At 70.9% G+C, this 55,138-nt stretch carries 57 protein-coding genes and 2 pseudogenes; 20 read left to right on the top strand and 39 right to left on the bottom strand.

Going from position 1 to position 55,138, the window contains the following annotated elements; genetic code table 11:
- Nucleotides 1-92: 92 nt before the first annotated feature.
- From AB0F15_RS32920 to AB0F15_RS32900, 5 genes are read right to left on the bottom strand one after another with little or no spacing between them, the layout of a single operon-like run.
- The gene (locus AB0F15_RS32920; RefSeq protein ID WP_360278977.1) at nt 93-332 is read right to left on the bottom strand and encodes a tautomerase family protein; all 240 of its coding nucleotides are present in this window, start codon (nt 330-332) and stop codon (nt 93-95) included.
- Nucleotides 313-1,332, bottom strand: a complete 1,020-nt coding sequence (locus tag AB0F15_RS32915; protein ID WP_360278959.1) for a GNAT family N-acetyltransferase — start codon at nt 1,330-1,332, stop codon at nt 313-315. Before AB0F15_RS32915 ends, AB0F15_RS32920 begins: the two co-directional genes overlap by 20 nt.
- Nucleotides 1,329-2,396, bottom strand: coding sequence for a hypothetical protein (locus tag AB0F15_RS32910; RefSeq protein WP_360278956.1), 1,068 nt, complete (start codon nt 2,394-2,396; stop codon nt 1,329-1,331). The genes AB0F15_RS32915 and AB0F15_RS32910 overlap by 4 nt, the downstream gene beginning before the upstream one ends.
- Nucleotides 2,393-3,433, bottom strand: a complete 1,041-nt coding sequence (locus tag AB0F15_RS32905; RefSeq protein ID WP_360278954.1) for a GNAT family N-acetyltransferase — start codon at nt 3,431-3,433, stop codon at nt 2,393-2,395. Before AB0F15_RS32905 ends, AB0F15_RS32910 begins: the two co-directional genes overlap by 4 nt.
- Nucleotides 3,430-4,137, bottom strand: coding sequence for a hypothetical protein (locus AB0F15_RS32900; protein WP_360278975.1), 708 nt, complete (start codon nt 4,135-4,137; stop codon nt 3,430-3,432). Before AB0F15_RS32900 ends, AB0F15_RS32905 begins: the two co-directional genes overlap by 4 nt.
- Before the next feature lie 321 nt (nt 4,138-4,458).
- On the opposite strand from AB0F15_RS32900, the gene AB0F15_RS32895 reads away from it, so the two are divergent.
- The 5 genes from AB0F15_RS32895 to AB0F15_RS32875 are packed head-to-tail and all read left to right on the top strand — an operon-like array spanning nt 4,459 to nt 10,493.
- A complete protein-coding gene (locus tag AB0F15_RS32895; protein ID WP_360278952.1) occupies nt 4,459-5,469 on the top strand; it encodes a glycosyltransferase family 2 protein in 1,011 nt (336 codons plus the stop codon).
- A gap of 32 nt (nt 5,470-5,501) precedes the next feature.
- Nucleotides 5,502-6,707 carry an ATP-grasp domain-containing protein gene (locus tag AB0F15_RS32890; protein WP_360278949.1) on the top strand — a complete coding sequence of 402 codons (1,206 nt, stop codon included), beginning with the start codon at nt 5,502-5,504 and terminating at the stop codon, nt 6,705-6,707.
- Nucleotides 6,704-7,957, top strand: coding sequence for a hypothetical protein (locus AB0F15_RS32885; protein ID WP_360278947.1), 1,254 nt, complete (start codon nt 6,704-6,706; stop codon nt 7,955-7,957). Before AB0F15_RS32890 ends, AB0F15_RS32885 begins: the two co-directional genes overlap by 4 nt.
- Before the next feature lie 26 nt (nt 7,958-7,983).
- On the top strand, nt 7,984-9,795 hold the full coding sequence (locus AB0F15_RS32880; protein WP_360278973.1) for a carbamoyltransferase C-terminal domain-containing protein: 1,812 nt from the start codon (nt 7,984-7,986) through the stop codon (nt 9,793-9,795).
- Nucleotides 9,792-10,493: a hypothetical protein gene (locus tag AB0F15_RS32875; protein WP_360278945.1), complete on the top strand. Its 702-nt coding sequence runs from the start codon at nt 9,792-9,794 to the stop codon at nt 10,491-10,493. The genes AB0F15_RS32880 and AB0F15_RS32875 overlap by 4 nt, the downstream gene beginning before the upstream one ends.
- Here AB0F15_RS32875 and AB0F15_RS32870 read toward each other — a convergent pair.
- The 5 genes and pseudogenes from AB0F15_RS32870 to AB0F15_RS32850 all read right to left on the bottom strand — a co-directional run bounded on the left by AB0F15_RS32870 (nt 10,459) and on the right by AB0F15_RS32850 (nt 14,328).
- Entirely contained in the window at nt 10,459-11,085 is a 627-nt protein-coding gene (locus AB0F15_RS32870) for a TIGR03085 family metal-binding protein (RefSeq protein ID WP_360278943.1), read from the bottom strand. The genes AB0F15_RS32875 and AB0F15_RS32870 overlap by 35 nt on opposite strands.
- A 47-nt stretch (nt 11,086-11,132) precedes the next feature.
- Nucleotides 11,133-12,520 (bottom strand): annotated as a pseudogene (locus AB0F15_RS32865) (glutamate decarboxylase).
- A gap of 73 nt (nt 12,521-12,593) precedes the next feature.
- Complete coding sequence (locus tag AB0F15_RS32860; RefSeq protein WP_360278941.1) at nt 12,594-13,070, bottom strand: DNA starvation/stationary phase protection protein; 477 nt, start codon at nt 13,068-13,070, stop codon at nt 12,594-12,596.
- A 46-nt stretch (nt 13,071-13,116) separates the two neighbouring features.
- The gene (locus tag AB0F15_RS32855) at nt 13,117-13,539 is read right to left on the bottom strand and encodes an organic hydroperoxide resistance protein (protein ID WP_360278969.1); all 423 of its coding nucleotides are present in this window, start codon (nt 13,537-13,539) and stop codon (nt 13,117-13,119) included.
- Nucleotides 13,540-13,755: 216 nt separating this feature from the next.
- Entirely contained in the window at nt 13,756-14,328 is a 573-nt protein-coding gene (locus AB0F15_RS32850; protein WP_360278939.1) for an NAD(P)H-dependent oxidoreductase, read from the bottom strand.
- A 127-nt stretch (nt 14,329-14,455) separates the two neighbouring features.
- Here AB0F15_RS32850 and AB0F15_RS32845 point away from each other — a divergent pair, with 127 nt between their 5' ends.
- Nucleotides 14,456-15,508: an alpha/beta hydrolase gene (locus tag AB0F15_RS32845; RefSeq protein ID WP_360278936.1), complete on the top strand. Its 1,053-nt coding sequence runs from the start codon at nt 14,456-14,458 to the stop codon at nt 15,506-15,508.
- A 67-nt stretch (nt 15,509-15,575) separates the two neighbouring features.
- Here the strand turns inward: AB0F15_RS32845 and AB0F15_RS32840 are convergent, their stop codons facing one another.
- The 3 genes from AB0F15_RS32840 to AB0F15_RS32830 all read right to left on the bottom strand — a co-directional run bounded on the left by AB0F15_RS32840 (nt 15,576) and on the right by AB0F15_RS32830 (nt 18,603).
- Entirely contained in the window at nt 15,576-16,097 is a 522-nt protein-coding gene (locus AB0F15_RS32840; protein ID WP_360278933.1) for a hypothetical protein, read from the bottom strand.
- A gap of 399 nt (nt 16,098-16,496) precedes the next feature.
- Complete coding sequence (locus tag AB0F15_RS32835) at nt 16,497-17,096, bottom strand: TetR family transcriptional regulator (protein WP_360278931.1); 600 nt, start codon at nt 17,094-17,096, stop codon at nt 16,497-16,499.
- A complete protein-coding gene (locus AB0F15_RS32830; RefSeq protein ID WP_360278928.1) occupies nt 17,077-18,603 on the bottom strand; it encodes a DHA2 family efflux MFS transporter permease subunit in 1,527 nt (508 codons plus the stop codon). Before AB0F15_RS32830 ends, AB0F15_RS32835 begins: the two co-directional genes overlap by 20 nt.
- A gap of 184 nt (nt 18,604-18,787) precedes the next feature.
- Between AB0F15_RS32830 and AB0F15_RS32825 the strand changes: the two genes are divergently transcribed.
- On the top strand, nt 18,788-19,927 hold the full coding sequence (locus AB0F15_RS32825; protein ID WP_360278966.1) for an MFS transporter: 1,140 nt from the start codon (nt 18,788-18,790) through the stop codon (nt 19,925-19,927).
- A gap of 27 nt (nt 19,928-19,954) precedes the next feature.
- On the opposite strand, the gene AB0F15_RS32820 is transcribed toward AB0F15_RS32825, so the two are convergent.
- Together AB0F15_RS32820 and AB0F15_RS32815 are read right to left on the bottom strand one after the other, a co-directional pair.
- The gene (locus AB0F15_RS32820) at nt 19,955-20,335 is read right to left on the bottom strand and encodes a hypothetical protein (RefSeq protein ID WP_360278926.1); all 381 of its coding nucleotides are present in this window, start codon (nt 20,333-20,335) and stop codon (nt 19,955-19,957) included.
- A 15-nt stretch (nt 20,336-20,350) separates the two neighbouring features.
- Complete coding sequence (locus tag AB0F15_RS32815; RefSeq protein WP_360278923.1) at nt 20,351-21,541, bottom strand: RtcB family protein; 1,191 nt, start codon at nt 21,539-21,541, stop codon at nt 20,351-20,353.
- Between the two features lie 383 nt (nt 21,542-21,924).
- Between AB0F15_RS32815 and AB0F15_RS32810 the strand changes: the two genes are divergently transcribed.
- A complete protein-coding gene (locus AB0F15_RS32810; protein WP_360278920.1) occupies nt 21,925-22,374 on the top strand; it encodes a hypothetical protein in 450 nt (149 codons plus the stop codon).
- Nucleotides 22,375-22,479: 105 nt separating this feature from the next.
- On the opposite strand, the gene AB0F15_RS32805 is transcribed toward AB0F15_RS32810, so the two are convergent.
- The gene (locus AB0F15_RS32805) at nt 22,480-23,520 is read right to left on the bottom strand and encodes an aspartate-semialdehyde dehydrogenase (protein ID WP_360278917.1); all 1,041 of its coding nucleotides are present in this window, start codon (nt 23,518-23,520) and stop codon (nt 22,480-22,482) included.
- Nucleotides 23,520-24,785 (bottom strand): aspartate kinase, encoded by a 1,266-nt coding sequence (locus tag AB0F15_RS32800; RefSeq protein WP_360278914.1) that lies wholly within the window; start codon nt 24,783-24,785, stop codon nt 23,520-23,522. The genes AB0F15_RS32805 and AB0F15_RS32800 overlap by 1 nt, the downstream gene beginning before the upstream one ends.
- 228 nt (nt 24,786-25,013) lie before the next feature.
- Here AB0F15_RS32800 and AB0F15_RS32795 point away from each other — a divergent pair, with 228 nt between their 5' ends.
- Entirely contained in the window at nt 25,014-25,604 is a 591-nt protein-coding gene (locus AB0F15_RS32795) for a nitroreductase family protein (RefSeq protein WP_360278912.1), read from the top strand.
- Here the strand turns inward: AB0F15_RS32795 and AB0F15_RS32790 are convergent.
- Together AB0F15_RS32790 and AB0F15_RS32785 are read right to left on the bottom strand one after the other, a co-directional pair.
- The gene (locus AB0F15_RS32790) at nt 25,601-26,305 is read right to left on the bottom strand and encodes a helix-hairpin-helix domain-containing protein (RefSeq protein WP_360278909.1); all 705 of its coding nucleotides are present in this window, start codon (nt 26,303-26,305) and stop codon (nt 25,601-25,603) included. The genes AB0F15_RS32795 and AB0F15_RS32790 overlap by 4 nt on opposite strands.
- 83 nt (nt 26,306-26,388) lie before the next feature.
- Nucleotides 26,389-26,757 carry a hypothetical protein gene (locus tag AB0F15_RS32785; protein ID WP_360278906.1) on the bottom strand — a complete coding sequence of 123 codons (369 nt, stop codon included), beginning with the start codon at nt 26,755-26,757 and terminating at the stop codon, nt 26,389-26,391.
- A 228-nt stretch (nt 26,758-26,985) separates the two neighbouring features.
- On the opposite strand from AB0F15_RS32785, the gene leuA reads away from it, so the two are divergent.
- Both leuA and AB0F15_RS32775 read left to right on the top strand, forming a co-directional pair.
- Nucleotides 26,986-28,746 (top strand): 2-isopropylmalate synthase, encoded by a 1,761-nt coding sequence (leuA, locus tag AB0F15_RS32780; RefSeq protein ID WP_360278904.1) that lies wholly within the window; start codon nt 26,986-26,988, stop codon nt 28,744-28,746.
- 3 nt (nt 28,747-28,749) lie between these two features.
- Nucleotides 28,750-29,721, top strand: a complete 972-nt coding sequence (locus AB0F15_RS32775) for a YafY family protein (protein WP_360278901.1) — start codon at nt 28,750-28,752, stop codon at nt 29,719-29,721.
- 395 nt (nt 29,722-30,116) lie between these two features.
- On the opposite strand, the gene AB0F15_RS32770 is transcribed toward AB0F15_RS32775, so the two are convergent.
- Together AB0F15_RS32770 and AB0F15_RS32765 are read right to left on the bottom strand one after the other, a co-directional pair.
- The gene (locus tag AB0F15_RS32770; protein WP_360278898.1) at nt 30,117-30,857 is read right to left on the bottom strand and encodes an ISAs1 family transposase; all 741 of its coding nucleotides are present in this window, start codon (nt 30,855-30,857) and stop codon (nt 30,117-30,119) included.
- A complete protein-coding gene (locus tag AB0F15_RS32765; protein ID WP_360278896.1) occupies nt 30,794-31,708 on the bottom strand; it encodes an SDR family oxidoreductase in 915 nt (304 codons plus the stop codon). Before AB0F15_RS32765 ends, AB0F15_RS32770 begins: the two co-directional genes overlap by 64 nt.
- A 130-nt stretch (nt 31,709-31,838) precedes the next feature.
- Between AB0F15_RS32765 and AB0F15_RS32760 the strand changes: the two genes are divergently transcribed.
- Nucleotides 31,839-32,432: a DedA family protein gene (locus tag AB0F15_RS32760; RefSeq protein ID WP_360278893.1), complete on the top strand. Its 594-nt coding sequence runs from the start codon at nt 31,839-31,841 to the stop codon at nt 32,430-32,432.
- Nucleotides 32,433-32,437: 5 nt separating this feature from the next.
- On the opposite strand, the gene AB0F15_RS32755 is transcribed toward AB0F15_RS32760, so the two are convergent.
- Complete coding sequence (locus AB0F15_RS32755; RefSeq protein WP_360278890.1) at nt 32,438-33,079, bottom strand: peroxiredoxin-like family protein; 642 nt, start codon at nt 33,077-33,079, stop codon at nt 32,438-32,440.
- Nucleotides 33,080-33,138: 59 nt separating this feature from the next.
- On the opposite strand from AB0F15_RS32755, the gene AB0F15_RS32750 reads away from it, so the two are divergent.
- Nucleotides 33,139-33,744 carry a TetR/AcrR family transcriptional regulator gene (locus tag AB0F15_RS32750; protein WP_360278887.1) on the top strand — a complete coding sequence of 202 codons (606 nt, stop codon included), beginning with the start codon at nt 33,139-33,141 and terminating at the stop codon, nt 33,742-33,744.
- On the opposite strand, the gene AB0F15_RS32745 is transcribed toward AB0F15_RS32750, so the two are convergent.
- Nucleotides 33,734-34,639, bottom strand: a complete 906-nt coding sequence (locus AB0F15_RS32745; protein ID WP_360278885.1) for a LysR family transcriptional regulator — start codon at nt 34,637-34,639, stop codon at nt 33,734-33,736. The genes AB0F15_RS32750 and AB0F15_RS32745 overlap by 11 nt on opposite strands.
- 86 nt (nt 34,640-34,725) lie before the next feature.
- Between AB0F15_RS32745 and AB0F15_RS32740 the strand changes: the two genes are divergently transcribed.
- Nucleotides 34,726-35,622: an EamA family transporter gene (locus AB0F15_RS32740; protein ID WP_360278882.1), complete on the top strand. Its 897-nt coding sequence runs from the start codon at nt 34,726-34,728 to the stop codon at nt 35,620-35,622.
- Here AB0F15_RS32740 and AB0F15_RS32735 read toward each other — a convergent pair.
- Complete coding sequence (locus AB0F15_RS32735) at nt 35,619-36,266, bottom strand: DedA family protein (RefSeq protein WP_360278879.1); 648 nt, start codon at nt 36,264-36,266, stop codon at nt 35,619-35,621. The two genes, AB0F15_RS32740 and AB0F15_RS32735, sit on opposite strands and share 4 nt — an antisense overlap.
- A 216-nt stretch (nt 36,267-36,482) precedes the next feature.
- Between AB0F15_RS32735 and AB0F15_RS32730 the strand changes: the two genes are divergently transcribed.
- On the top strand, nt 36,483-36,854 hold the full coding sequence (locus tag AB0F15_RS32730) for a YciI family protein (RefSeq protein ID WP_360278876.1): 372 nt from the start codon (nt 36,483-36,485) through the stop codon (nt 36,852-36,854).
- The gene (locus AB0F15_RS32725) at nt 36,851-38,044 is read left to right on the top strand and encodes a DUF6596 domain-containing protein (RefSeq protein WP_360278873.1); all 1,194 of its coding nucleotides are present in this window, start codon (nt 36,851-36,853) and stop codon (nt 38,042-38,044) included. Before AB0F15_RS32730 ends, AB0F15_RS32725 begins: the two co-directional genes overlap by 4 nt.
- 61 nt (nt 38,045-38,105) lie before the next feature.
- On the opposite strand, the gene AB0F15_RS32720 is transcribed toward AB0F15_RS32725, so the two are convergent.
- From AB0F15_RS32720 to AB0F15_RS32670, 11 genes are all read right to left on the bottom strand, one after another.
- A complete protein-coding gene (locus tag AB0F15_RS32720; RefSeq protein ID WP_360278870.1) occupies nt 38,106-39,218 on the bottom strand; it encodes an oligopeptide/dipeptide ABC transporter ATP-binding protein in 1,113 nt (370 codons plus the stop codon).
- Nucleotides 39,215-40,210 carry an ABC transporter ATP-binding protein gene (locus tag AB0F15_RS32715; RefSeq protein WP_360278867.1) on the bottom strand — a complete coding sequence of 332 codons (996 nt, stop codon included), beginning with the start codon at nt 40,208-40,210 and terminating at the stop codon, nt 39,215-39,217. The genes AB0F15_RS32720 and AB0F15_RS32715 overlap by 4 nt, the downstream gene beginning before the upstream one ends.
- Nucleotides 40,211-40,216: 6 nt before the next feature.
- The gene (locus tag AB0F15_RS32710) at nt 40,217-41,146 is read right to left on the bottom strand and encodes an ABC transporter permease (protein ID WP_360278864.1); all 930 of its coding nucleotides are present in this window, start codon (nt 41,144-41,146) and stop codon (nt 40,217-40,219) included.
- The gene (locus tag AB0F15_RS32705; RefSeq protein ID WP_360278861.1) at nt 41,143-42,144 is read right to left on the bottom strand and encodes an ABC transporter permease; all 1,002 of its coding nucleotides are present in this window, start codon (nt 42,142-42,144) and stop codon (nt 41,143-41,145) included. The genes AB0F15_RS32710 and AB0F15_RS32705 overlap by 4 nt, the downstream gene beginning before the upstream one ends.
- 86 nt (nt 42,145-42,230) lie before the next feature.
- Nucleotides 42,231-43,910, bottom strand: a complete 1,680-nt coding sequence (locus AB0F15_RS32700; RefSeq protein ID WP_360278858.1) for an ABC transporter substrate-binding protein — start codon at nt 43,908-43,910, stop codon at nt 42,231-42,233.
- Nucleotides 43,911-44,234: 324 nt separating this feature from the next.
- Nucleotides 44,235-44,738 (bottom strand): uridine kinase, encoded by a 504-nt coding sequence (locus tag AB0F15_RS32695; RefSeq protein WP_360278963.1) that lies wholly within the window; start codon nt 44,736-44,738, stop codon nt 44,235-44,237.
- 37 nt (nt 44,739-44,775) lie between these two features.
- Nucleotides 44,776-45,210 carry a DUF2304 domain-containing protein gene (locus AB0F15_RS32690; RefSeq protein ID WP_360278855.1) on the bottom strand — a complete coding sequence of 145 codons (435 nt, stop codon included), beginning with the start codon at nt 45,208-45,210 and terminating at the stop codon, nt 44,776-44,778.
- 12 nt (nt 45,211-45,222) lie between these two features.
- On the bottom strand, nt 45,223-45,969 hold the full coding sequence (locus tag AB0F15_RS32685; protein ID WP_360278961.1) for a glycosyltransferase family 2 protein: 747 nt from the start codon (nt 45,967-45,969) through the stop codon (nt 45,223-45,225).
- Between the two features lie 23 nt (nt 45,970-45,992).
- On the bottom strand, nt 45,993-47,972 hold the full coding sequence (locus tag AB0F15_RS32680; protein WP_360278853.1) for a DUF6541 family protein: 1,980 nt from the start codon (nt 47,970-47,972) through the stop codon (nt 45,993-45,995).
- Between the two features lie 61 nt (nt 47,973-48,033).
- Nucleotides 48,034-49,329 (bottom strand): hypothetical protein, encoded by a 1,296-nt coding sequence (locus AB0F15_RS32675; RefSeq protein WP_360278850.1) that lies wholly within the window; start codon nt 49,327-49,329, stop codon nt 48,034-48,036.
- Nucleotides 49,330-49,337: 8 nt separating this feature from the next.
- Nucleotides 49,338-50,360: a glycosyltransferase family 2 protein gene (locus AB0F15_RS32670; protein WP_360278847.1), complete on the bottom strand. Its 1,023-nt coding sequence runs from the start codon at nt 50,358-50,360 to the stop codon at nt 49,338-49,340.
- Nucleotides 50,361-50,444: 84 nt separating this feature from the next.
- On the opposite strand from AB0F15_RS32670, the gene AB0F15_RS32665 reads away from it, so the two are divergent.
- Both AB0F15_RS32665 and AB0F15_RS32660 read left to right on the top strand, forming a co-directional pair.
- The gene (locus tag AB0F15_RS32665; protein WP_360278844.1) at nt 50,445-51,542 is read left to right on the top strand and encodes a UDP-N-acetylglucosamine 2-epimerase; all 1,098 of its coding nucleotides are present in this window, start codon (nt 50,445-50,447) and stop codon (nt 51,540-51,542) included.
- Between the two features lie 57 nt (nt 51,543-51,599).
- Nucleotides 51,600-52,154, top strand: a complete 555-nt coding sequence (locus tag AB0F15_RS32660) for a glucosaminidase domain-containing protein (protein ID WP_360278841.1) — start codon at nt 51,600-51,602, stop codon at nt 52,152-52,154.
- On the opposite strand, the gene recR is transcribed toward AB0F15_RS32660, so the two are convergent.
- Both recR and AB0F15_RS32650 read right to left on the bottom strand, forming a co-directional pair.
- Nucleotides 52,151-52,747 carry a recombination mediator RecR gene (gene recR, locus AB0F15_RS32655; RefSeq protein ID WP_360278838.1) on the bottom strand — a complete coding sequence of 199 codons (597 nt, stop codon included), beginning with the start codon at nt 52,745-52,747 and terminating at the stop codon, nt 52,151-52,153. The genes AB0F15_RS32660 and recR overlap by 4 nt on opposite strands.
- A gap of 5 nt (nt 52,748-52,752) precedes the next feature.
- On the bottom strand, nt 52,753-53,112 hold the full coding sequence (locus AB0F15_RS32650; protein ID WP_360278835.1) for a YbaB/EbfC family nucleoid-associated protein: 360 nt from the start codon (nt 53,110-53,112) through the stop codon (nt 52,753-52,755).
- Nucleotides 53,113-53,190: 78 nt separating this feature from the next.
- Between AB0F15_RS32650 and AB0F15_RS32645 the strand changes: the two genes are divergently transcribed.
- Nucleotides 53,191-54,051 carry an N-acetylmuramoyl-L-alanine amidase gene (locus AB0F15_RS32645; protein WP_360278832.1) on the top strand — a complete coding sequence of 287 codons (861 nt, stop codon included), beginning with the start codon at nt 53,191-53,193 and terminating at the stop codon, nt 54,049-54,051.
- Here the strand turns inward: AB0F15_RS32645 and AB0F15_RS32640 are convergent.
- Nucleotides 54,036-54,389, bottom strand: coding sequence for a helix-turn-helix domain-containing protein (locus AB0F15_RS32640; RefSeq protein WP_360278829.1), 354 nt, complete (start codon nt 54,387-54,389; stop codon nt 54,036-54,038). The genes AB0F15_RS32645 and AB0F15_RS32640 overlap by 16 nt on opposite strands.
- 49 nt (nt 54,390-54,438) lie before the next feature.
- Here AB0F15_RS32640 and AB0F15_RS32635 point away from each other — a divergent pair, with 49 nt between their 5' ends.
- On the top strand, nt 54,439-54,870 hold the full coding sequence (locus AB0F15_RS32635) for a TIGR03618 family F420-dependent PPOX class oxidoreductase (RefSeq protein WP_360278826.1): 432 nt from the start codon (nt 54,439-54,441) through the stop codon (nt 54,868-54,870).
- Between the two features lie 20 nt (nt 54,871-54,890).
- On the opposite strand, the pseudogene AB0F15_RS32630 reads toward AB0F15_RS32635, so the two are convergent.
- Nucleotides 54,891-55,138: pseudogene (locus AB0F15_RS32630) on the bottom strand (DNA polymerase III subunit gamma/tau); the annotation flags it as partial.

The following is a 55,138-nucleotide window of genomic DNA, read 5'->3' as shown; positions in this document are numbered from 1 at the left end:
CGGCCGCGGCCCCCCCGCCTGCCAGACCCCCCCCGTTAACTTCAACGTGAAAGTGACGGGCGCTGAGCGGCACTTTCACGTGAAAGTGCCGCTCAGCGTTCGGAGTGCAGGACGCCGCCGGTGGCCCAGTGGTCGGCGCCGATCTCGACGAGCGTCACCTGCACGCCTTCGGGCTTGCCGCCGCAGGTGCGGATGAACGCGTCGGTCAGCTCGCGGACCAGTGCACTCTTCTGGGCCGGCGTACGGCCGGGGAACATGGCAACGCTGATCATCGGCACGGCGGGGCTCCTGCACGTAGGGGACGCCCGGAAGCTAGCACCACGCCGGAACAGCCGCCGCGTACTGGGGTACGAGCCGCGCGCCGAGCGACGCCTTCATCTCGGCCATCTTCTTCCCGAACACCACCGACGGCCGCCCGGTCGAGACGGCCCAGCGCACCGCTTCGCCGTAGATGTGGAAGTACAGGTTGGGCCGGCCGCCGTCCTCCGGCCGCAGCGCGCCCCAATGCCGCGCGATCGGGAGCGTCGGGTGGTCGAGCAGGGTCGCCAAGGCGAGCAGCCGGCCGGTGCGGGTGTCGTGGTACTCGACCACCCGGACGTCGGGCTGGCGCAGCAGCGCCGTCAGGTACCCGGTGAAGTACGGCAGCGGCACGATCGGCACGTCGTGGTGCTTGTGTTCGTTGTACCGGAGCACCTCCGCGACGGCGACCGGGTCGGCCTCCTTCCCCGGCACGCACCGCACCTCGATCGACGGATCGGCGTCGAAGGTGCGGAAGATCTTGCGCAGGTTCTGCTTCCGCTTCCGGGCCAGTGAGTTCATCCAGTCGTCGCGGGAGCCGAACGCCGAGACGTCGAGCACGGCGATGTCCTCGGTCCGCCGCACCAGCCGGAACCGGCCGGAGACCGCGGCCCGGCCCGCCTCCCCGACCTGCCGGAGCAGCAGCCCGCCGAACCCGGGCCCGAGTTCGGCCCGCATCGCCGGGACGTACGTGTCGAGCAGGCGCCGCACCCCGCCGTCCGCCTCGTCCTCCGCGAACCACCAGCCGGGTTGTGAGTTCGAGCCGGGGGCCCGGACGTCGAGACCGCCGACACGGCCCCGGCCCGGGCCGGTGAACCGGTACCGCCGGGTGCGGCCGGTGACCCACGCGGCGCTGACCACCCCGCACGGCCGGTCGCCGTCCCGGAACACGGTGATCGGCTGCGGGGTCCGCGCGGCCCAGGCCTGCGTGGCGAGCACTTCCCAGCTCCAGTCCGCCCGGAGCCCGGCCTGCTCGCGCAGCGCCGTCCAGTACCCGGGTTCCGCGTCGTACCGGGGATCGAGGACGTCGATCATCGGCCCAGCACCGGCCGCGGCACGGCCACGGAGAACAGGCTCCGCGTGCCGAAGCCCAGCGCGGCCTTCTCCGGCAGCATCGCCCGGCCCGCGGTCAGTTCCGGCCGCCGCGCGGCGATCATGTGCGCCACGCACCGTGCGTAACAGTCGACATGGAGACCCTTCCGGCCGCCGGCCGCGCTCGGCAGCGCCGCCCAGTGGTGGACGGCGCACCCGCTCTCGTGGTCGATCATCGTGTTGAAGCCGAGCAGCCGCCCGGCGCCGTCGCGGTAGGTGCGGGTCAGCACGTCCGGCCGGCGGACGAGGGCGTCGAGGTAGCCGGGCGCGATCGGGCTGCGGGTGTCCAGGTGCAGCCCGCCGACGCGCGACCGCTGCCCGCCGGCCCACGCGCGTTCGTCCTGCCGCGCGCGGTGGGCGTTGAGCAGCACCGCCAGCTCGTGCGGGTCGAGGTCGGTGCGCCCGAACGCCGCTTCGGTGGCGACGTCGGCGTGCAGGTACCGCCGGACCTCCGGCGCCAGCGACGACTCCCATTCCGCGGGCGTCGCATACGTGTTGCGCAGCACGGCGGCCGGATCGATCTCGCGGGCCACCCGGCCGCGGCCGTCCAGCGCGGGCACCAGCTCCGGGTTCATCGCCCGGTAGACCACCCCGAGCAGGCCGGCACCGAGGTACCGCCGCAGCGCCCGCTCGAACTGGCGGATCGCCGCCCGCCGCTCGGCCGCGCCGACGCCCTCGTCGAACACGCACGCCGGATAGCCGCTCAGCAACGGGAGGTAGACCTCGGCCCACCGCGGGCGGAACCGGCCGCCGGAGATCGGGGCGAAGCCCGGGGAGCGCCAGCCGCGGCACACCATCACCGACAGCGCGCCCACGACCCGGGCGCCCCGCCGGACGACCGCGAGCACCGGCGGGTTCTTCGCCAGCCACGCCTCGCGGCGCACCAGTTCGTAGTCCCACACGGGCAGCAGGGACCGGTTGCGGAACTCGGTCCAGCCGTCGGGCGGCGGGTCGGTCCGGGGATCGTGGACGTCCACCGCGGGCGTCGTCACGGCGGGAGCGGTCATCGGCCCAGCACCGGCCTCGGCGCCGCGGCCGCGTAGAGCTTGCGCGGCAGGAAACCCAGCTCCTCCTTGAGGTCGTTCATCCCGCGGCCCGCCGACAGCTCCTTCGCCCCGCGCTGCGCCATGAACCGCACCGCCCGGACGTAGGAATCGAAGTACAGGCCCGAACCCCGGCCGCGCTCGTCCAGCGGCAGCGCCGCCCAGTGCTGCAGGCAGGGGCTGTCCGGGTGGTCGAGCAGGGTGTTCACCGCGAGCAGCCGGCCGCTGGGGTCGGCGTAGGTGAGCGTGTGCACGTCCGGCCGCCGGACGAACCGGTGCAGGAAGCCGGCCGACGGGATCGTGCGCGTGTCCAGCGGCAGCTTCCCGTAGCGCTCCCGGTGCGCCTTGACCAAGGCGGCGACCTCGGCACCGTCGACGTCGTCGCGGCCGGGTCCCCCGCGCACCACCAGCTCCGGGTCCTCGGCGATCCGGCGGCGGCGCCGCCGGAGATTGGACCGCCGGGGGCCGGCCAGCGTCCTGAGCCAGTCCTCTTCGGACTCGAACCGGTTCTCCAGCACGGCCGTGGGTTGCGCGGGCCGGACCAGGCGGCCCAGGCCCGCGGCGTGCTGCGCGAACTCCTCGTCGATCGCCCGGTAGAGCACGCCGAGCAGGCCGGCGCCGAGGTGGCGCCGCAGCGCCCGTTCGAACGCGCGCACCAGCGCGGCCCGGTCGCCTGCCGGGAAACCCGGCGCGAACACGATGCCCGGGTAGCCGCTCAGCCACGGCTGGTACACCTCGGCCCAGAACGGCCGCACCGACCACCGTCCCGGCGCGGGCGCGAACCGCGGGGCCAGCCGCGGGCGGCAGATCAGCACGGACAGCCCGGCCACGAGCTCTCCGCCGTCCGTCGCGACGACCAGTTGCTGCGGGTTGCGCGCGCCCCACGCCTCGAGGCCCATCAGCTCGTAGTCCCACACCGGGTGCAGCCGGGCGGTCCGGGCGAACTCGGCCCAGCCCGCGGGGGCCGGGTCGGTGCGGGGATCGTGGAACTCGAACCTCATGTGAGGACGACCGGGGTGCCGTGGCGCGGGCACGGGGCGATCTCGCCGCGCACCCCGCCGGCCGGCAGGACGTCGACGAACCGCGGGGAATCCTGGCGCAGCAGGGTGAACGCGAGCCCACCGGACGTGGACCGCGCGTGGACGTGCGGCCAGTCGAGGTGCCACCGGCCGCAGTTCCCCAGCGCGCCGAGGTACCCGAGCACCGGGTCGTGCAGCACGCCGTAGGGACCGCTGTCCAGCGAGTCGAGTTCGCGGTGCGGCACGACATCGACGCGGTCGGCCTCGGGGAACGCGGTGATGGCCTTGTCGTCACCGACGACGAGCACGCGGTGGCCCCGGTTCAGCACGGACGTCAGCTCGCGAAGCACCGACGCGCTCGGCTCGTCCGGGTTCACGACACAGCCGCGGACCCCTTTCGGCAGGTCGGACGGTGGCCGCAGATCGGGCGGTCCGAACAGGACGACCAGGCTCCCGCGCCCGGGAGCCCGCGCCGTCCGCAGCACCCGCCCGAGCCCGCGCGCCGGATCGGGCCGCGCCGCGCCGCCGGCGAGCGGGACGAGGTCGACGAGTCTGTGCACGGCTTCCGCCAGGGGTGCCGCACCGCCGTTCGTCCCGGTGCGACCGGGCACGACGACCGGGTCCTCCCGGCCGTCGAGCGCCCAGCGCTCGCGGTAGAACGGCACCGTCGCGAACGCCGACCGCACCGCACGCAGATAGGCGGCACGCCACACCAAGAAGACCCCCGGGTTCCCCATGGCGCAGGAGTCTGCGCCCCGGGACGGGGTTTGGGAAGCGCCTTCACAGAAGAACAGACCGAACGCCCCAAGGTCCCGACTTTCTCCCTGGGCTGAAAGAGGGAATTCCGACCCGGGCAGTGCCCAAGTCGAAGCTTTTCTGCTTATAACTCGCAGGCCGCACAGACAGGCAAGCCGCCTTACCGGATCCGCTGGGGGATTCATGAGCAGTAATACCACGTTCGGTGACCGCATGACCACAAGATCAGGCCGCCGGGCCAGGCACCGTCCATGACCAGCACTTTCCCCGGCCCGGCCCAAAGTGGACTCAGCGTAGTCATCCCGTGCTTCAACGAAGCCGATAATGTCGAACCGTCCTATCGGGAAATAACCAACGAACTAGGTCACTACTCACTCGAAATGTTTTACGTCGACGACGGGAGCAGTGACGGGACACTCGAAGTGATCCGGTCGCTCGCCGCCACCGACCCGCGCGTGCGTTACCTGTCCTTTTCGCGCAATTTCGGGTTCGAGGCCGCCTTCTCCGCCGGTTACCGGTACGCGACGAAGCCGTGGATCCTGCACGTCGACGCCGATCAGCAGTTCCCCGCCGCCGAGGCGGAAAAGCTCATCGAGGCCGCCGGGCAGGGCAACGACGCGGTCTTCGGCGTCCGCACCAACCGCCAGGACCCCCGGCTGCGGCGCTGGGGCACCGCCGCGTTCCACTTCCTCGGCCGCCGCGTGCTGCGCATCGAGATCCCGCCGGGGGCCACGGCGTTCCGGCTGGTCCGCGCCGAACTGGCCCGCAAGATCGTCGACCTGCGGCTCGGCACGCCCTACTTCCTGGCCACGGTCCCCCGGCTGACCAGCCGGTACACCTGCGTGCAGGTGGCGCACCGGGCCCGGGAGCGCGGCGAGTCGAAGGTGGGCTTCGGCTTCCTGGCTTCGCACGCCATCGAGCTGTTCGTCGGGTTCACCAGAAGACTGACGACGGCGGCGTCCGCGACGGCCCTGTTCGCCGCCGGGCTCGGGGTACTGGCCGCCGGCGCGGCGACCTTCGGGCTGCTCGGGGCGAGCGCCTCCGCCGCACTCCTGTTCGCGCTGCTCAGCGTGGTCCTGGTCGTCCTTTCGCTGACCGTCCGCTACCTCGTCGTGGTCGGCGCCGGGCAGCCGCGGCCCCGGCAGTTCTACGTCCGGGAAGCGAACGTCCTCGTCGACGCGGCCGACCGGCTCTTCACCCCGGAGGACCCGGCGGGTCCCCGGCTCATCGATGTGCACCTGGGGAAAGGCGTTACGGCGTGACGAGTTCGAAGAAGGGATCCGGAAGAACCCTGGTGATCCTGGGGGGCGCGGACGGTTCGGTCAGCACCTACGAGCGAGCGCGGGAACTGGGGTTCCGCACGCTCTGCGTCGACGTCCGGCCCGGTGCGCCGGCGGTGGCGTACGCGGACGAGTACCTGCAGGTCAGCGTGCGCGCGCCGGAGCAGATCGCGGCCGCGCTCGACGGCCGGCGCGACCTCGCCGGCGTGCTGTGCCCGGCCAGCGACGTCGGGCTGCCCGCCCTGGCGTGGCTGACCCGGCACTGGGGCATGCCGGACCCGCTGCCCGCCGCCGCGGTCGCGGCGTCGACCGACAAGCCGGTGTTCCGCGCCCTCTGCGACCGCCTCGGGCTGCCCGGCTACCGCAGTGTAGGCGGGCAGCCCGGGCCGGAACTGGTCCACGCGGCCCAGCAGCTGCGGTTCCCGGCCCTGGTCAAGCCGGTCGACTCGTCCGGCAGCCGCGGTGTGGTCTCCTGCCCCGGCCCGGGCCGGTTGACCACGGCGTTCACCGAGTCGCTCGCGTTCTCGCCGTCCGGCCGGCTGGTCGTGGAGGAACACCTCGACGGCTCCCACTTCACCATCGAGGCGCTGGTCGTCGACGGCCGGGTCGTCTTCCACGCCGTCACCGAACGAACGCTCACGCCGCCGCCGTTCTTCGTGACGTCGTCCCACCTGCTGCCCGGCGAGCTGCCGGCGGATGCCGAACTCCGGCTGATCGACGCCCTCGACCTGATCTGCACCGAACTCGGCTACCGGAGCGGACCGCTCTCGCTGGACGCCGTGCTCGGCCGGGACGGGCAGCTGTACCTCATCGAGATGGGTGCCCGCATGGGCGGGAACGGGCTGGCGGAAGCGATCGCGCAGTGCCACGGCGCCGACCTGATCGCCGCGGGGATCGCCACCGCGACCGGCGGCGAGGTGCGGCTGGACCTGCACCAGCCGCAGCCGACGCTGGTGCACGTCCTCGCGTCCGACCGCGGCGGGCACCTGTCCAGAGTGGACGGCGTCGAGGACGTCCTCGCGATGCCCGAACTGGCCGGGCTGCACCTGTTCGCCGACGAGGGTTCCTACGTCCGGCCGTACGACCAGGCGGGGCACAAGCTGGGTTACGCCGTGCTCACCGCCGGCTCGGTCCCCGAGCTGCTCGCGGCGGAGAACGCCCTGCGCGGCAAGCTGAAGTTCCTGCTCCGCGAACAGGACATGGCGGTACCCCTGCCGTGACGGGCTCCCCGGTCACCGCCGCGCCGCCGGGCACAGCGCCGCCGCGGACGGCGGTGGTGCTGCGGCTGCTCGCGGGCCGGGGCGCGTTCCGGCTGTCGGTCCAGCTGATGGGGCTGGTCCTGATCGCCGCGTGGGGCGCCCGCGACTACGGGCGGTTCGCGAACGCGCTCGGCCTGGTGACCTGGCTGAACTTCGTGCCGGGCGCGGCGGAGAAGTCGGCGCTCAAGGCCCTCCCCCGGCTGCGGCTGACCCGGGACGCGGTCGCCGGGCTCGCGGTCCGGTTCGCCGCGGTGCCGGTGCTGGTGGTACTGGTCGCCATGGCGGGCGCGCTCGTGGCGGCGCCGCGGTCGGACGCGGCGCTGTACCTGACCGCGGCGGCGTGGTCGATCTCCGGCGGCCTGCTGATGACCGTGTCCGGCCTGCACCGCGTGCGCGGTAAGTCCACATTGGACGCGCTGGCCTTCACCGCGGGCTCGGTCGTGGTCGGCGTCGTGACCTGCGTGACGTGGGTGGTGCGGTGGCCGCCCGGGGTGCACCTGGCGATGCTGCTCGGCGGGCTGCTGGTGATCCTCGGCGCGTCGGCCGCACTGCTGCCGCGGCCGTGGCTGCGCGGTGGCGGGCTGCCGGGGCACCGGCTCCTGCCCGCGTTCGGGCGCAGCACGGTCCTGCTCGGCCTGACCGAGGTGCTCGACGTGCTCTCGACGTCGGTGGTGTTCGGCGTGCTCGCGCTGGCCGGGCGGACCACCGAAAGCGGCCCGTTCTACCTGGCGCTGCTGGTGTCGAGCGCGTTCTGCTCGCTGCTGTTCTACCAGCTGAGACTGCACCAGCCGACGGCGTCGTGGCGGATGCGCGGTACCGGCGCGGCGGCCGGCCGGGCCCGGGCGGGCGGCCTGCTGAAGCTGGTCGAACGCGGCGGGATCGCGTTCGCCGTGCTGCTGGCGGCCGGTCTCGCGCTGCCGTCGACGCGGGTCCTGCTCACGACCGGGGACAGCTACGTCGTGCTCGGGGTGCTCGTGCTCGTCGAGACGGCGTTGTACGCGACCGGGCTCTACGCGAGCTTCCTCATCGAAAACACCACCAGCAAGGTGCTGACGCTGACGTCGGGCGCCGCCGTCGTTTCGCTGGCCGCGACCGCCGTCGCCGCGGCCCTGCTCGTCCCCCCGCTCGGTCCGGTGGGCGGGTTCGCCGCGCTCGTCTTCGCGCTCGCGGTCAAGGCCGCCGTCCTGCGGCGCCTGATCCGCCGTCACTGATGTCTGCACACTGGGAGAAGGAAGTCATGTACGTACTGGGCATCAGCAGGGTCCACGACTCGGCCGCGGCGCTCGTGCGCGACGGCGAGATCATCGCCTTCGCCGAAGAAGAACGCTTCACGCGCGTCAAGCACGACGGCGGCTTCCCCGCCGAGGCCATCAAGTTCTGCCTCGACCGCGGCGGGATCACCCTGGCCGACGTCGACCACGTCGCCTACTACTGGCAGCGCTGGAAGGAAGGGATCCACGCGGCCAAGGTGTTCGCGCGGTACTTCCCGGGCACCCTGGACGTCTTCCGCAACGCCAACGGCGACGAGGGCGGCCGGTCCGCGGGGATGGTGGACACGTTCAAGACCGGCGGCGGCTCGGGCAGCGACGACTACCACGTCGGCGGCGCGGTCCTCGCGCACCTCAAGCGGTCCTACACCCTCGCGCAGGACGTCAAGGACGCCGCGGGGTGGACCGGCCCCACGAAGTTCAAGACGCACCTCGTCGACCACCACCGCGCGCACGCGGCCAGCGGCTACTTCATCTCGCCGTGGGACGAGTCGGCCGTGCTCACCTTCGACGGCATCGGCAGCGACGGCACGGCCACCTACCTCGCGCACGGCCGCGGCAACCGGATCGCCGACCTGCGGCGGATCAAGTTCCCGCACTCCCTGGGCGCGATGTACGCCGGCGTCACCGGGTACCTCGGCTTCTACCCGACCCGCGACGAGGGCAAGATCATGGGCCTCGCGCCGCTGGGCGAGGACACCTACGTCGACGCGTTCAAGCAGCTGATCCACCTCGACGAGGACGGCGGCTTCGAACTGGACCTCAGCTGGTTCGGCCACCACCGCACCGGCAAGCACGTGCTGGCGAAGAAGTTCACCGACACCTTCGGCCCGGCGCGGCCGAAAACCCGCGTCACGGCGGAGAACCCGGTGCCGCAGCACTACTGCGACATCGCCTACGCCCTCCAGGTGACGCTGGAGGAAGCCGGCCTGCACCTCGCGCGGTGGCTCCAGCGCGAGACCGGCTCGAAGCGGCTCTGCGTCGCCGGCGGGGTCGCGCTGAACAGCGTCATGAACGGCCGGATCCTGCTGGAGACGCCGTTCGAAGACTTCTTCGCCCAGCCCGCGGCGGCCGACGACGGCTGCGCACTCGGCGCCGCACTGGAGGTGTCGGTCGGCAAGTACGGCAAGCCGCGCCCGCGGGACGGCTACACCTACACCGGCCCGGACTACACCGAAGCCGAGATGGAAGTGGCGTTGCAGGACGCCGGAGTCCAGTACACCCGCGTCGCCGACATCGCCGCGCACACGGCCGCGAAGGTGGCAGAAGGGCGGATCGTCGGCTGGGTGCAGGGGCGGATGGAGTGCGGGCCACGCGCTCTGGGGAACCGGTCGCTCATCGCCGACCCGCGGGACCCGGAGTCGAAGACCCGGATGAACGAGAAGGTCAAGCACCGCGAGGCGTTCCGCCCGTTCGCGCCCTCGTGCCTGGTGGAGCGGGCGGGCGAGTACTTCGTCAGCGACTACCCGTCGCCGGTGATGCTGCTGGTGTTCGACGTGCTGCCGGACAAGCGGGCCGAGGTCCCGGCGATCACCCACGTCGACGGCACCGCGCGCGTGCAGACGGTCAGCCGGGAGGACAATCCGCTGTACTGGCGGATGATCAGCGAGTTCGAGCGGCTCACCGGCGTCCCGATGGTGGTCAACACGTCGTTCAACGACAACAACGAGCCGATCGTCGCCAGCCCGCAGGACGCCATCGCCTGCTACCTGAAGACCGACGTCGACGCGCTGGCCCTCGGCCCGTTCTGGGTCGAGAAGCCGCGGCTGGAGGAAGAGTGACGGTCCTGGATTCACCCGGTTTGGTCGCCGCGCTGTACCGGCGGCGGCAGTGGCTGTGGCTGGTGGCCGCCGTCCCCGCGGTGGTCACCGCGCTGCTGATCATGGTGGTGCTGCCGCCGGACCAGACGCTGGACAACATCGGCGACTGGGCGTTCAAGCTGTGCCCGTTCGTCTTCGCGGTGCTCACCGTGTCGCTGTTCCCCCGCGGGCGGTTCGGGCCGGCCCTGATCGTGTTCGCGGTGTTCGTCTACATGTCCTACTTGGACACCGAGCTGGTGATGCGGGTCCAGCAGTTCGCCCGTGAAGCGCCCACGAACGACGACGCGTTCCAGCCGGTGTACCAGTTCGAGCTGTTCGTGACGACGTTCATCGTGCTGTTCGCGCTGCTGGCCTACCGCCTCGGCGGCGGCCGCACGGCGAACGTGCTCAAGACCGGCATCGCGGCGATCCTGGTGGTGATCTCCGGGGTGAACGACCTGACGTTCTGGGCGCTCAACGACGTCTGGGCCGCGGGCACGAAGCCGGTCGAGCTGAAGTGGGCGTCGCACATGATCGTGTTCCTCGGCGGGCCGCCGAGCGTGCCGGCCGCGGTCGCGTTCATGGCCGTGCACCTGGTGCTGGCCGCGGTCGTGGTCGCGCTGCCGGTGGGGCGGTGGGTGTCGGTCAGAGTCCGCGGTTCGCAGCCTGCAGCTTCGTGACGGCGGCCGCGTCGCCCTCGAAGTCCAGGGTGACGGCGTCGCGGCCGAACACGAACAGCAGGAGGTCGACGGGGGCGCCGACAACGGTGACCGGATCCGGCCCGGTCTTCACGGCGGCCTCGCGGCCGTCGGGCGTCTTGAGCGTCACGCCGACGGGCGCCTTGCGAAGGTTGAGCTTGGCGGCCTGTTTCGCCGAGCGCCAGGCGGCGGCGTCCCGCGTCGGGTCGGCGGGCCGCGGCGTCCAGTCCGGCTGCGCGCGCCGGACGTCTTCGTGGTGGACGAGGAATTCGGCGGTGTTGGTCAGCTCGTCGAGCGGGCCGATGGCGGTGGGCCAGAACTTCGACGGTCCCCGGCGCACCTGGTCGACCAGGCTCACCCACGGTTTCGCCGCGTACCGGTCCTGGACCTTCTGCGTGTACCCGGCGAGCGCGGGCACGAGGATCCCCGGCGCGGCGTCCGGCCGGTGCTCGCGCACGACGAGGTGCGCGGCGAGGTCCCGCGTGGTCCAGCCGTCGCACAACGTCGGTGCGTCCGGTCCGAGGTCTTCGAAGAGCGCACTCAGCGCCCGGCGTTCGTCAGCAGCGACACCCATGGCGTCGACGCTACCCGTCGGTAGCCGCGCTGGCGACGGGATGTGAGCTAGTGGTGGAACGCCGTCGCCTTCGCCGGGTCCTTCGGACGGCCGCCGAGCTGCGCCAGCTCCGGCAGCACCCGGGCCAGGTCGGCCAGCAGCAGGTCCGCCAGGTCGTGGGTGAAGCCGTTGCGGACCACGATCCGCAGCACCGCCAGGCCGTCCGGTTCTCCGGGAATGTGTACGCCGGGACCAGCCAGCCCCGCTCACGCAGCCGGCGGGACACGTCGAAGACGTCGAAGCCGACGTCCGCGCGGGTCGTGAACGCGAAGACCGGCAGCTGGTCGCCGCTGGTCAGCAACGAGAACGGGCCGAGGGCGGCGATCCCGGAAGACAGGTGCACGGCGACGTCGCGCGAGGCCTGCTGCACCGCGCGGAAGCCTTCGCGGCCGAGCCGCACGAACGTGTAGTACTGGGCCGCGACCTCGGCGCCCGGGCGGGAGAAGTTCAACGCGAACGTCGGCATGTCCCCGCCGAGGTAGTTGACGTTGAACACCAGCTCGGCCGGCAGCGCGGCCTTGTCGCGCCAGATCACCCAGCCGACGCCCGGGTACACGAGCCCGTACTTGTGGCCGGAGGTGTTGATCGACGCCACGCGCGCCAGCCGGAAGTCCCACACCAGGTCCGGGTCGAGGAACGGCGCGATCATCGCGCCCGAAGCGCCGTCGACGTGCACCGGGACGTCCCAGCCGGTGCGTTCTTCCAGCGCGTCCAGCGCTGCGGCGATCTCCGCGACCGGCTCGTAGCTGCCGTCGAAGGTGGAGCCGAGGATCGCGACGACGCCGATGGTGTTCTCGTCGCAGCGCGCCACCGCTTCGTCGGCGGTGAGGTGGAAGCGGTCGCCGTCCATCGGCACCAGCCGCGGCTCGACCTCCCAGTACTCGCAGAACTTCTCCCAGCACACCTGGACGTTGGCGCCCATCACCAGGTTGGGTTTCCCGCCGCGGCCGAGGCGGGCCCAGCGCCGCTTCAACGCCATTCCGGCGAGCATGCAGGCTTCGGACGAACCGGTCGTCGAGCAGCCCATGATGTCCGCGGGATCCGGCGCGTGCCACAGGTCGGCGAGGATGTTGACGCAGCGCCGCTCCAGCTCGGCCGTCTGCGGGTACTCGTCCTTGTCGATCATGTTCTTGTCGACGCACTCGGCCATCAGCTCGCGGGCCTGCGGCTCCATCCACGTCGTGACGAACGTGGCGAGGTTGAGCCGCGCGTTGCCGTCCAGCATCAGCTCGTCGCGCACGAGCTGCAGCGCGGTGTCCGGCGGCAGTGAGTCCTCGCGCAGCTTGTCGTGCGGCATGACGAACCCGGCCGCGAGCGCCGGGTTCGCCCCGGCGTAGAGCGGGTTCGTCCCGGCTGTGCGGTTCGGGCGGCCGGTTTTCCCCTGATGCAAGACCATGCCACCGAACGTACTGAGCCGGGCAACACGAAAGGGGCCGCTCCGTCCGGAACGACCCCTTTGGCGAGAAAAATCAAGCCTGCTGGGCCTGCCACATCCAGTGCGCCTCTTCCAGCGCCCGGGTGATCTCGATCAGCAGGTCCTGCGTGACGAGGTCGCTCTTGTCGGTCTCGTCGATGCGCTGGCGCAGCCGCTCGATGAGCGACGCGAGGATGTCGACGATCGCGGCGACCGTGGACTCGACCGACTGCCAGTTGTCCGGGTACTCGGGCACGCCCGAGCTCTCGACGACGGTCTTCGCCTTGCCGTTCGGCGAGATGCCGATGGCGTTGGCGCGCTCGGCGACCTCGTCGACGTACTGGCGCGCGGTGTTCACGAGCTCGTCGAGCTGCAGGTGTGCACTGCGGAAGTTCGACCCGACGACGTTCCAGTGCGCCTGCTTGGCGATGAGGGACAGGTCGACCAGGTCGACCAGCGTCGCCTGGAGGGCGTTGCCGGTGATCTCCTTGTCGGCCTCGGAAAGCGGGCTCTTGATCGGAGACTTGCTCATCTGGCGGAATCCTTTCCTCGTACTGGTGCGGACGGAGGGAGGCGGGTCAGACGGTGGCGGACAGCGCGACCTCGATGTTGCCGCGGGTCGCGTTGGAGTAGGGGCACACCTGGTGCGCCTGCTCGACCAGCTGGTCGGCCTGGGCCTGCTCGAGGCCCGGCAGCGAGACGTTCAGCGCGACCCCGAGGCCGAACCCGGCCTCCTGCTTGAGCACGCTGACCTCCGCGGTCACCGTCGAGCCGTTCAACGTCACCTTCGCCTGGCGGGCGACCAGCTGCAGGGCGCTGTGGAAGCAAGCCGAGTAACCGGCGGCGAACAGCTGCTCGGGGTTGGTCTTGTCCCCACCGGGGCCACCCATCTCCTTCGGGATGGCCAGCGACTCGTCGATGACGCCGTCGGACGACGTCACTTCGCCGTTCCGGCCGTCGCCCCGTGCCGTCGCCACCGCGGTGTAGATCGCCTGACCCATGTTCAGCCTGCCTTCTGTCGCGGACACTCCGCAGCGAGCGTCTCACTGGACACAACATCCCGCACCCGCGGAACGGTGCCCCCACATGGCAGGCATCACGTCACTGGCGTACCCGGCGGCCCCCGGGCGAAACCTCCGCTTGGCCCAGCATGCGGGGCCTCACGCCGTCGCGTCCGGCCAACTCACCGCCCGGACCGGCCAACTCGCCGACGTTCCTCATGCAGCGCGCATCACCGCGAATTCGGCGACCTGCCGCCCGATCAGGCGAAGGGTGCGGACGCTCTTTTCGTCCGACGCGCCGCCGGCTTCGTCGAACTTGGTCTCGGCCGAGTTGATCGAACCGCCCAGCGGGGTCGCCCAGCCGCGCAGGGCGTGCGTGATCGTGCGGAGCTGTTCGAGCGTGGTCACCGCGGCCTGCCAGCCGTACGCGACGGCGGCGAGGCCGACCGCGCGGCCGTCGAGGTAGGGGCGGCGGTCGTCCCGCAGGTCCTCGGCGTAGTCCAGGGCGTTCTTGACCAGGCCGGACAGCGCGCCGTGGTAGCCGGGCGAGACGACGATGAGCCCGTCCGCTGCCCGGATGGCCTCCACCAGCCGTGTCGCGCGCTCGTCGCGCTCCGGGACGCCGGTGTCGTAGAACGGCAGCACGAGGTCCGGGCCGGCGAGCAGCCGGGTCCGGGCCCCCGCTTCGGCCGCGCTGCCGAGCGCGATCCGCAGCGCGCGTTCGGATTGCGAGCCCTCGCGCAGAGAGCCGCCGATCCCGAGCACGTTGACCGTCCTGGCTGAAGTCACGCTTTCCAGGCTAACCCCTCCAGTTCACTGGAGGACCAGACTCTGGGACGGAGGTCCTGGTCACAGCTGGACCGGTTACCTACTGGCAAGTAACCTCCAGGGGAGTCCCCGCGCTTATGGAGGAACCATGGCGATCCCGCTCCCCGTCCGTGTCCAGGCGGCCGCGTCGCAGCTCGCGTACTGGCTGCCCGCACCGGTGCGACGGGCGGTCGCGGGCCGGCCGGTCCGCATCGACGGCCAGGACCTCGCGCTCGACGCCCAGCTGCTGCTCCGGCTGCAGAAGATCGCGCGCGCCGACCTGGTGCGCGGTTCGGTCGAGGAGTCGCGGACCCTGCTCGACGGGAGCAGGCACCTGGTCAGCGGCCGGCCGATCGAGCCGGTTTCGGTGCGGGAGACAGCGGTTCCGACGCCCGACGGCGATCTTCCGGCGACCCTCTACACGCCGGCCGGGCTGCCGGAGAAGTCGCCGCTGCTGGTGTTCTTCCACGGCGGCGGCTGGGTGATCGGCACCCGTTCGAGCCATGACAACGCCGTCCGCTTCCTGGCCAAGCACGCCGGCGTGCGGGTGCTGTCGATCGAATACCGGCTGGCGCCGGAGTTCCCCTTCCCGGCGGCGACGGAAGACACGCTGGCGGCGTTCGAGTATGCCGTGGCGAAGGCGGCCGACCTGGGCGCCGACCCGGCGCGGATCGCCGTCGGCGGCGACAGCGCGGGCGGCAACCTCGCCGCCGTGACCGCCCAGCAGGCCGTGCGCCGCGGCGGCCCGGTACCGGCGTTCCAGCTGCTGATCTACCCGGCGACGGACTTCGCGCGGCGTTACCGCTCGCAGGACCTGTTCGCCGAGGACCTCTTCCTGACCGACGTGCACATGAAGTGGTTCGAAGGCCACTACGTGCCCGAAGGCACCGACCTGACCGATCCGCGGCTCTCGCCGCTGCACGCGGACGACCTGAGCGGCCTGCCGCCCGCCCTGATCGTCACGGCGGGTTTCGACCCCCTGCGCGACGAAGGCGAGGCGTACGCGAAGAAGCTCGCCGACGCCGGGGTCGACGTCGCGGTCCGCCGCCACGACGACCTGATCCACGGGTTCGTCAACTTCACCGGCGTCGGCAACCGCTTCCGCGAAGCACTGGCGGAGACGGCGGGCGCCCTGCGCCAGGGACTGTCCAAAGCGCACTGAAAGCGAACCCGGAGCCCGGCGCGGAGAAATGTCCGCGGCCGGGCTCCGGGGCCCCTGTTTTCGGTGGCTACGACCCTGGAACCGGCAGCGGCAGCGGCAGCGCCGGCACCGGCAGGGAACCGAGGAGACCGCCCAAGATGCCGGTGACGGCACCGAGCAGGGCCTTCAGGAGGTCGCTGACGATCTTCAGCGGACCGGGCAGGTCCGGGATCGGCGGCAGCGGCAACGGCGGCAGCTGGCGAGGCTTGGCCGTCGGGTTCGCCAGCAGCCTGGTGGACTCGTCGGCGCGGCCCTTGGCCAGGCCGGCCAGCTGCTGCGTGTCGGTCTGGACCGTGTAGCGCTTGCCGGCCGCGATGTCCGCGAGCACCGGGCTCAGCCGGCCCAGATCCGTCCGCGTGGCGCCGACGTCACCGGCGTAAGCCACCTTGGTGAGGTCGTCACGCATCTGGAGCACCTGCGCGGCGAGGGCCTGGGTGCTGGAGGAACCCTTGCCCCCCTCCGGGCTCGCCGACGCGATCCCCGCCGTTCCGACCGCCAGCAGACTGGCTGCGGCTACCAGGGCGATGACTCGCCCGAACTTGACTTTCATTTTTTACCTCCTGGCCTCGGGAGACCTGACGGGGTAAATCGATACCCGCCGTATCGGAGATAAGCCAGCCGATCACCGTTTCGGGGTGTTTAACACCCTTACGTGCCGGATCTGAATGAAGTGAACTGGCCCGCATTTGATTAACGGCGAGCCCTTGCCCCTCCCCCCGGAGATCATCATGACCGATTCCGAAGGTCACTGCTGGTAGCATCTGTCCACTATGGAGCGAATGGGTTACCCACCCGAGTGTAAACGGTGATCATTTAGCTTCATCACTCCGTCGGACAGCGCGTCTCGACTGCTCCAGATGGGGCTCTCCCCACGCTCATCCCGCCACCCACACGGTCCCCCCGAGGTGGATGCGCAAATGCGAAATCAATTCCGAAATCGGACCGACCCTCAGAGCGGCAGCCCCGCGTCCAGGTGGGCGACGGCTTCGTCGATGACCACCAACGTGTCGGCCTCGGGATCCGCCGCCGCACCGAGGAACGCCGCCATGACCACGCCGACCACCGCGCCGGCCCAGTTGCGGACCGCGAAGTCGTCCGCGGACCTGCCGGTGCGCCGGGCGGCCAGGCCGGCCAGCAGGTCGATGCCCTCCGCGAACTTGTCCATGACCGCGGTGCGCAGCTCGGGCTCCCGGAACACCAGCATCTGCCGCCGGCGTTCGTCCTCCCACAGGTCGGCGGGGATCTGCTCGCGGATGGTGTCCATGGTCGCCCGCAGCGCGCCGATCGGGCTCAGCTCGGGCGGTTGCGCGAGCGCGGCCTCGATGAGCACCGGGTCGAACGGGTCGTAGAGCACGGTCGCTTCCTTCGTCGGGAAGTACCGGAAGAAGGTGCTGGGCGAGATCTCCGCCGCGGCCGCGATCTGGTCCACCGTCGTGGCGCCGTAGCCCTGCTCGTGGAACAGCCGCAACGCGTGCCGCTGGATCGCGGCGCGCGTCCTGGCCTTCTTCCGCTCCCGCAGTCCCGTGGGCTCAGCCGGCGACGATGTCATGCTCCGATTCTCGCGGCACCGCTCCGGTGGCCGCCCGGCCGGGCAGGAACACCAGCGTGAGCAGCGCCCCGGCGACGCCGAGGCCGGCGCACACCCACAGCGTCGCGGCCATGCCGTCGGTGAACGCGGCCCGTGCGGACGCGGCGAGCCCGGGCAGGTGGAGCTGCCCCGCCACGGCGACCGCGCCGGAGGCACTGCCGCGCACGGCGTCGGCGACCGGCGCGGGCAGGCCCCGGACGTCGACGCCGTCGCGGTAGACGCCGTTGAGCACCGTGCCCAGCACCGCGACACCGATGGTGCCGCCGACCTGCCGCAGCACCTGGATCAGCGCCGACCCGGCCCCCGAGCGCCCCTCGGTCAGCGCCCCCATCGCCATCGTCATCAGCGGCGGAAGCGTGGCGCCGGTGCCCAGGCCGATGACGACCTCCCAGCCCACGGTGGCGCCGTAGCCGCCCGACGGCGACGTCGTCGAGCCCCACGCCAGCCCGGCCGCGAGCAACACGAATCCGCCCGCGACGACCGCGCGCACCCCCACGGCGGCCACCAGCCGCTCGGCGAGCTTCGCCGAAACCAGCATCCCGCCGATCAGCGGCAGCAGCCGCACCCCGGTCTGCAGCGCGTCGGCCCCCTGCACCGCCTGGAACAGCTGCGGCAGCACGAACAGCAGGCCCATCAGCGCGAAGGACGCCACCGTGGCCAGCACCGCACCCCAGACGAACCGCGGCTCGCGGAACAACGCGAGGTCGGTCAGCGGCGCGGCCACCCGCGTCTGCGTCCAGCAGAACACCGCCACCAGCGCGGCACCCAGCCCGATCAGGCCGTAGGTCACCGGATCGGCCCAGCCGTGCTCGCCGGCGTGGACGAACCCGTAGGTGAGCGCGACCAGCCCGGCCGCCGACAGCGCGATGCCCGTGAAGTCGATCCGGCCCCGGCCGGAGCCCCGGGTGACCGGCAGGAGGAACAGCACCGCGCCGACACCGACCGCGGTCAGCGGGACGTTGATGAGGAACACCGAGCCCCACGCGAAGCGGTCGAGCAGCCACCCGCCGAGCAACGGGCCGAGCGGGATGCCCACGAACATCGCCAGCACCCACGTCGTCAGCGCCTTCGCCCGCTCCTCCGGCGGGAACAGGATGTTCAGCAGCGACAGCGAGAGCGGGATGAGGAACGCGGCGCCCACGCCGAGCACGACGCGGGCGGCGATCAGTTCGCCCGGCGAACCGGCGTAGGCGCACCACAACGAGGCCAGCCCGAACACCACGAGCGCGCCGAGCAGTAGTTTCTTCGGGCCGAACCGGTCGCCGAGCAGGCCGGCGGGGAGCAGCAGCGCGGCCAGCGCCAGCGTGTAGGCGTTGCCGAACCACTGCAGCTGCGTGGTCGTGGCGCCGAGGTCGACGGCCAGGGTCGGCACGGCGACGTTGAGGACGGTCAGGTCGAGGCCGATGGTCAGCAGGCTCACCGCGAGCGCGCCGAGTGCCCACCACCTGCGTGGATGCCCTTGAGTCATAGCGACCCCCAATTGATAGTTACTACCAAGTGAGAGTAGCTCTCATTATTTTCTCGCGCCAGAGGTTTTCGCCGGGGAAACATGTTGCACGCCCGTACCAACTTGGGTTCTCATCGAGGACGTGCCTCTGCAGCCGTACCGCCGGGTGCTCTCCGTCCCCCGCGTCCCCTCGACGATGGCCTTGATGTTCCTGGCCCGCCTTCCGATGACCATGAACGGCGTCCTGATGACGCTGTACGTGGTCACCGGCCTCGGCCGCGGCTACGGCGCCGCCGGCCTGGTCGGCGGCGCCGTGACCCTCGGGATGGCGCTCGGCGCGCCGCTGCTGGGCCGCTGCCTCGACCGGTACGGGCTGCGTCCGGTCGTCGCGGTCTGCGGGATCGGCACGACGGCGTTCTGGGTCGCCGCGCCGCACCTGCCGTTCGAGGCGCTCGCCGTGGTCGCGGTCGCCGGCGGGATGCTTTCGGTGCCGGCCGGCTCGCTGGCCCGGCAGGTCCTGGCCACGCTCGTGCCGTCCGAGGAGCGCCGCGCGGCCTACTCGCTCGACACCATTTCGATCGAAGTGACGTTCATGATCGGCCCGGCGGCCGGCATCGCGGCGATCACGGCGTTCTCGCCGACGTGGACGCTCACCGGGCTCGGCGCGCTGTTCGGCGGCACGGCGTTCCTCATCTGGCTGATCGACCCGCCGATCCGCGAAGGGGCGGCCGATGCGGCCGACCGCGGCATCCGGCCACCGTTGCGGAGCTGGCTCACCGGGCGGCTCCTGGCGACGCTGCTGATCGCGGGCGGCGCGTTGTTCGTGCTCGTCGGCACCGAACTGTCGACACTGGCGGCCCTGCGCGCGAACGGCGAGCTCGGCGTGACCGGGCTGGTCATCGCGGTGATGTGCACGGCATCGATCCTCGGCGGCGTCGTGCACGGCGCGGTGAAACGCTCACTGCCGCAGGGCGTGCTGATGCTGCTGCTCGCGCTGCTGGTGGTGCCGGTCGGCCTGGCGGACCGGCCGTGGTGGCTGCTGATGGTGGTGCTGATCCCGACCAACCTGCTGTGCGCACCGACGCTGGCGGCGACGACCGAGACGGTCAGCCGGATCGCCCCGCCGCAGGTCCGCGGCGAGGCGATGGGGCTGCAGGACACCTTCACGCGGCTCGGCCTGGCGGCGGGCGGCCCGGTGGTCGGTTTCGCGATCGACCACTCGAGCCCGGCGTGGGGCTTCGCCGCGGCCGGGGTCGGCGGCCTCGTACTGGCCTCGGCCGGGTTGCTCCACCGCCGGGCGACGGCACCTGCTCCGGAGCCCGCGCTGGCCGAGAGCTGCCCCTAGCTGTGCGCTGTCCAGGCGCGAAACCCACTAGCCGCAGGCGGCGCGGAGGGCGTCGAGCTTCCTGACGTTGCGCTGCACCCACTGGGCCACGACGCCGGCGTCTTCAATGCGTTCCTTCTGCACCTGGACGTAGGAGTCGGCCATGCCGAGCAGCGCGTTCTTGACGTCCTGGTCCTGGACGTCGCCCGCGAGCTCGCGCAGCCGCTTCTCTTTGTCTTCGGCGCGCGCCTTGAACTTGGCCGGGTCGACCAGCGGGTTCAGGTCGGCGAGCCCGAGCGCCTCGGTGCACGCGGCGACCTTGTCCGCTGTCCTGCTCCCCTGGTCGACCGCGCCGCTGACCTGGTCGCACCCGCTCAGCAGCAGTGCGGCCGCGGCCAGCAGCGCGGCTGTCGTTCCACCCCTCGTCATGGCGTCAACGTACCGTCAGCCCTTGACGCAGACCACCTGCTTGAGGTGCGCCACGACCTCGACCAGGTCGGTCTGCGCGCGAATCACCGTTTCGATGTCCTTGTACGCCGCCGGGATCTCGTCGACCACGCCGGAGTCCTTGCGGCACTCGACGCCGGCCGTCTGCGCCGCGAGGTCGTCGACGGTGAAGAGCTTCTTCGCCTTGTTCCGCGACATCCGCCGCCCGGCGCCGTGCGAAGCCGACTGGAACGACGAGTCGTTGCCCAGCCCGCGGACGATGTACGAACCGGTCCCCATGCTGCCCGGGATGATCCCGAGGTCACCCGAGCCGGCGCGGATCGCCCCCTTGCGGGTGACGAGCAGCTCGACGCCGTCGTAGGTCTCCTCGGCGACGTAGTTGTGGTGGCACGAAATCGCGTCGTCGAAGGTCGTGCCCGGGACGACGTCCTTCAGCGCCTGCTTCACCAGGGCGACCATCGTGGCGCGGTTGCGCGCCGCGTAGTCCTGCGCCCAGAACAGGTCGCGCCGGTAGGCCTGCATCTCCGGCGTGCCGGCGACGAACACCGCGAGGTCGGGGTCGGGCAGGTCGGCGTTGTGCGGGAGCTTGCGCGCGACGGCCATGTGCCGCTCGGCCAGCTCCTTGCCGATGTTGCGCGAACCCGAATGCAGCATCAGCCAGACCCGGCCCTCGTCGGCACCGCCCTGCTCGAGGCAGACCTCGATGAAGTGGTTCCCGCCCCCGAGGCTGCCGATCTGCCGCGCGGCCCGGTCGTGCAGCTCCTGGACGCCGGTGTGCAGCTCGCCGAACCGCTTCCAGAAGGCGTCCCAGCCACCGACGCCGTGCACCTTCGCCGGGTTCACGGGCGTCTTGTGCAGCCCGAAACCGACGGGCACGGCGCTTTCGACGCGCCGGCGCAGCTTGCCGAGGTCGTCGGGCAGGTCCTTCGCGGTGAGCGACGTCCGGACGGCGCTCATCCCGCACCCGATGTCGACGCCGACCGCGGCCGGCGAGACGGCGTCGCGCATGGCGATGACGCTGCCGACGGTGGCGCCCTTGCCGTAGTGGACGTCGGGCATCACGGCGACGCCGTGCACCCACGGCAGGTTCGCGACGTTGTGCAGCTGCCGCATGGCCTGGTCTTCGACGGAAGCGGGATCCGCCCACATCCGGATCGGGACACGGGCGCCTTCGACAGCGGTGTACATGGTTTTCCTCCCCTGAACTTGCTTGCGAGGCATAGGATCTCCCGCGGAAGCGAATCGGACAAGGCGATTTTCGATCGTCCACTGTGGAGGCCCGGCACCGGCAGCTCCCCCGCCCATCCCTGGGGGGCGTCCCCTTGGCCAGTCTACCGGCGGCTGCCGACGAAAAGCCGGTTTCCACCCCTCGGGCGCCGACCTGTCCACAACCGGAAGCCGCTGTGGACAACCAGCCGGGTACGCCGGTCGGGGAGCTGAAGCACCGGTGTTCGGCACTCCTTGCCACCGCCGAACGGCAGTGGCTGCGCGATTGGCTCGCCGAGCGGGAGGGCGATCCCGACGCCACCCCTCGTGCAGGCGCAGACGTTCGTCGCCATGGCCTGGCAGCGGTGTACCGGCCGCGCGCGGCCGGTACACCGAACTCGCCGAAGCGGATCCGACGCCGTGGGCGACCCTCGTCACCGCCTCCATGGGGCTCGGCGTCCCGCACCAGCCCCTTCGACGGGATTTGGTCGGGCCTCATCGTCCGCGCGCCCACCCACCGGCCCGGTCACGACCGTGCCCTCAGCTACTGGTGCCCGAAGTGGCACGGCACCGAAGAGCGCCTGCTCGACTTCGCGGCCGGGACCGCGGCTCTCGCGCCGTCGTTGACGCCGCTGCCCCTGCGGGCGGCCTTCGAGATGGCGATGGAGGGCAACCCGATCTGGCGCAGCCGCTACGTCCAGGAGGCCCTCGACGCAGCCTTGCCTGGCTGGACGGCGAAGGCGCCGAGCACCCCGCGATCAGGGGAGATCGCGGGCACGCCGACGGGTACGTCTGGAACTTCACGACCGACGTGACCCGATCCGCGGATCCCGTGAAGCAGTTCGCCTCCCTGCGCCCCCAGACCTGCCGGGACGCGTGAAGGCCCCTCACCACGTCCGTGAGGGGCCTCGGGCACGACGTCAGAGCTGCTGGGCGATCAGCTCCGCGATCTGCACGGCGTTGAGCGCCGCGCCCTTGCGCAGGTTGTCGTTCGAGATGAACAGCGCCAGGCCGCGGCCGCCCTCGACGCCCTGGTCGAGGCGGATCCGGCCGACGTAGCTCGGATCGTTGCCCGCCGCCTGCAGCGGGGTCGGGATCTCCGAGAGCTCGACGCCCGGAGCGTGCGACAGCAGCTCCGTCGCGCGCTCGACCGACAGCGGCCGGTCGAACTGCGCGTTCACCGAGATCGAGTGCCCCGAGAACACCGGCACGCGCACGCAGGTGCACGAGACGCCGAGCCCCGGGATGCTCAGGATCTTGCGGCTCTCGTTGCGGAACTTCTTCTCCTCGTCCGTCTCCAGCTCGCCGTCGTCCACAATGGATCCGGCCATCGGGAGGACGTTGAACGCGATCGGCCGGACGTACTTCTCCGGCTTCGGGAAGTCGATCGCCGCGCCGTCGTGGGTCAGCAGCGACGCGTGCTCGGCGGCCGCCTGGACCTGGCCGGCGAGCTCGTCGACGCCGGCCAGCCCGCTGCCGGACACCGCCTGGTACGTCGACGCGACCAGCCGGACCAGCCCGGCTTCGTCGTGCAGCGGCTTCAGCACCGGCATCGCGGCCATCGTGGTGCAGTTGGGGTTCGCGATGATCCCCTTGCGCGCTTCCTTGATGGCTTCGGGGTTGACCTCGCTGACGACCAGCGGCACGTCCGGGTCCATCCGGAACGCCGACGAGTTGTCGATCACCGTGACCCCGGCCGCGGCGAACCGCGGCGCCTGCGCCTTCGACGTCGAGCCGCCCGCCGAGAACAACGCGATGTCCAAACCGGACGGGTCCGCGGTCGAGGCGTCCTCGATCGTGATTTCGGTGTCGCGCCAGGGAAGCTTCGACCCCGCCGAGCGCGCCGAGGCGAAGTAGCGCAGCTCGGCGATCGGGAACTCCCGCTCCGCCAGCAGCTTGCGCATCACCGCACCGACCTGGCCGGTCGCGCCGACCACCCCGATCCGCAGCCCGTCCGCCATCAGCGACCACTCCCCGCGTAGACGACGGCTTCTTCGTCGCCGCCGAGTTCGAACGCCTCGTGGATCGCGCGCACGGCGTCGTCGAGCTGCGCGTCGCGGATCAGCACCGAGATGCGGATCTCCGAGGTGTTGATGATTTCGATGTTGACGCCGGCCTCGGCCAGCGCTTCGCAGAACGTCGCCGTGACACCCGGGTGCGAGCGCATCCCGGCGCCGACCAGCGACACCTTGCCGACGTGGTCGTCGTAGAGGACCGACTCGAAGCCGATCTCCGCCTTGACCTTCTCCAGTTCCTTGACGGCCTTGGCGCCGTTGGCCTTCGACAGCGTGAACGTGATGTCGGTGCGGCCGGAGACGGTGCTGGACACGTTCTGCAGCACCATGTCGATGTCGATCTCGGCGTCGGCGATCACGCGGAAGATCCGGGCCGCGGCACCGGTGTGGTCCGGCACCCCGGTGACCGTGATCTTGGCTTCGGAGCGGTCGTGCGCCACACCGGTGATCAGGGCTTGTTCCACGGGGATCTCCTCGATAGAACCGGTCACCGTCGTGCCCGGCTTGTCGCTGTAGGAAGAACGGACTCGGATCGGGACGCCGTAGCGGCGCGCGTACTCGACCGAACGCAGGTGCAGGATCTTCGACCCGCTCGCGGCGAGCTCGAGCATCTCTTCGTACGTGACGGAGTCGAGCTTCTTCGCGTCCGGCACCACCCGCGGGTCGGCCGTGTACACACCGTCCACATCGGAGTAGATCTCGCAGACGTCGGCGTTCAGCGCGGCGGCCAGCGCGACGGCGGTGGTGTCCGAGCCGCCGCGGCCCAGCGTGGTGATGTCCTTGGTGTCCTGCGCGACGCCCTGGAAGCCCGCGACCAGCGCGATGTAGCCCTGGTCCAGCGCCTCGGTGACCCGGCTCGGGGTGACGTCGATGATGCGCGCGTTGCCGTGCACCGACGTCGTGACGACGCCGGCCTGCGAACCGGTGAACGACCACGCCTCGGCGCCCTGGGCCGCGATCGCCATCGCGACCAGCGAGTTCGAGATGCGCTCACCGGCGGTGAGCAGCATGTCCATTTCCCGCTCCGGCGGCGCCGGGTTGACCTGCTGGGCGAGGTCGAGCAGCTCGTCGGTGGTGTCACCCATCGCCGAGCAGACGACGACGACGTCGTTGCCCGCCTTCTTCGTCGCGACGATCCGCTCCGCCACGCGCTTGATCCGGTCGGCACTTTCCAGCGACGATCCGCCGTACTTCTGGACCACGAGGGCCACGCCCGAACCTCCTCGCGGGCCGGGCGGCTCCCTGGTGGGCACCGGAGAGCCCCCGCGTCCCATGATGTGAAGAGGAGCCTACCGGGGCTTCAGCGGCCTGCCACCCTCTTGACGTGGGGCGCACCCCGCGTGCGGGCCTCGCGGAAGTAAATCTTCCGCAACACCAACGAAATGCGCGGAGCCCTTCCTCCCGAGTGATGCAGCGCACTCCCGGCTACGGTGGGGGTCGTGCGGAAACCAGCTGTGACGAGCGTCCCGATCGCGACTCTGATGGCCGAGCGGTGGAGCCCGCGGGCTTACGACGAGACAGCCGTAGTCACCCCGAAGCAGGTGCGCGCGCTGCTGGAGGCGGCCCGCTGGGCGCCGTCGTTCGGCAACACCCAGCCGGCCCGTTACCTGGTCGGCGTCCGCGGCACCCCGTCGTTCGACGCGATCCTGGCGACGCTCAATTCGGGCAACCAGGCCTGGGCGCACCGCGCGAGCCTGCTGCTGATCGGCGTGATGGTGACGACGAACCCGAAGGGTCCGGTGCCGTACGCCGAGTACGGGCTCGGGCTGGCTTCGGAGAACCTCGTGCTGCAGGCGGTGGAGCTGGGGTTGATCGCCCACCAGATGGCGGGCTTCTCGCCGGACGTCGTGCGCGCTTCGTTCGACCTCCCGGACGACGCGGTCCCGAAGGTGGCCATCGCGGTCGGGTCGCCTGCCGAGCCGGACGTGCTGGAGGAGGAGCGGCGGATCGAGCGGGAGAGAGCGGAACGCGTGCGGATCCCGCTGGCCGAGTTCGCGTTCACCGGCTCCTGGGGCGAGCCGGCGCTCTAGCGCGGTAAGACCACGGCCCGGTCGCGGACGCGGTCCCAGGCGGCGACGGGCACGGCGGTGAAGACGTCGTCGACGGCGGCGAATCCGCCGGCCGCGGCCCGGACCTCGACGATCACTTGGGCGGTGGCGGCGTCGAGCCCGCAAACCGAGGCGATCACCTCCGCCGGCGCGCTGTTGAGGTCGACGAGCCCGCCGTCGTCGTAGTTCCGCGGCAGGTCGGGGCGCCCGACGCGCAGGTCGCGCGCGATGAGGGGGTCTTCGGTGGCGAGCTTCCGGGCCTCGGTGCGGCGTTGCCTCGCGGCGAGCGCGGCGGCCAGGGCCGGGTCGGGGCCGTCGAGGCGTTCACCGGGAACCTGCCGCAGGATCTCGCGCCGCAGCCTGCCCTGCTGGATGCAGCCGACCACGATCAGGACGATGCCGAGGATCAGCGCGGCCGTGGTGAGCAGGTTCCCGGCCGCGCCGACCACTTTGCCTTTGGCGTCCGTTGGCGCGAGCGACAACAGCACGCCCATGGCCACCGCCGCCGCCGCGAAGACGACCGCCCGGACGTAGAGCGGCTTGCGACCGAGCCGGACGGCGGCGTGCACGAACGGCACCCACGCGAAGAACCCGAACGAAATGATGGTGACGACGAAGTACCAGCGGCTCAAGAAGCGGGCCACCGCGCCCGGCGAGGCCACGACGGGCTGGGAAACGGACATGATCAGCACTCCTTCCGGCGTGCTGATGTCGCGAGGGCGCGACAGTGCGTTACGAGGCCGCGCCGATCGTGATCACCGCGAAATCAGGAAGCCCCGCCCACCCGGCGGATGACCTTGGCCAGGATCCCGGACACCACGAGCCAGAAGATCGCCGCGATGCCGTAGTTCACCAGGACGCGCAGCTTCTCGTCACTCGGTGTGAACAGGTCGCTGAAGCCGAGCGCCAGGCTGTCCGCCCAGGACTTGACGAACGAGACGATGCCGTTCGCCGGGTTGGCCGAGCCGACCGTGAAGATCACGTGGATCACCAGCAGGGCCGCGAAGACCAGCCCGATCCAGCGGACGATCGACGCCACCACCGAAGCCACTTTGCCCCCGGTCTGGCGCCAGTCGACGGCGGCGCGACGGGAGACGCGGGTCTCCTCCGACGACGACTCTGCGTGTTCACCCATGCCCGCAGTTTCGCACGGTGCCAGGCCGATTGCTACCCACAGGTAACCGAGTGGGTCACGGTTGCGTCGCGGCCCGGCTTCCCTCAGCCCGCGCTCCCTGGTTATGGTGGGTTCGTGGCGCGTGCTCTCCTGCTTCGCTGCCGCGACGGGGCCTGACCGGACCGGCTCCCCGTCGCGGGGCTTCGTGGTGCCGGTCGCACCCGTCGAGCTGGAGACACTCCAAATCCCATGAGCAAGATCCGCAAACCTTCTCGTACCGCGCCCGCTGACCAGCCCGTCTGGAACACCCAGCGCGGCACGTCCATGCCGGTGCACCGCTACCGCCCCTGGTACGACCTGGTCGAGAACATCGACCTGCCCGACCGCACCTGGCCCGAAAAGCGCATCGACCGCGCGCCGCTGTGGTGCGCCGTCGACCTGCGGGACGGCAACCAGGCCCTGATCGACCCGATGTCGCCCGCGCGCAAGCGGAAGTTCTTCGACCTGCTCGTCCGCATGGGGTACAAGGAGATCGAGGTCGGCTTCCCGGCCGCGTCGCAGACCGACTTCGACTTCGTCCGCGAGATCATCGACGAGGGCGCCATCCCGGACGACGTCAGCATCCAGGTGCTGACCCAGTGCCGCCACGAGCTGATCGAGCGGACCTTCCAGGCCCTCGAAGGCGCGCCTCGCGCGATCGTCCACATCTACAACTCGACGTCGATCCTGCAGCGCCGGGTGGTCTTCCGCGAGGAGCGCGAAGGCATCAAGAAGATCGCGACGCAGGCCGCGGAACTGGTCGTCGAGCTGGCCGCGAAGCAGCCCGACACCGACTTCCGCTTCCAGTACTCACCGGAGTCCTACACCGGCACCGAGCTGTCCTACGCGCTCGAGGTCTGCAACGCCGTCACCGAAATCTGGCAGCCGACGCCGGAGAAGCCGGTGATCCTGAACCTGCCGGCGACCGTCGAGATGGCCACGCCGAACGTCTACGCCGACTCGATCGAGTGGATGAGCCGGAACCTGGCCCGCCGGGACTCGGTGATCCTGTCGCTGCACCCGCACAACGACCGCGGCACCGGCATCGCCGCCGCCGAGCTCGGCTACCAGGCCGGCGCGGACCGGATCGAAGGCTGCCTGTTCGGCAACGGCGAGCGCACCGGCAACGTCGACCTGGTCGCGCTGGGCATGAACCTCTACAGCCAGGGCATCGACCCGCAGATCGACTTCTCCGACATGGACGAGATCAAGCGGACGGTCGAGTACTGCAACCAGCTGCCGGTCCCCGAACGGTCGCCGTGGGGCGGCGACCTGGTGTTCACCGCCTTCTCCGGCAGCCACCAGGACGCGATCAACAAGGGCCTCGACGCGTTGAAGGACGCCGCCGGCAAGGCGGGCGTACCCATCGACGAGTACCCGTGGGAGGTCCCGTACCTGCCGATCGACCCGAAGGACGTCGGCCGCACGTACGAGGCCGTGATCCGGGTGAACTCGCAGTCCGGCAAGGGCGGCGTCGCCTACATCATGAAGGCCGAGCACCAGCTCGACCTGCCGCGGCGGCTGCAGATCGAGTTCTCGAAGGTCATCCAGCGCTACACCGACACCGAGGGCGGCGAGGTCGACCCGGCCACGATGTACAACGCCTTCTCGGCCGAGTACCTGGAGCTGAAGACGCCGCTGGAGCTGGTCCGCCAGCACGTGCGCGACAACGGCGACGGCGAGTACGACATCACCGCGACCGTGCGGGTGGAGGGTGACGAGCACGAGGTCACCGGCCGCGGCAACGGCCCGATCGCGGCGTTCTTCGACGCGCTGTCGACGGTGGGCTTCGACCTGCGGCTGCTGGACTACAGCGAGCACACGCTCTCGCCGGGCGACGACGCGCGCGCCGCGTCGTACATCGAGTGCGCGATCTCCGACCGGGTGTTCTGGGGCATCGGGATCGACCCGTCGATCGTCACGGCGTCGCTGCGCGCGGTCGTCTCGGCGGTGAACCGCGCCAACCGGTAACCGGTGAAAGCCGAGCGGCTGGTCGCGCTGCTGTTCACGCTGCAACGGCGGCGCAGCGCGACCGCCGCCGAGCTGGCCGAGGAGCTGGGCGTCTCCGAGCGCACCATGCACCGCGACCTGGCGGCCCTGCGCGACGCGGGCGTTCCGCTGTGGACCGAACAGGGCCGGCACGGCGGCTTCCGGCTGGTCGACGGCTGGCGAGCGGGGCTCGACGGACTCACCGCGCGCGAGGCCGTCGCGCTCTTCGCGCTCGGCGTGCCGGACGCGCTCGCCGGGCTGGGCCTGGACACCGCGGGCAGCGCGGCGCGCGCGAAGGTGTCCGCGGGCATGCCCCCTGAGCTGCGAGAACACGCGGCGCTGGTCGCCGGCCGGTTCCACCTGGACGCACCGGGCTGGTTCGGCGGCCCCGACGAGCCACCGGCGCTGGCGGCGGTGGTCCACGCGGTGTGGACGCAGCGACGTGTCTCGGTCGGCTACCGGCGCCGCGACAAGGTGGCATCGCGAGAGCTGGAACCGCTGGGGCTCGTGCTGAAGGCGGGCGTCTGGTACCTGGTGGCCCGGGTCGTCCCGGACGACGCGCTGCGGACGTACCGGGTGTCCCGGATCCTCGACGTCCGGTCTTCGGACGTGCCGTTCGAGCGACCACCGGACTTCGACCTGGCCCGCTGGTGGCGAGCGTCGTCGGCGACTTTCGAGCAGGTCGCGCGGCCGGTGCGGGTCAGGGCCCGGTTGCACCGCACGGCAGTCCGCGAGCTGCGCCGGGTGTTCGGCGGCGAGCACCTGGCGGACACGGTGGTGTCGCTGGGCTCGCCCGACTCGGCAGGCTGGGCCGAGGCCGAGCTCGCCCTGGAAGACGGCGAAATCGGCCTCGGTCAGCTGGTGGCGTTGAGCCCGGGTGTGGAAGTGCTGGAGCCGGCGGAGCTGCGGGCGGCGCTGGCCGCGATCGGCGCGGAGCTGGCCGCCCGCAACAGTTGATCCACAGGGTCCGGCGATTGTGGACAACCGGCGCTCCCAGCGGTCGCGCGGGTGGGTTTGCCGCACCTCACCGATAAACTGGACAAGGGCACGCCCCCAGGGAGGGCGGGGGCCCCGGCAAAGTCGATCGCGGGGGCGGGCCTCCACAGCCGGCCGCCGCCGAAACGTCACGAAACCCCCAGCCGGACCCGCCCGAGGACCCAAGCCGCCGAATCCGCGCGACTTCCCGCTCGCCGATGGCACCACCTGCCCGCCCGCAACAGCCAACTCACCGGGAACGTCGGCGAGTTGGCCGCTGCGGGCGGTGAGTTGGCCGGACGCGACGGCGTGAAGCCGCCGGCCACACCAAGCCCCCGCCCTTCCCGGCAGGGTTCCGGCAAAGTCGTTTGTGCTGGTTAGGTGGGGGATTCCGAGTAGGTGTAGTGGTCGGGTGGGGTGTCTGGCTGTGTGGCGGCGGTGTTGATCCATCCGTGGTGGCGGATGGTGCTGATGGCGAGGTTGCGGAGGCTGGCCATGACGCGGGGTCCGGTGCCGGTGCGGGCGCGGGAGGCGTCTTCGGTGTAGGTGACGTCGCGGACGTAGTGGAGTTTGTTTTCGATGTGCCAGTGGCCGCGGACGTAGCCTCCGACGTGGGCGGGGTGGGCCCAGCGGCGGGTGATGTTGGTGATGCCGAGGGCGGCGTGGGCGGTGTGTTTTCCGCTGGTGTGATGGGTGGTGTAGCGCTCGATGAGGAATGCGTGCGTGGCGTGCGGGAAGTCGATGGTGGGGTAGCCGAGGTATTCGCCGAGGGGTGCGAGCTGGGTGATGCGTCGTTCGGTGCGGCCGTGTCCGCGGTTTTCGGTCGTGTGGGTGGGTATGTCGTGCCAGGGCAGGCTGTCGAGCAGGCCGTGGAGGCGGTGCTGGTTTTCTTTGACGGTGAACACGTAGTAGGCGCCGCGGGCGTGCAGGTAGCGGGCGTGTTCGGCGGTGGTGTGCAGGGCGTCTGCGGTGACAACCTTCCCGGTCGGGTCGATGCTGTCCAGCAGCGGCTCGAACCAGGAGATTTCGCTGCTGCCGACGGGGCGGGGGCGCGTCAGCGGTAGCCGGTGGTGTCCGCAGGCTTCCCCGCGTCGGCGACCTCCGTCATGTACCGCCACGCGTCCGGGCGGCTGCCGTCGACATCATCCACTTCGTACTCCCGCGCCAGCCGGCCGCTGCTCACCGTCTGCCCGGACCACCGCTGCCGCGCCGGGTCCGCCGCAAGTGCCACTACCGTGCGCCCGCAGAACGCCGGCGTCTCCGAAATCGCGAAGTGCGGCACGCGCTCACAGGCGTCGCGCCAGTTCTCTTCGGTCACGCCGTAGATCTCCAGCATCATCTCCGACCGCAGGTACCCCGGTGTGAACGCGACGGCCGTGCACGAATGCGCAGCCAGCTCGACGGCCTCGCCGATCGCCAGCAGGTGCGCCGACGCCTTCGCCAGGTAGAACGGCAGCGAAGTGCCTTCGCGGTACTTCGCGTTGTACTCGGCCGTGCCGTCCGTCAGTTCGACGACCAGCCCGCCCGGGCGCTTGATCAGCAGCGGCAGCAGGAAATGGCTGGTGATCAGGTGCGCGTCGATGCCGAGACGGATCATCCGCAGGCCGGCCGCCAGGTCGTGCTCCCACACCGGCCGGCCCCAGCCGAGGTGCTTGTCGCCGCCCCAGAGGCCGTCCACCAGGATGTCGAGCGCGCCGTGCCCGGCTTCGACCCGCTTGGCCAGCGCGGCGACCTCGTCGGGAACCAGGTGGTCGACGCGGATCGCTTCCGCCTCGCCACCCGCCTCGCCGATCAGCTCGGCGGTTTCCTCGACGGTCTCCGGCCGGTCCACTTCGGACCGTCCGGCGCGGGTGGTGCGGCCGGTCACGTACACGAAGGCACCCGCACGGCCCAGTTCGACGGCGATCCCCCGGCTTGCACCGCGCGTACCGCCCGCCACCAGGGCGACTTTTCCGGAAAGTGTGTTCATGCGCCCAGCCTCGTGCCGAACCATGACAGCTCCTGGCATGGTTTCGGGGAGTCTGTGGATCACCTGTCGGGTTCCTGTGAGTCCCCGGTGATCGGGACTCATCGGGTCCGGGCAGGCGGTTAATGGAAGTGTGGACGGATCGACGGCGGGGCTGGTGCTGCTGTTCGTCGTCTCGCTGGTGCCGCTGCTGCCCACCGAGGTGACGCTCCTCGGCATGGGCATCGCGGCGGCACAGGGCGGGACGTCGCTGGCGCTGGTGATCGCCGTGGCGAGTGCCGGGTGCCTGGCGTCGGACCAGGCGCTCTACGCCCTCGGCCGGTTCGGTGGCCGGGCGGCGCTGGACCGGCTGAGCCGGCGGAAGACGATCGCCGCCGGCATCGGCTGGCTCGACGGGCGGCTGCAGCGCCATCCCCGGCCGGTGCTGGTGGTCGCCCGCTGGCTGCCGTCGGGCGGGACCGTGGGCGCCCTGCTCGCCGGATCACTCCGGTGGCCGATGGCGGAGTTCTTCACCGCCTCGGCCGTCGGCGTCACCCTCTGGACGTCCTACGTGGCCTTCCTCGGCTACGCGGGCGGCCAGCTGATCACCGAACCCGGGGTCAGCCTGCTGCTCTCCCTGGGCGTGGCCCTGGTCCTGGGTTCGGTGATCACCTACGGCGTGAAGCGCAGCGCTGTGACAACCGGGGCTTTGCCCCAGGCCGGTGGCTCCGCCACCCGGACCCCCTGAAGCAGCTAAAGCGATTTGACCACTTCGAGGATCCGCGCCGGCTCGGTCCGCGTCGTGTAGTCCGGGTGGACGTCGGCGAACCGGATCACGCGCTCACGGTCCACCACCAGCACGGCCGGGTGCGCCAGTTCCCACTCCCCGTTGTGCTTCGCGAGATCGGCGCCGATCCCGCTCATGGTCGGGCGGACGTCCTCGGACACGGTGAACGTCAGGCCGAGTTCCCGCGCAACGACGTTCCCGACGTCCGAAAGCACCGGGAAGCTCAGCGCGTTGGCCTCCTTCGTGGCGGTCGAACCGTCCGGGAGCTGCGGGCTGATCGCCGCCAGCCGCGCGCCGTGCCGCCCCAGCTCCGGGACCAGTTCCGCCTGGTACGCGCGCAGGGTCAGGTTGCAGTACGGGCACCACTGGCCGCGGTAGAACACCAGCACGGCCGGGCCCTCGGCGGTCAGCTCCGCGAGGCTGACGCCGGTGCCGCCGGCGTCCGGCAGCGTGAAGTCGCCGACCGTCGCGCCGGGCCCGGCGAACTTCGCCGGATCGGCCGAATCGACGAGGTCCTGCTGGTGCGCGACCAGCACGTCGGCGATCTCGGCGGGCGCCACCTCCCGCAGGCTCGCGCGGATGCCGGACAGACCTTGCTCGAGCGTCATGGGAACCCCCAGCTTGTTGTACTGATCGGTACAGTGTGGCCGACTGTACTATCCGGTACATGGAGGCGCAAGCGGCGGCCACGACCCCGCGCGGCAAGCGGACCCGCGACGCGATCGTCGACGCGGCGGCCGAGCTGATGTACGTCGACGGCGTCGCGGGCACGAGCGTCGACAAGGTGCTCGCCAAGAGCGGGGCCGGGAAATCGCAGATGTACCACTACTTCAAGAACAAGGAGCAGCTGGTCGCGGCGGTGATCGAGCACTACCTCGAGCGGATCCTCGGCAACCAGCCGGCCATCTTCGAGCTGGGTTCCTGGGCCGATTTCGAGACGTGGACCGAGCAGATCCTGGACATCCACCGCCGGCCGGGCGGGCCGATCGCCTGCCCGCTGGGCAACCTCGCCGGGGAGGTGGGCGACAACCCGAAGCTCGCGCCGCTCGTCGACCAGGCGTACCGGAAGTGGGAGTCCTACCTGGAGCTGGGCCTGAAGACCTTGCAGGACAGCGGGGAACTCGTGCGCAGCGCCGATCCGGCGCGGCTGGCCCAGGCCGCGATGACGTCCGTCCAAGGTGGACTGCTGCTGGCCCACATCCGGCACGACATCACGGCACTCGAGGACGCCCTGCGGATCGCGCTGACGCACCTGCACAGCTTCAGGCCGTGAGCTGACCGACCTCGGCGCGCAGTTCCTCGATCACCTGGGCCACCGCCGGCCGCTGGCGGGCGCCCGTCCGGCAGACGGCTTCCACCAGGCGGGCCGCGCGGATGCCGGCGAGGGGCCGCCCGACCAGCCCGCTGCCTGGGCCGGTGTTCATCGTGTACCGGGGTAGCAGCGCGATGCCGTGGCCGGCGGCGACCAGCCGTTCGGTGATCTGGAAGTCGTTGATCCGCTGCACCACGACCGGCCGCACGCCGGTGCGGACGGTCAGCGAGCGCAGCACGTCGTCCACCGGGAAGCCGAAGTCGACGCTGATCCAGCGTTCGTCCGCCAGGTCCGCCAGCTCAACGCGCGGCTGGTTCGCCAGCCGGTGCCCGGCCGGCAGCGCGACGTCGAGCGGTTCGCGCAGCAGCGGCACCACCTCGAGGCGGCTCGAGGCGAACTCCGGCGCGTGCTCGTCGCGGTGCGCCACGACGATGTCGTAGTCCGCGACCAGGCCCGGCACCTCAGACGGCGTCATGTCGACGTCCCGGACGTCGACTTCCAAGCCGTCGTGCCCGGCGACGCGGGTCAGCAGTCCCGGCAGCAGCATCAGGCCGGCCGACTGGAAGATCGCGATCCGCACCCGCCCACGCGGCGCGCTGCGGTAGGTGTCCAGCTCGGACTCGGCCCGTTCGAGGGCGGCGAGCACCTCGTCGGCGCGGGCGACCAGCGCGCGGCCGGCGTCGGTCAGCCGCAGGCCCCGGCCCGCCGGCTCGGTGAGCGGCAGGCCGACCTCGCCCTGCAAGGCCCGCAGCTGCTGCGAAACGGCCGACGGCGTGCAGTGCAGGGCCCGCGCGGCCGCCGTCACGCTCCCGCGGTCGGCGAACTCCCGCAGCGTGCGCAGCCGGCCCAGATCCACGCCGTCACTGTACTTGAAGCACCACTACAAGGTTCCTGCAGATATTCTCGCTGGTCCTTCACGGTCGGCCTTGCCAGAGTGAAGGCATGCCCGCCCGTGATCGCCTGCTCGCCATGCTCGTCGCCGTCCTCTGGGGCCTCAACTTCCTGGCCATCCACGCCACGCTCGGCCAGTTCCCGCCGGTGTTCGCGGGTGCGCTGCGGTTCGCCGTGATCGCCGTCCCGACGATCCTGTTCGTGCCGTGGCCGAGGGTGCGGGTGCGGCACCTGCTCGGCTACGGTCTCGGCTTCGGCACCGGGCAGTTCGCGTTCCTGTTCATCGCGATGGACACCGGGATGCCGACCGGGCTCGCGTCGCTGGTGCTGCAGGCGTCGGCGCCGTTCACGGTGCTGCTCGGCGCCGTCTTCCTCCGCGAACGCGTCACCCCGCAGCAGCTGGCCGGGATTGCGCTGGCGGTGGCCGGGATGGCCGCGATCGCGTGGCAGCAGTCCGGGCACGCCGCGCTGCTCCCGATGATCCTGACGCTGCTGGCCGCGCTGAGCTGGGCGTTCGGCAACCTCAGCACCCGCAAGGCCGAGCCGGACAACCCGCTGCACTTCACGCTGTGGATGTCGGTGGTGCCGCCGCTGCCGATGTTCGCGCTCTCGCTGGTCATGGAGGGCCCGGCCGCGCAGTGGCGATCGCTGACGACGCTCGGGACCCCGACCGGGCTGACGGCGCTCGGCGGCCTGACCTACGTCGTGCTGATCGGCACCGTTGTGGGGTCGGGCCTGTGGACGACGCTGATGCGGCGCAACCCGGCCGGCGTCGTTTCGCCGTTCTCGCTGCTGGTACCGGTGGTCGGGCTGACGGCGTCGTTCCTGCTGCTCGGCGAGCGGCCGACCTGGCTGGAGGCCGGCGCCGCCGTGGTCGTGATCGCCGGCGTGCTGCTCGGCTCGCTCCGGACCGCGCGCCGGCGCGACCCGGAGCCGGTGACGGTCTAAGCCGCCTTCTCTTCCTGCTTGGGGGTCTCTTCGTCGCTTTCGTGCGTGCGGCCCAGGCGCTTCTTCATGACGAAGAAGACGACGACGCCGAGGACGATCGCGGCGAGCAGGCCGTACTTGGAGAAGTTGCCGAGCCATTCTTCGGCGACGACCCCGAGGTAGTAGACGGCCGCGGTCGTGCCGCCCGCCCACACGATGCCGCCGGCGGCGTTCGCCAGCAGGAACTTCGGGTAGTGCATGCGCAGCGATCCGGCGAGCGGGCCGGCGAGGATCCGCAGGAACGCGATGAACCGGCCGAGGAAGACCGCCCAGACGCCGCGTTTGTTGAAGATCCGTTCGGCGTTGGCGATGTGCGTCGGCCCGAAATGCTTCGGGAATTTCCGGCCGGCCCAGGCGAACAGCCGCTGACCGCCGGTTTTTCCGATGAAGTAGCCGATGCTGTCGCCGACGATGGCGCCGGCACTGGCCAGGACACCGATCCACAGCGGGTTGAGGTTGCTGTGCTGCGAAGCCAGCAAGGCCGCGCTGACCAGCACGATTTCGCCGGGCAGCGGAATGCCGAGGCTCTCGATCATGATCACCGCACCGACGATCAGGTACACCGAGAGCGGCGGGATCGCCTCCAGCCATTGGTCGATGTGCACAGCCCGTACCCCCTGGTACCTACGCCGGATTTCGTTCGCTTTCCGCAGGGTACCGGGGGTGGCACGCACGGGGCGGCCTACTCAGGTATTGCCCCTCGTACGACTTGAGTCGGGGGTCGGCACCGCGGCACCGGAGTTGTCCACAAGGGTCACCCACATGTGGACAAGTCGTGCCATTCTCCTCGGAGAGCGGTTGCACTTGCGGAGGAGACGCCGGTGAAATACGTGGTCCTGATCTACGGCAACCCCGAGTCACGCACGGCTTGGGAAGGCATGAGCGATGCCCAGCGGGCCGCCGGGCTCGCTCACTACCAGCAGCTCAACGACGACCTCGACGCGTCCGGCGAGCGGATCGTCTCCGAGCGGCTCGCCTTCCCGGAACTGACCAAGCGGGTCAGCGTCGGCGACGGCGGACCGTTGACGACCGACGGGCCGTTCGCCGAAGCCAAGGAGTTCCTCGCCGGCTTCTACCTGCTGGACTGCGAGAGCGAAGAACGCGCCCTGGAGATCGCCGCGCGGATCCCGGAAGCGGCGTTCGGCGTGGTCGAAGTGCGGCCGGTGATGGGGTTGTCCGGGCCGGAGCTGTGACGGACGTCGAGGGCCTGCTCCGCGAGCTCGCGCCGCAGGTCCTCGCGGCGCTGGTCCGGCGGTACGGCGGCTTCGACACCTGCGAGGACGCCGTCCAGGAGGCCCTGCTGGCCGCCGCGCGGCAGTGGCCGGCCGAGGGCCTGCCCGATCACCCGAAGGGCTGGCTGATCACGACGGCCTCCCGGCGGCGGATCGAGCAGTGGCGCAGCGAGACCGCGCGGCAACGGCGTGAAGAAACCGTCGCGCTGGCCGAGCCGCCGGCTCCCGAGCCGGTCACCGGCGTCGACGACACGCTGACGTTGCTGCTGCTCTGCTGCCACCCGTCGCTGACGCGGCCGTCGCAGGTGGCGTTGACGCTGCGCGCGGTCGGCGGCCTGACGACGGCCGAGATCGCGCGGGCCTTCCTCGTCCCGGAAGCCACGATCGGCCAGCGGATCAGCCGCGCGAAACAGAAGCTCCGCGGGGAACGGCTCGTGAACGACGAGCGCCCTGACCGACTCGCGGCGGTGTTGCAGGTGCTGTACCTGATCTTCACGGAGGGCCACACCGCCAGTTCGGGTGACGCACTGAGCCGCGTCGAGCTGACGACGGAGGCGATCCGCCTGGTCCGGCAGCTGCGCGCGGAGCTCCCGGAGGACGGGGAAGTCGCCGGCCTGCTGGCCCTGATGCTGCTGACGGAGGCCCGGCGCCCGGCCCGCGTCGACGAAACCGGGGCCCTCGTCCCGCTGGCCGACCAGGACCGGAGCCGCTGGAACCGGGCGTTCGTCGACGAGGGCGTCGCGCTGATCACGAAGGCGCTGGCGACCGCGCCGGTGGGCCCGTACCAGCTGCAGGCGGCGATCGCGGCCGTCCACGACGAAGCCTTGACCAGTGAAGAAACCGATTGGGCGGAGATCCTCACGCTCTACGACCTGCTCCGGGTGGTCGCACCCGGCCCGATGGTGACGCTGAACCGGGTGGTGGCGTTCGCGCAGGTCCACGGCCCCGAGGCCGGGCTGGGGGAGCTGGCCGCGGTGACGGACCCCGCGCTGGCGAAGCACCACCGGGTCGACGCGATCCGGGCGCACCTGCTGGAGAAGTCCGGGGACGCGGCCGGCGCGCGAGAGGCGTACCTCGCCGCGGCTCGGCGGACCTTGAGCCTGCCGGAACAGGCGTACCTGCAGTCGCGGGCCGCCGGCCTCCAGCCCTGACGTCACTTTCACGTGAAAGCTACGGCGTTGCCGCCCGTAGCTTTCACGTGAAAGCTACGGTCTAGAGGATCTCGGCGGCGGTGCCGATGTCCGGCGGGCCCAGATCGGGGTTGAGCGCTCCGCTCATTTCCACCAGCTCCGGCTTCACCTCGTGCGGCTGGATGCGCCCGTCGCGGATGTCCTCCGCGTAGTGGCACGCCACCCGGTGACCGGCGCCGATTTCGCGCAGCTGCGGGCGGTCGGTGTCGCACAGGCTCGCCTGCTTCCACGGGCACCGCGTGTGGAACCGGCAGCCCGACGGCGGGTTCGCCGGCGAGGGCAGGTCACCGGCGAGCAGGATCTGCTCGCGGGTGTCCTCGACCTGCGGGTCCGGCACCGGGATGGCCGACAGCAGCGCCCGCGTGTACGGGTGCAGCGGATCCCGGTACAGCGAATCCGCGTCGGTCTCCTCCACCAGCGCGCCCAGGTACATCACGCCGATGCGATCCGAAATGTGCCGCACCACCGCGAGGTCGTGCGCGATGACGACGTAGGTCAGGCCGAGCTGGTCCTGCAGGTCCTCCAGCAGGTTCACCACCTGGGCCTGCACCGAAACGTCCAATGCGGACACCGGCTCGTCGGCGACGATCAGGTCCGGCTCCACGGCCAGTGCCCGCGCGATGCCGATGCGCTGGCGCTGCCCGCCCGAGAACTCGTGCGGGTACTTCCGCAGCGACGACTCCGGCAGGCCGACCGCGGACAGCAGCTGACGCAGCCGCCGCTGGGTCGTTTCCTTGTCCTTGTCGAGGCCGTGCGCGTGCATGCCCTCGACCAGGATCGACTCGACCGACTGCCGCGGGTCCAAACTGGACATCGGGTCCTGGAAGATCATCTGCATCCGGCGCCGGGCCTTCCGCAGTTCCTCTCCCTTGAGGGCGGCGACGTCGGTGCCGTCGAACACCACGTGCCCGGAGGTCGGCTCGTTGAGCCGCAGGATCGCCCGGCCCAGCGTGGACTTGCCGCAGCCGGATTCACCCACCAGGCCGTAGGTCTCGCCCCGCCGGATGGCCAGGTCGACGCCGTCGACCGCGTACACGTGCCCGACCGTCCGGTCGAACACGACGCCGCTCTTGATCGGGAAGTGCACCTTGAGGTCGGTGACCTCGAGCAGCACGTCACCAGCAGGACGGGTCATCGGGTTCCTCCTCCCGCGGCGACCGCGGGCCGCACGGGGTTGTGACAGCGCAGCAGCCCGCCCAGGTCGGGCGCCAGCTGCGGCTGGACCTCGCGGCAGACCGGCAGCGCGTTGGGGCAGCGCGGCGCGAACGCGCACGCGTGCTCCCACGGGATGTTGTCGGACACCGAACCCCGGATGGGGATCAGCTTCTCGCCGCGGCCCGCGTCGAGGCGCGGGATCGAGGCGAGCAGACCGTGCGTGTACGGGTGCCGCGGCTCGGCGAACAGCTGGTGCCGCTGCGCCCGCTCGACGATCTTGCCGCCGTAGAGGACGTTGACCTCGTCGCACAGCCCGGCGACGACGCCGAGGTCATGGGTGATCATGATCAGCGCGGTGCCGGTGTCCTGCACCAGTTCCCGCAGCAGCGCCAGGATCTGCGCCTGGATGGTGACGTCCAGTGCGGTCGTCGGCTCGTCGGCGATGAGCAGCCGCGGACGGCACGCCAGCGCGATCGCGATCAGCGCACGCTGCCGCATCCCGCCGGAAAGCTGGTGCGGGTACTCGGAAAGCCGTCGCGACGGATCCGGGATGCCGACCTTGTCCAGCAGGTCCACCGCTTCCACGGACGCCGCCTTGCGCGACATCCCGCGGTGGCGCTCCAGCACCTCGGTGATCTGCAGCCCGATCGGGATGACCGGGTTCAGCGAGGACAGCGGGTCCTGGAACACCATGCCGAGGTCGCGGCCGCGGCGGTCGCGCATCTCCCGGTCGGACAGCTTGAGCAGGTCGGTGCCTTCGAACCGCACCGAGCCGCTGACCTTGTTGCCGCGCTTGGCGAGCAACCGCATGATCGCCAGCGACGTCACGGACTTGCCGCAGCCGGACTCGCCGACCAGGCCGACCGTCTGGCCCGGTTCGACGTCGAAGCTGACGCCGTCCACCGCGGTGAACGACTGCTCGCCACGGCGGACGAAGTCGACCTTCAGATCACGGACCTCAAGGAGTGCCATGGGGGTTCACCGCCTGTTCTTCGGGTCGAGGGCTTCGCGGAGGGACTCGCCGAGCAGCGTGAACCCGAGCGCCACCACGATGATCGCGATGGCCGGGTAGTACGCGAGCTCCGGCCGGACGTCGAGGAACTGCCGGGCCCCGCGGCTCAGCATGATGCCCCACTCCGCCCGGTTCGGGTCCGGGTCGCCCAGGCCGAGGAACGACAGCGCCGCGGCCTCGAGGATGGCGGTGGCCAGGGTCAGCGTCGCCTGCACGATGACCGGGCCCAGCGAGTTCGGCAGCATGTGCCGGAACACGATGGACGTCCGCTTCACGCCCAGCGACGTCGCGGCGAGCACGTGGTCGCTGCCGCGTTGCACCAGCATCGAACCGCGCAGCAGCCGCGCGAAGATCGGCACGCCGATCATCGACACGGCCAGGATCACCGTCCACTGGCTGGGCTTCTGGAACAGCGCCGCCACCGAAATCGCCAGCAGCAGCGAAGGCACCGACAGCATGACGTCGACCAGTCGCATGAGGACGGTGTCGACCCAGCCGCCGAACGCGCCGGCCAGCCCGCCGATGATGACGCCGATCAGCACACCGATCACCGTCGCCAGCACACCGACCAGCAGCGTCTGCTGGGCGCCGACGAGCATCCGCGACAGGTAGTCACGGCCGAAGTCGTCCACGCCGAGCGGGAAACCGGGCTGGGCGCCGGGGATGATGCCCTGGCCGAGGGAAACCTGGCCCTGCAGGTAGCGCTCGTACGGGTCCTTCGGCGCGATCAGCGGCGCGAAGATCGCCAGCAGGAGGAACAACGCGGTGATCACGCCACCGGTGATGGCCACCGGGCTGCGCAGCATCCGCCGCAGCGCTTCCGCACCGAGGCTGCGCCCCGAGGCCGCCGCGAGCTTGTCGATCGGCTCTTTCTTCTTGTTCACCAGAGTGTTCATCGCACACGCACCCTCGGGTCGATGATCCCGTACGAGACGTCGACCAGCATGTTCACCAGCACGTACACCAGCGCACCGAACAGCAGCAGCGCCTGGAGCCGGGGGTAGTCACGTCGTTCGATGCCTTCGGCCAGCAGGAACCCGAGGCCGCGGAAGTTGAACACGCGCTCGGTCAGCACCGCGCCGCCGAGCAGCGCGCCGGTCTGCAGGCCGATGGTGGTGACCACCGGGAGCAGGCCGTTGCGCAGCACGTGCCGCCGTCGGACGACGGGCTGCGTGAGGCCCTTCGAGTTGGCCGTGCGGATGAAGTCCTCGTTGAGCACTTCGAGCACCGACGCGCGGGTGATCCGGGTGATCACCGCGAGCGGGATGGTGGCGAGCGCGAACGCCGGGAGGATCAGGTGCTTGATCGCGTCCCAGACGGCGTCCCATTCGCTCGTCATGATGCCGTCGAGGACGGCGAAGTTGGTGATGGCGGTCGCGTCCAGCCCGGCTGTCTGCCTGCCCTGCGACGGCAGGCCCAGCGGCCCGGCGAGCAGGTCCTGCATCATGTAGCCGAGGAAGAAGACCGGGACCGCGACGCCGATCAGGGTGAGCACGATGATCACGTTGTCGATGGCGCCGCCGCGGTACCGGGCCGAGAGGTAGCCCGCCGGGATGCCGATGGCCACCGCGACGATCATCGCCGACAAGCCCAGCTCGATGGTGGCGGGCAGGAACGTGCCGATCTCCGACATCACCGGCTGGGTGGAGATCAGCGAGGCGCCGAAGTCACCGGTGATCGCGCGGCCGAGGAACCTGAAGTACTGGAGGATGACCGGCTGGTCGAGGCCCAGCACGTGGTTGAGGTTGGCGATCTTCTCCGGCGTTGCCTTGTCGCCGAGGAGGGCGGCCGCGGGCCCTCCGGGCAGCGACCGTAGCCAGGCGAAGACCAGGATGGACAGGATGAGCAGCGTCGGAATCGCTTGTAGCAGCCGACGCACGAGAAAACGGAACACTTGCAGTCCTTAGGAAGCCAGCCCGCTGAGTACGGACATGGGGTGGGCGCGGTAGCGCCCACCCCATGCCTCGCGGCGTGGAACTGTCAGTTCACGGTCACGGTGTTGAACCGCTCGTCGGTCAGCGGACTGGCGACCAGGCCCTTGACCTTCGGGCCGACCACGATGGCGGGCGGGCCGTAGGAGATCGGGATGGCGGGCAGGTAATCCATGATCGTCTTGTTGACTTCCTGGTACGCCTTGGCGTGCGCGTCGCCGGCGGGCGAAGCGTCCGCGGCGGCCAGCGCCTGGAACAGCTGCGGGTTGTCGAACCCGAACTCCTTCTTCGTGCGACCGAAGAAGGTGCCGACGAAGTTCCCGGCGTCGTTGTAGTCACCGGTCCAGCCGAGCAGGTGGAGGTCCTGCTTGCCGAACTTCTGCACGTCGTCCTTGTAGCCACCGTTCCACGGCTTGGCGACCGGCTCGATCTTGATGCCGATGGCCTTCAGGTCCTCCGAGAACGAGGTGAAGACGTCCGCCGGGTTCGGCATGTACGGCCGGGTGACCTCGGTCGGGTAGTAGAACTTCAGCGTCAGGTTGGTCGCCCCGGCCTCCTGGAGCAGCTGCTTCGCCTTCTCCGGGTTGTACGGGTACTTGGTGACCTCGTCGGTGTAGCCGGAGATCGTCTTGGGCACGAACTCGGTGGCCACCTCGGCACCTTCGGGCAGCTTGCTCTTCACGAACTGCTCGCGGTTGATGCCGTAGGCGAGCGCCTGGCGGACCTTGACGTCCTTCAGCTTGTCGCCGGCCGGGCCGGACTGGTTGATGCCGAGGTAGAGCACGTTGAACGGCGGGCGGACCAGCACCTGCTCGCCCTCGTTGCGCAGCAGGCCGTAGTCGGCGGGCGCCGGGTAGTCGTAACCCTGGATGTCGCCGGCCTTGAGCGCCTGCTTGCGGGCGTTCTCGTCCGGGATCACCTTGAAGATCAGCTTGTCGAGCTTCGCCGTCTGCGTCGGGCTGACGTCGTTCTTGAGCAGGGTGATCTCGCCCTTGCCCTGGTCCCAGCTGTCGAACTTGAACGGGCCGGTGCCAACCGGGTGCTTGTTCGCGTACTCGCTGTAGGTGAACGAGTCGCCGGACTGGGTGACCTCGTCCGACTTGTACTGCTTGAGCGCGGTCGGGCTCTGCATCGCGAACGACGGCAGCGTGAAGGCCGCCGGGAACGCGCCCTTCGCCTTGTTCAGGTTCACGACGGCGGTCGCCGGGTCCTTGGCTTCGCAGCTCTTGTAGACCGGGTCGCTGTAGTCGCTGCTCTCGTTCTTGGCGAACCCGCCGAAGACGTCGGCGTAGTAGATCATCTGGCTCTGGGCGGCAGCGCCCTTCATGTTGAACCAGCGGTCGAAGTTGAAGCACACGGCGGCGGCGTCGAACGGGGTGCCGTCGGAGAACTTCACGCCCTGCTTGAGGTTGAAGGTCCACGACTTGCCGTCGTTGCCCTGCTCCCACTTCTCGGCCAGCGAGGGCTCGAGGTCGGCGGTGCCGGGCTTGTTCTGGATCAGCGTGTCGAAGATCTGCCGCGTGATCCGGAAGGTTTCGCCCTCGTCGTTGAAGATCGGGTCGAACAACTTCGGGTTACCGGCCGCGCCGAAGATCATCGTGCCCCCGGAACCACCCCCCGCGCCCTCGTCACGCTTGGATTCCGCACAAGCGGACAGCGAAACCGCGAGCGCGCCGGCGAGCCCGATCAGGGCCACGCGGCGTGTTCGGGTCAGCCGCAATTGCTGCATCTGGCACCCCTTGGGAGATGTTCGGGTTCAAAGTCACCGTCCGGTCGGTCAGGAACTCGACGGACGATCGTGTGGGCCGACACTAGCGGGAACTCGGCCCGCACTTAAGCACGTGAGGTTACGATCGCGCTACACGGACGCCGATTTGACCGCAATGTGTCCGTAAATCATGACAGAATGTGACTATTTGCGCCTCACGACTGCTGTCGGTACCCGATCACTAACTCAGATGGCGGTACCGACATTGGTCCACTCGTGTATCGAGCGACGATCCACTGGATCGTTCCAGCGGGCCGCGCACACGGTGCGTGACCACCTGGTCCCCTACGAAAGTCGGGTTCCGGCGGCTTCGGGGGTGCCGTCGACGGCGAACCAGCCGCGCTCGAACCGTTGCCACCGCCCCAATTCGGCCCGTGCGGCCTCGCCGTCCCGCGCGACGGCCCTGGCCAGCCGCTCGGCCGCCGGGCCGCCGGAGACCCAGCAGAGGTGCGAAAGCAGGGTTCTTACCGAAGTCCGGCCGCTCGAGACTCCCTCCAGCACCAGCACATCCGGCACGCCCACCCGGACGAGCTCACCCGGCCGGGGCACCCCAGTGGTCCAGTCCACGCGCCGGTAAGCACCCGCCACGCCGTCCGCCAAGGGCCGCAGGACGCCGTCGACGAGCCGCGGCCACCACGAGACCGGGTCGTCCCAAGTCGCGAAGGCGTCGGTGCTCACGAGCGCGGTGCGGCAGCCACGGGCCCGGAGCCCGGCGACGACCCGGGCGGCCAGCGTGGACTTCCCGGCGCCCGACGGACCGTCGATGGCCAGCACGCGCACCCGGCCCAGCCGCGCGGGAGCGGCGAGCAGGGCTTCGATCAGGGCTTCACTTGCTGACGCGCTCGACCTGCGGGAGCCCTTTGACGTCGTCCGGGGCCGCCGTCTTCGCCTCGAGCTCGGTGATCCGGCCCGCCAGCTCGCGCCGGGCGTCCTCCAGCTCGCAGCGCAGCAGCGCGATCTCCTCGACCGACGTGCGCACCTCTTCCTCCAGGTGCCCGACCTCGGTGGACAGGTGCAGCGACACCAGCGCCAGCACGACACCGGCGAGGAGGAAGACGAAGTTCGACGGCGTCTGCACGCCGGTGTGGAGGGCCAGGAACTCGGCGGCCTGCGGGACGACGGCGAGCACGACGACGCCGATGGCGACGACGAGCCACACGCCCGCGTACTTCTCCCGCAGCTTCCGCCGTCGCATCATCTCCAGGACGACGAACAGGACGACACAGGCGACGACGATGCTGAGGATGCGCCAACCGGCCATTTCCACTTCCCCTTACGCCGAGTCGGACGAGTCGACCGCCGGGCGGCGGCGCACCAGCGCCAGCAGCAGGGCGAGCCCGGCCCGGCTCAGGTAGACGGCCGACTTCACGGGCGAGTGGCTGGGCGTACCGGCCACCCGCTCCCGCATGACGACCGGGATCTCCTTGATGACCAGCTTGGCCCGGATGGCCATGACCAGCGACTCGACGGTGTCACCGAGGTACTCCGCCGGGTAGTAGCCGGCGAAGAGCCGGATGGCGCGTGGGCCCATCGCCTTGAACCCCGACGTGACGTCGGTGAGCTTGGTCTTCGCCAGCCGCGAGAACACGAGCGAGAGCGCGACCATGGCGTACTTGCGCGGCCCGCTCGCCTTGTACGAGCCCTTGCCGGCGAACCGGGAACCGATCACGATGTCCGCGTCGTCGAGACCGCGCAGCAGGGCGTCGAGCTCGTCCGGGTCGTGCTGACCGTCCGCGTCCACCTGCACGACGACGTCGTACCCGCGGGCGGCGGCGTAGCGGAAGCCCGTGCGCATCGCGCCGCCGACACCCAGGTTGACCGCGAGCCGCGCCACCTCGGCGCCGGCTGCGCGGGCGAGCTTGGCGGTGTCGTCGACCGAGCCGTCGTCGACGACCAGCAGGTCGCCGCCCGGCAAAGCACGTTTCACCTGCTGGATGACCGACGCGACGCTCGCGGACTCGTTGAGCGCGGGCATCACGATGAGCACCCGGCGGCTGGTCACGGATGTCGCCGAAGACACTGACACGCGATCACTCTAGCCCTTCACTTCCCGTGACCGGCCGCAGACCCTGGCGCCGCACCGGCCGTGACAACGCCCTGCTGGCCCTCGATCTCGTAGACGGTCGCACCCGGATTGCGGTACACCGGCTTGAAGCCGGGGTCGGACTCGATGTTGTCGAGGCCGACGCCGTTCTTCGTCGTCGACGTGACCTTGCCCGTGCCGATGAAGACGTAGCGCACCTTGAGGTCGGTGAGGACCTGGCGCACGCGCGGGTACTTGTGGATGTCGTTGAGGAACACGCTGAGGTAGCCGGCCGGGGTGCTCGGCTCGGCGCCGTAGAACGTCCACTCGACCGGCTGGACACCGTCGAGCGCGTACATCCACACGGAACCGTCCGCCTTGCCGTTCATCACGTGCTCACCCGGCGCGACGTGCGCGCCGAGCCAGTCGAACGCCTGGCGTTCGTCGTTGCTGACCGTCGGGCCGCCGCTGTAGTTCAGCTGCAGCCGGGCGGCGTTGCGGCCGATGTAACCGCCGCGGCTCAGACCGCCCACGACGAGGGCGAGCAGCACCACGCCGACCGCGACGAGCGTCGCGGGCCGGACGTTCGGCAGCCGGGTGGCCGCCTTGCCCGCGAACCAGCGGGCGGCGGTGTCGGTGAACTCGCCGAACGCGACCGCGCCGGCCAGCGGGACCAGCGCGCCGATCCGCCAGTGGTCGTTGTAGAAGATGCCGGTCAGGGTGTGGATGAGCGGCGTCTCCAGCGACACGGTGAACGCGAACAGCCCGCCGAACACGACGTACGCCGCGACCATCCACACCATCCGCCGGTGCTTGACCAGCAGGATGATGCCGACGAAGGCCGGCACGCCGATCCACCACTGCGGGAACGCCGCCATCGGCGAGAACGTGATCGTCTCGCCGAGGCCACCGCTGACCGTGGCGTCCGAGGCCCAGAACGCGCTCGTCACGCCACCGGCGTTGTAGAGCGACGGCAGCGCCAGCGGCAGCCCGCAGAGCACGGCCAGCCCGATCGTCGCCCCGAGCGAGGGCGCGGACCGGCGCCAGTCGATCCGCTCGAACCGGAACACCACGGCGAGCAGGATCAGCAGGAAGTACACGACGACGACGAACGCCACGCTGGTGTGCAGCCCGATCAGCCCGGCGACGGCGATCCCGATCGCCACGGGCCCGGCGATGCCCCGCGGGTGCAGCAGCAGGCGGGCCAGCGCCAGCGCGGCCGGGATCAGCGCGACCCCGGCGACGTACGGCCACAGCGGCCCGCGCCACAGCGAGTCGTACGGGAAGTTGGTGAACGACACCGAAACCGCCGCGGCCGCGCCGGCCGCGAGCGCCGGCATCCGCCACACGTGGCACATCGCGGCGACCCCGACCGGCACGCACAGGATCACCGTGAGCGCCGCCATGTTCAGCGTCGGCATCATCGCCAGGCCGGCCTTGTCGAAGACGAGGGCGAGCAGGGCGTGGTAGGTGTCGGGGTAGAAGTAGTTCGTCTGGTCAGGCAGGTTCGCGATCGTGCCGACGGTCGACGGCCGGGCGTCGCCGTGCTCGGCGATCCAGCGCACCAGGTTGGCGTGGAACGGCGCGTCCCAGCCCTGCTGGACCTGGTTGAGCCCCCGGGCGCCGCGCAGGAACGTGACGATCCCGACCAGGCTGCCGGCCAGGACGCCGGCCCCCATCAGCAGGTGCTCGCGTGGGGAGCGGGCGGGTGCGGCCGTGGCGGCGTCCTTTTCGGCCCAGTCCGGGTGCCGCCGGGCGGTGAAGCGGAGCACCAGGAACGACAGCCCGAACCCGGCCGCCGACAGCACCAGCGTCCACAGCGCGACGTCGAGGACGTTCCAGCGGATGCCCAGCCCGCCGAGCACCGGCACACCCAGGCTCACGAGGCCGAACGTCAGGAGCGGCGCGGCGGCGGCCAGCAGCCAGCCGCGCAGCCTGATCGCCGTTCCGAAGACGAGGCCAGGCAGCCAGAAGGCGAGCACGACCAGAAGTACGTTCATGGTTTCCGCTGTCCAACCTCACCGGCGTTTCACGCCGACCTGTCCCGGGTCCGGCCGGGGGTCACCCTACTGGGACGTCCGAAGCGGGCCGAACGTTGCCCGGCCGTCGCAACACGAACACCAAGACGACCACCAGACCCAGCGTGGGCCCCCCGGCCAGGCCGGCGACGGCCTTGAGGATCGGGTCGCCCGGGACCAGCAGCAGGGTCGCCGCGGTCGTGACCGCGACCACCGCCCACGTGACGAGCACCTTGTTCGCCTCTTTGCGGGCCACGAGCACGGCCGTCATCAGCTGCAGCGCCGTGAGCAGCACCGCGCCCCACACCATCCACGCCACCCACCAGCCCTGGGCGACGAAGTCCGAGCCGTAGAGCAGGGAGACCAGCCACGGCCCGATCAGCCAGCCGACCAGGGCACCGACCACGCCGACGACGATCGTGCCGAGCGCGCCGGCCGCGAGCAGCTTCCGCAGCCGCTGCCGCCCTTCCCCGGTGCCCGACAGCCGGACCACGGTCGGCACGGCGAGCGCCTGCAGCGGGGAAAGCAGCAGCAGCGGCACCCGGGACACCGTGAGCGTCGCGAAGAGCACGCCGACGCCGGCCACGGACCCGCCGGGCGCGAGCAGGCTCACCATCGCGGGGTAGCCGGTGATGACGCTGGCGGTCAGCGCGGCGCCGGTCAGCAGGATGAGGATCCGGCCGGTGACCGGCCCCCAGCCCTCGCCGTCGGCGTGCGGGTCGATCAGCCCGGAGACCGGCCGGACGAACAGCAGCCAGGCGAACGAGCCCGCGGCGGCCGCGATCGCGAACGTCGTGACGCCGGTGAGCCCGGCGGCGGCGATGCCGAGCAGCACGACCACCCGGACCGCGGCTTCGGCGACGACCAGTCCCGCGTACGGCTTGATCCGCTGCTGCCCGACGAGCAGGCCGCGGGCGGCGAACTGGCAGGCGAACGCGAGCGCCCCGCACAGCACGATGACGCCGAGCGCGGCGTTCCCGCCGTAGAGCCGGTCCGACAGCACCGGCACGACCAGCGTCAGCACCGCGACCACGGCGACGGTCACCGCGCCGACGGTCAGGGCCCGCAGCGCGGGCTTGCCGGCCTTGCCGCCGTCGAGCGCGGCGACCGCGGACTGGCGGGACAGCTCCTGCTCGAGCGGCGACAACGCGCTGCCGAGGCCCATCAGGATGCCCCAGAACGAGAGGTAGACCTTGCTGTTCACCGGGCCGAGCCAGCGCGTCGCGACCAGCGTCAGCACATAACCGAGCGCGATCGCGACCAGCAGCGAGATGCCGATCTTCCCGGCCGAGCGCCCGGTCTCCTTCGCCAGGCTGCGCCCGTCGGTCTCGTCGGTCACCGGCGAGCTCATCGTCCCCGCCGCCGGCGGGCACGCAGCGCCATGAGCAGGCCACGGACGGCACCCGCGCCGAAGCCGGCACCGAACACCGGCGCCAGCTTCGCGACGGCCTTGGCCTCCGCGGTGGTCGCGCCGAAGCGGGTCACGGCCGCACCGGCCGCGGCCGACCCCACGGCCGCGAGCGCCACGGCCGTCTTCGGCCGCCGCAGCGCCAGGCCGAGGCCCAGCACGCCGACGCCGAACGCGGCGAACAGGCCGTTGCGGGCGGGACCGGGCGAGCCGAGGTAGGAGTCCACGAAGGTCGTGCCGCGGAAGTAGGCCTGGGCGGCGAACTTCTTGAAGCTGTCGCGTCCGTGGTAGGTCGCGGAGAACTCCGGGGCCAGGAAGATGCGGTGCCGCTCGGCGATCCAGCGCAGCACGCCGGTGTCGTCGCTGGCGAAGCGGACGTCGTCGAACAGGGAAACAAAAGCGTCGGAAGCCGCCTCGAGCACGGCGCGCGGCGCGGTGAAGAATCCGGTGCCCTTGGGGAAGAGGTCGAACTCCTCGATGCCGAAGGACATCAGGCGCGGGTCCGCGCAGTACCGCCGCCACGGGATCTTCACGAGGCCTGCCATGAAGCCGGCGTACGGGTTGTGCTCCGAAGCGACGTTGACGTGCCCGTTCCACACCGCCCGTTCCGGGTGGTCCACCAGCTGGTCGCGCAGGAACGTCAGCGCGCCGGTGTCCACGACCACCCGGCTGTCGAGCAGCAGGATCTGCTGCCCGGACGCCTTGGCGATGCCCGCGCGCCGGGCCTCGAACCGGCCCGCGTTCGCCTGGCTCAGCACGGTGATGCCGTGGCGTTCGCGCAGGTCGTCGAGCCGCGACGGCGTGGCGTCGGTGCTGCCGTCGTCGACCACGACGACCTCGATCGGCCAGCTCGCGGCCGACGCCGAAGCGAGCAGCGCGCCGACACTGCGTTCGATCCAGTCCTGCTCGTTGCAGACCGGGATCACGACGCTGAGCGAGGGGAGGAGCGGGTTCGCACTCACCGTGCCGAGGCTACCCGGCGGTCCCCGCGCCGGGTCGGCCAGTATCCTTGCGCCACCGCACCCGACCAGAAATGGGCCTTCACGGTGATTTCCTTCATTCTCGGCACCACCGCGGAACTGATCAAGATCGCGCCGGTCTACCACGGGATCGCCGAGCGCGGGGTGCGGCCGAAGATCTGGTTCACCGCGCAGCACGTCGACGAGGTGGCCGACGTCCTCGCCGACCTGAAGATGCCCGAGCCGGACGTCTGGCTGGTGCCCGAGGACAAGGCCCACAACCTCGAGTCGCCCGCGCAGGTGCCGGGCTGGGCCGCGCAGGTGCTGCGCACCGCGTGGAGCCGCCGCCACGAGCTGCGCGCCGCGCTGACCGAGGACGGCCGCCCGCCGCTGGTGCTGGTGCACGGCGACACGTTCACCACGCCGTACGGCTCGCTGATCGGGAAGCGGATCCTCAAGTCCCGCGTCGGGCACGTCGAGGCGGGAGCGCGGTCGGGCAGCATCCTCTCGCCGCTGCCGGAGGAGCTGAACCGCAAGATCGCGGCGAAGATCGTCGACATCCACTTCGCGCCGAGCGCGCGTGAGGTGAACAACCTCCGCCACGCCCGCGGCGTCGTCGTGGACACCGAGGCGAACACCGCGATCGACGCGATGCGCCTGGCGATCAACCAACCGCTGGACGTGCCGAACCTGCCGGAGAAGTTCGGCCTGGCCACGCTGCACCGCTTCGAGCTGGTTTCGCGCCCGGACAAGTACCGCGAGGCGCTGGAAATCCTGCGTGAGCAGAGCCGCCAGATGCCGATCCTCTACATGGCCGGGGCGCCGGAGCGCGAGAAGATCCGCTCGCTGGGCATCGGGAACATCTTCGACGACCAGTTCATCGTCCAGCCGAAGATGCGCTACCTGAAGTTCCTGCCGCTGGTCGCGCGCGCCGAGTACGTCGTCACCGACTCGGGTGGTCTTTCGGCGGAGTGCTACTACCTCGGCCTCCCCTGCGCGGTGCACCGCGAGCGCACGGAGACGCCACAGCACCTCGGCGAGACGGTCGTCCTGACGGAAATGCGCGGCGACAAGCTGCAGAACTTCCTCGACACGTACCAGAACCGCCGCGGCGAGTCCTGGATGGACAAGTACCACCCGTCCGAGATCGTCGTCGACACCCTGGCGCAGCTCGGCTACTGCTGAGTCCGCCGTCCGGGTGACCTCCGGTTTCTCCGGTGGTCACCCGGGCAAAGTGTCGCCATGATCCACTTCGGACTGGCGGCGTTGCTGGTGGTGACCCCGCCCATCGACCAGAGCTCCATCCGTCAGGCGGCGCTCGACTCCGGGTTCCAGGAGACGTACGTCGGTGCGGCGGGCCCGATCGCGCGGACGATCCACGCGGAGTACGCCATCCCGGCGTCGGTGACGGTCGCGCAGTCGATCCTGGAGTCGAACTGGGGCCGCAGCAAGCTGTCCACGGCCGAGCGGAACTACTTCGGCTTCAAGTGCGTGACGCCGTCGAGCCCCGGATCGCTGGCGCTGCGCTGCGCGCAGTACCCGACGACGGAGTGCGTTCCGGCGCCGTGCCACCCGGTGGACGCGTATTTCCGCTCCTACGCCTCGATCGACGACTCGTTCCGCGACTACGGGCGGCTGCTGACGACGAGCGCGAACTACGCGGCGGCGCTGCCGGCGCGGACCGATCCCGACGCGTTCATCCGGGCGGTGGCGAAGAAGTACGCCACCGACCCGGAGTACGCGAACAAGGTGATCAGGGTGATGAACCGGTACGACCTGCGGCGCTTGGACGCCTAGAGCACCCGGCGGCCCGAGAGCGCGCGGCCCAGGGTCAGCTCGTCGGCGAACTCCAGGTCACCGCCCATCGGGAGGCCCGAGGCCAGCCGCGTCACGCTCAGGCCTGGGAAGTCGCGCAGCATGCGGACCAGGTACGTCGCCGTGGCCTCGCCCTCCGTGTTGGGGTCGGTCGCGATGATGATCTCGCTGATGTCGGCCTCGCCGATCCGCTTGAGCAGCTCGCGCATCCGCAGCTGCTCCGGGCCGATCCCCGACAGCGGGTCGAGCGCGCCGCCCAGCACGTGGTAGCGGCCCTTGAACTCACGCGTGCGCTCGACCGCCAGCACGTCCTTCGGCTCCTCGACCACGCAGATCACCGTGAGGTCGCGGCGCTCGTCGCGGCAGATGCGGCACTTCGGGTGCTCGGAGACGTTGCCGCAGATCTCGCAGAACTGCACGCCCTCCTTGACCTTGCCGAGCACGTCCTGCAGCCGCGAGATGTCCACCGGGTCCGCGGCCAGCAGGTGGAACGCGATCCGCTGGGCGCTCTTCGGCCCGACCCCCGGCAACCGCCCGAGCTCGTCGATCAGGTCCTGGACGACACCTTCGTACAAGTTCGTCAGCCGCCGAAGCCGAGGCTGCCGAGGTCCGGCATGCCGCCACCGCCGCCGAGCCCACCGGCCAGCGGGCCGAGCTTCTGTTCGGTGAGCTTCTGCGCGTTCGCCGACGCGTCACGCACCGCCGCGACGACCAGGTCGGACAGCGTCTCGACGTCGTCCGGGTCGACCACCTTCGGGTCGATCTTGAGGCTCTTCAGCTGGCTGTCACCGGAGACGGTCGCGGTGACCAGTCCGCCCCCGGCAGTGCCGGTGACCTCGGTGTTGGCCAGTTCTTCCTGGGCCTCGACGAGCTTCTGCTGCATCTGCTGCGCCTGCTGCATCAGCTGGGAAAGGTCGAAGCCGCCGCCGGGTTGGGCCATGATCGCACTCGGTCCTCTCTGCACGCCTGTGTCTCCACCAGGGTAGTCGCGCCACACGATGTGCCCGGCTGTGGCACCGTGGTGGCCGTGCGACGCGCGATTGCTCCCCTGCTGCTGGCCGCTGCCCTGCTGCTCACCGGCTGCGAAGAAGACACCCCGGCGGCGGCTCCCGTGACCACGCGGACGAGCACGCCGACGCCGACGACCGCGCCGCCCTCTGCGCCGCCTTCGCCGTCGACACCGCCGTCGACACCGCCGTCGTCGCCGTCCGCCACGCCGCCGGCCACGGCCGGGAAGGTGGTCGTCCTGGATCCCGGGCACAACGGCGGGAACGGCGCCCACCCGGCGGAGATCAACCGCCCGGTGCCTGCGGGACGCGGCGAGACCAAGCCGTGCAACACCACCGGCACCGCGACCAACGCGGGCTACGCCGAGCACGCCTTCACCTTCGACGTCGCCCAGCGAGTCGGGAAAGCTCTGGCGGACAAGGGAATCCGTGTTGTCTACACGCGACAGAACGACACCGGTGTCGGCCCCTGCGTCGACCGCCGGGCGGCGATCGGCAACGAGGCGAACGCCGACGCGGTCGTCTCCATCCACGCCGACGGCTCCGAAGCGGCCGGGGCGAACGGCTTCCACGTCGCGTATTCGTCACCGGCGCTGAACGCCGCCCAGGGAGCGCCGTCGACGCGCCTGGCGCAGACGTTGCGCGACACGATGCGCACGAGCGGCTTCAGCACGGCGAACTACATCGGCACCAACGGGCTGTCGGCCCGCGCGGACCTCGCCGGGCTCAACCTCTCGACCCGGCCGGTGGCCCTGGTGGAGTGCGGGAACATGCGCAACGCGGCCGAAGCGGCCCGGATGACGAGCGCGGACGGGCGGCAGCAGTACGCGGCCGCCATCACGGCCGCGATCGAGGCCTACCTGGCCTCCTGAGCTTCGAGGACGGCCTCGCCGTGCTGCGCCGCCCACTTCGTGAGGACGCCGATCGGCTCGACGAGGGTCCGGCCGAGGTCGGTCAGGGAGTACTCGACCCGTGGCGGCGCTTCGGCGTACGCGCGGCGGTCGACCAGGCCGTAGCCCTGGAGCTTGCGCAGCGTCTGCGTGAGGACTTTGCGGGAGATGCCGCCGATGAGGCCGGCCAGCTCGCCGTGCCGCCGCGGGCCGCGGCTGAGCGCGAACACGACGACGACCGCCCACTTGTCGGCGATGATCTCGATCGCCAGCCGGGCCGGGCAATCGGCGAGGAAGACGTCGCCGGAGAAGTCACCCATGGCACCAAAGGTACCGAGCGGTACCTGTCGGCTTCCTAGGCTCGGAACCATGGAACTCCCCGAAAGCTGCCACCGCCTGTTCGAGCGGCCGTTCAACGCCGTGCTGACCACCGTCGACCCGGACGGCTCGCCGCAGACCTCGATGGTCTGGGCCAGCCGGGAGGGCGACGAAATCGTCATGGGCATGGAGGGCCGCCGTGCCAAGGTGCGCAACATCCGCACCGACCCGCGCGTCACCGTGCTGATCGAGGACCACGACGGCCACGACGCGCGCGGCCTGCCCCAGTACCTGCTGGTCCGGGGCACCGCCCGGGTGATCGGACCGGACATCGCCGACGAGTTCACGGCGCTGATGGACCGGCAGGCCCGGCGGTACCTGGGTGTCGAGAAGTACGAGCTGGGCAACCAGGGCTCGCCGACGGCCGTGATCGTGCGGATCACGGCCGACCGGGTGACGGGCATCGGGCCCTGGGCGTCCTGACCCGCGCCTCCCGGACCCGGTCAGTCGAGGGGGCGGGCGCCGAGGTGCTCCGAGAGCAGTTTGCGGGCCACCTCGTCCGGGTCCTGGTCCGGCGGGGGTGGGGGCGGCGGCGGAGCCGGGCTGGCGTCCTCGTTGTAGAGGTCGTCGTCGTCCTCGTCGGAGGGTTCCGGGGGCAGCGGGATGTCCGGCTCGCTCGTCGTGACCTTGGGCCGGGCCGGCGCCGGCGGCCGCGCCGAGGGCGGGGGGGGGGGGGCGGGGCGGGCGGCCG

Origin of the sequence: Amycolatopsis sp. NPDC026612, assembly GCF_040638285.1 — a bacterium.
Lineage (GTDB): Bacteria > Actinomycetota > Actinomycetes > Mycobacteriales > Pseudonocardiaceae > Amycolatopsis.
Note: the sequence above shows the minus strand (reverse complement) of the source record. Positions and strands in the feature narration are given on the sequence as shown.

Excerpts from the sequence above, each read along its gene's own strand:
- AB0F15_RS32915 (WP_360278959.1), bottom strand. The coding sequence starts at position 1,332 with ATGATCGACGTCCTCGATCCCCGGTACGACGCGGAACCCGGGTACTGG.
- AB0F15_RS32910 (WP_360278956.1), bottom strand. The coding sequence starts at position 2,396 with ATGACCGCTCCCGCCGTGACGACGCCCGCGGTGGACGTCCACGATCCC.
- AB0F15_RS32905 (WP_360278954.1), bottom strand. The coding sequence starts at position 3,433 with ATGAGGTTCGAGTTCCACGATCCCCGCACCGACCCGGCCCCCGCGGGC.
- AB0F15_RS32895 (WP_360278952.1), top strand. The coding sequence starts at position 4,459 with ATGACCAGCACTTTCCCCGGCCCGGCCCAAAGTGGACTCAGCGTAGTC.
- AB0F15_RS32880 (WP_360278973.1), top strand. The coding sequence starts at position 7,984 with ATGTACGTACTGGGCATCAGCAGGGTCCACGACTCGGCCGCGGCGCTC.
- AB0F15_RS32870 (WP_360278943.1), bottom strand. The coding sequence starts at position 11,085 with ATGGGTGTCGCTGCTGACGAACGCCGGGCGCTGAGTGCGCTCTTCGAA.
- AB0F15_RS32860 (WP_360278941.1), bottom strand. The coding sequence starts at position 13,070 with ATGAGCAAGTCTCCGATCAAGAGCCCGCTTTCCGAGGCCGACAAGGAG.
- AB0F15_RS32855 (WP_360278969.1), bottom strand. The coding sequence starts at position 13,539 with ATGGGTCAGGCGATCTACACCGCGGTGGCGACGGCACGGGGCGACGGC.
- AB0F15_RS32845 (WP_360278936.1), top strand. The coding sequence starts at position 14,456 with ATGGCGATCCCGCTCCCCGTCCGTGTCCAGGCGGCCGCGTCGCAGCTC.
- AB0F15_RS32840 (WP_360278933.1), bottom strand. The coding sequence starts at position 16,097 with ATGAAAGTCAAGTTCGGGCGAGTCATCGCCCTGGTAGCCGCAGCCAGT.
- AB0F15_RS32835 (WP_360278931.1), bottom strand. The coding sequence starts at position 17,096 with ATGACATCGTCGCCGGCTGAGCCCACGGGACTGCGGGAGCGGAAGAAG.
- AB0F15_RS32830 (WP_360278928.1), bottom strand. The coding sequence starts at position 18,603 with ATGACTCAAGGGCATCCACGCAGGTGGTGGGCACTCGGCGCGCTCGCG.
- AB0F15_RS32825 (WP_360278966.1), top strand. The coding sequence starts at position 18,788 with ATGTTCCTGGCCCGCCTTCCGATGACCATGAACGGCGTCCTGATGACG.
- AB0F15_RS32820 (WP_360278926.1), bottom strand. The coding sequence starts at position 20,335 with ATGACGAGGGGTGGAACGACAGCCGCGCTGCTGGCCGCGGCCGCACTG.
- AB0F15_RS32815 (WP_360278923.1), bottom strand. The coding sequence starts at position 21,541 with ATGTACACCGCTGTCGAAGGCGCCCGTGTCCCGATCCGGATGTGGGCG.
- AB0F15_RS32805 (WP_360278917.1), bottom strand. The coding sequence starts at position 23,520 with ATGGCGGACGGGCTGCGGATCGGGGTGGTCGGCGCGACCGGCCAGGTC.
- AB0F15_RS32790 (WP_360278909.1), bottom strand. The coding sequence starts at position 26,305 with ATGTCCGTTTCCCAGCCCGTCGTGGCCTCGCCGGGCGCGGTGGCCCGC.
- AB0F15_RS32785 (WP_360278906.1), bottom strand. The coding sequence starts at position 26,757 with ATGGGTGAACACGCAGAGTCGTCGTCGGAGGAGACCCGCGTCTCCCGT.
- leuA (WP_360278904.1), top strand. The coding sequence starts at position 26,986 with ATGAGCAAGATCCGCAAACCTTCTCGTACCGCGCCCGCTGACCAGCCC.
- AB0F15_RS32765 (WP_360278896.1), bottom strand. The coding sequence starts at position 31,708 with ATGAACACACTTTCCGGAAAAGTCGCCCTGGTGGCGGGCGGTACGCGC.
- AB0F15_RS32755 (WP_360278890.1), bottom strand. The coding sequence starts at position 33,079 with ATGACGCTCGAGCAAGGTCTGTCCGGCATCCGCGCGAGCCTGCGGGAG.
- AB0F15_RS32750 (WP_360278887.1), top strand. The coding sequence starts at position 33,139 with ATGGAGGCGCAAGCGGCGGCCACGACCCCGCGCGGCAAGCGGACCCGC.
- AB0F15_RS32740 (WP_360278882.1), top strand. The coding sequence starts at position 34,726 with ATGCCCGCCCGTGATCGCCTGCTCGCCATGCTCGTCGCCGTCCTCTGG.
- AB0F15_RS32720 (WP_360278870.1), bottom strand. The coding sequence starts at position 39,218 with ATGACCCGTCCTGCTGGTGACGTGCTGCTCGAGGTCACCGACCTCAAG.
- AB0F15_RS32715 (WP_360278867.1), bottom strand. The coding sequence starts at position 40,210 with ATGGCACTCCTTGAGGTCCGTGATCTGAAGGTCGACTTCGTCCGCCGT.
- AB0F15_RS32710 (WP_360278864.1), bottom strand. The coding sequence starts at position 41,146 with ATGAACACTCTGGTGAACAAGAAGAAAGAGCCGATCGACAAGCTCGCG.
- AB0F15_RS32700 (WP_360278858.1), bottom strand. The coding sequence starts at position 43,910 with ATGCAGCAATTGCGGCTGACCCGAACACGCCGCGTGGCCCTGATCGGG.
- AB0F15_RS32690 (WP_360278855.1), bottom strand. The coding sequence starts at position 45,210 with ATGGCCGGTTGGCGCATCCTCAGCATCGTCGTCGCCTGTGTCGTCCTG.
- AB0F15_RS32680 (WP_360278853.1), bottom strand. The coding sequence starts at position 47,972 with ATGAACGTACTTCTGGTCGTGCTCGCCTTCTGGCTGCCTGGCCTCGTC.
- AB0F15_RS32660 (WP_360278841.1), top strand. The coding sequence starts at position 51,600 with ATGATCCACTTCGGACTGGCGGCGTTGCTGGTGGTGACCCCGCCCATC.
- AB0F15_RS32650 (WP_360278835.1), bottom strand. The coding sequence starts at position 53,112 with ATGGCCCAACCCGGCGGCGGCTTCGACCTTTCCCAGCTGATGCAGCAG.
- AB0F15_RS32640 (WP_360278829.1), bottom strand. The coding sequence starts at position 54,389 with ATGGGTGACTTCTCCGGCGACGTCTTCCTCGCCGATTGCCCGGCCCGG.
- AB0F15_RS32635 (WP_360278826.1), top strand. The coding sequence starts at position 54,439 with ATGGAACTCCCCGAAAGCTGCCACCGCCTGTTCGAGCGGCCGTTCAAC.